Source organism: Klebsiella sp. K5-306 (assembly GCF_051835185.1).
Taxonomy (GTDB): Bacteria; Pseudomonadota; Gammaproteobacteria; order Enterobacterales; family Enterobacteriaceae; genus Klebsiella; species Klebsiella oxytoca.
The window spans coordinates 1-48,702 of the sequence record NZ_JAIFJY010000027.1 but is presented as its reverse complement, the minus strand read 5'-3'; the positions used below and the strand labels follow the sequence as shown (position 1 = coordinate 48,702).

The window sequence follows — 48,702 nt, the reverse complement described above, 5'->3', positions numbered from 1 at the left end:
TGGTGGAAAAAATAGCCTAAATAGGCTAATTCGATGTGTTTGCGGGAAAAAAATCGGCCCAGATCCGCGAAATTTTAATCAGCGAGTCAGCTTGGGAAGAAATGACCTGCTTATTCGCACCTTCCCTCGCCAACCGCAATAACCAGCGGAGTTGATATTTTCACGGTTGTCGCTATTAACGACCCCAGCACCATCACGCCGACCACGTTGGCGATGTTGGAGATACGCTGGATAATGTTCGAGTTTTTCGACTGCTCGATTAAGTCTACGCCCTTGTTATAGCCATAGTGGATAAAGAAATATTTTGAGCCGACGTTAACGATATTAAACAGGATGAACATCAGAAGAGGGCCAATAATATTGCCCTGAAGCGCAAAGGCCGCCCCGATACTGCCGCAGATTGGCAGCCAGGTAAATTTGAGTAAGCTATCCCCGAGACCGGCAAAGGGTCCCATCAGCCCGGCTTTTACCGACACCACGGCTTCTTTTTCTTCTTCCGAGGTTTTTTCCTCCAGCGCGGCGGTGACGCCAAGGATCAGCGCGCCGGTATTCACCTGTGAGTTGTAAAACTCAAGGTGGCGCTTCATGGCTTTAATGCGCGTTGCTTTATCGGCATCAGCGTAGAGTCGCTCAAGCACCGGAATCATGCAATGCGCAAAGCCGATGGTTTGTAACTTCTCATAGTTATAGGAAAAGGACATTGACTGGATATTCCAGAAAATACGGTTTAGATCCTGCTTAGTCAGTTTTTTGTCCTGGGTTGCGGTTTCGGCCACCCGATAAGAGGCGATATCGCTCATAAGTCATATCCTTCTTCAGTGTCGGTAGTGGACTGCTGCTCTTTTTCCGCAGGTGAACTCTCGGCCTTCTGACCATTGCTGTAGGCCATGTCATAGAGCACTGCAAAAGCCAGAGCGATAAAGGTAATGGGAATGATCGGCAGCTTCAGATAGGTGGTGAGCATGAAGCCAAGCAGAAAGAAGAACCACATCCGGCCTTTCAGCAGCATTAAGAGGAGGATACAGACGCCGATAGCCGGGATCATTTTGGCGGCAACGCCCATACCGGTCAGAATACTTTCCGGGATGGCGGCCAGAATCCGACCCACCAGCTCCCCGCCAAAATAGACGGCCAGGAAGCAGGGGACGGCGCGGATCAGAAACCACAGCGGCGTAGAGAAATAATGGACTTTCAGCAGCTTACCATAGTCACCCTCCTGAATGGACTTCTCCGCCCATACGTTCAGGAAACTGGCGAAAGAGCGCCAGATGATAAGAAGCTGCTGGCAGAGTATCGACACCGGGACGGCGAGGGCGATGCCCGCAGCGATACCGCCTTTGGAGGAAATGCCCAGAGCGACGCCGATGATTGATCCGGCAATAATGTCGGGCGCGGAATAGGCCCCGACGTTGCCGATCCCCATCCACATCAGCTCCAGCGTGGCGGCGATCGCCAGCCCCTGAACCGTATCGCCCATAATAATTCCAGCAACGGTTCCCGTCAGAAGCGGGCGACGCAGCATCTGCGGCCCGACGTCGTCCAGTGAGCAGATCCCTGCCCAGATGGCGACCAGAAAAGCTTCAATTAACATAGAGTATTCCCTGTTTTAAAAGGCGTCATACGCGCTGGCGTTAAATTAACGTTTGCAGATCAACTACCGGATCTTTGGGCACCATCTGTATTTCCACCGGTATATTCCTGGCTATGAGCGATTTAAAGGCCTGTTCTTCTTCCGGCGTTACCGCGACGGCGCGGGAAAGACTCTTTCTGCCTTCCTGCATTCGCATGCCGCCGACGTTGAGTTTGTCGATTTTCACCCCGTTTTCAACGAGCGTGTTTACATCAATACTGTTAGTGAACAGCAGCATGGTGCGTCTTTTAATTTCCGTTTTTTGCAGGATTTCGATAAATTTCTGCACGCCGAATACCTGTACCTTTAATTCGGGCGGCGCGGACATGGTTAAAACCGATTGCTGGATTTTGTCGCCAGCGACTTTATCGTTGATGATGAGCACTTGTTCGATATCGTGGTTTTTTACCCACGTGGTAATTACCTGGCCGTGAATCAGACGGTCATCTATTCTTGCGAGATTAATCGGCATATTTATTTCCCCTACAGATCGGTCGATTGTGTGTATTCAGCGTGTAACGTTTTTCCGACGTTAAAACAGCTACCCGGGAAAACGTCTTCAATAATTGTTGCAATCTCATCGCGCGGTAAATCACGATTGCTGAGCACTTCCAGCAGCGTCGGGATATTGAACCCGCAGAACAGCAGGATGTCCGGATAGGTCAAAAAGAGCTCGCTCGCCAGGTTGCATGGCGAACCGCCCATCATATCGACCAGTATCACCACGCCGTTTCCCTTATTGACCGAGAGATAGGTCTCGAGCAGCGTGGCGCGCACATCGCTGATATTGGCCTCAGGCTGCAGCGAAATCACCGACACGTTGCGCTGTTCACCGATAAGCATTTCCGCACAGGAAAGCGCCCCCTGGGCAAAAGGACCGTGGCTGACCAGAATGACAGGAATTTCAGTTTGCATACGTTCTCCCGGGCTGACGTTGAGTGACATTGTTACTATTTATTGTTTCGATGTTAGTAATAGTATTACTTTAAGGTGAGGGAATACACAGGACAGAAGTCCCATTTATTCATTCTGCGAGGGTGATCACTCTTCAGTTATTCAGCGCCGTGTTGGGTTTACGGCGCAGCAGGCACGGCAAGGGCAGGAGGCTGGAGCGCGTTATTCGTCAGGATTTGTGATTCTGATTGTAGAACCGCTGGGCGCGGTTTTGGGTTTGTTTCAGCAGGCGATCGTCGTATTGCTGAATAAAGAGATTCGTCACCAGCATATTGATAACCGAGAGCTGCGACATTTTTGAACGGATAGGGATCAGGCGAGATACGCTTTCGCTGGTGATGGTGTGTAACAGAACGGTAGCGAGAGCAGAGATGCGGCTTTGCCCCATTTTGGTGATAGCAATTGACGGAACGCCCAGCTGCTGAGCCATGGTCAGCAGCTTAACGCTTTCCAGGTTTTCGCCGGAATGGGAGAGAATAATCACCAGGTCATGCTCATCCAGCGTATTGACGATGCTGTACTGAATACTGTAATCCGCGTGACAGCTCACGTCTTTCTTTATTTTGATGAGCTGATACTCCAGCTCTTTACCGACGAGTCCGCTGCTGCCGGCACCGTAAATCACGATCTTATTACTCTTCCTGATCAGCGCTATCGCCAGCTCTAGCTGTTCGATATTCACGATGGCATGGGTCTCATCAATGGAGGATTTTTCAATCAGCTGGATTTTATGATTGACGCTCTCTACAGAGTCATCAAGATTGATATCCTCCTGTAAAACCTTGTCGTGCTGGGGATGACCAGAAGAGGTGATCAGATCAATTTTAAGATCGCTGAAACCCTGATAGCCGAGTTTGTGGCAGAGACGCAGGATGGTTGTGGTGCTGACATCATTCGCTTTGGCCAGGGTCTGAATGCTCATGCTTTTTAGCAGCGGCTTATTCGCCAGAATATAGTCGGCGACAAGACGCTCTTTGGCGGACAGATTGTTATTCACTTCTCTTAGCTTTAGATCAAGCACCTGGCCACCTTTAAAAGTGAGACGATAATTGTTCGCCATCATACAAGATAATCGGAAGGTTGATAACCACTCTGCCATCAGGCAGATTTGTCGCCAGGCAATCAGACGGCACCAGGCGAAGAATGAAATATCAGGACGAATTACAGAGATTATTATTCAGCGACCCGCTCAGAATGGAGGCGCTTTATGCCGTTCAGGCGCTCGAACTCAACGATGGCTGGATCGGTGCCGGCCTGGTCAGAGATGCGGTTTGGGATCATCTGCACGGATACGGTCAAAGGCCGGTTTCGGGTGATGTGGATGTTGTCTGGTTCGATCCGAAAAGCTGCAGTGCTGCCCACGATAACGCGCTGGAAGCGGGGCTTTGCCAACGGTCGCCCGCCTTTAACTGGTCGGTGAAGAATCAGGCCAGAATGCACCAGCGTAACGGTAATCAACCTTATCATTCAACGGAGAATGCGCTTAGCTACTGGCCTGAGACGGCGACGGCCATCGCGGTCAGAATAGGGCGCTCTGGCCTTATTGAGGTCATTGCGCCTTACGGACTCGACGATCTGTTTGAACGTCGCCTGCGGCCAACGCCGGAATTTGAGGGCGATAAGCTGAATATTTTCCGCCAGCGCGTGGCGGAAAAACGCTGGCTGGAACGCTATCCTGTTCTGCAGCTTATGCTCCCGACCGGAGGCGGTCAAACCCAGCGGTGAGTCAGCGGTGAAGGGGATGCGCTAATCGCCCCCCTCTATCGATTGTCAGAAGAAATCAATGCGCGTATTGATCCCCACGGTGCGGCCCATATTGACCTGCGCGACAGCGCTGCTGCCGTTCATATAGCCGTAGGTACGGTAACGGCGATCGAACAGATTATCGACATAGACGGAAATATTCATCCGTTCAGTCGCCTGCCAGCCCAGGCTGCTGTCGAGGGTGGCGTAAGTCCCTTGCCGCAGCTGGTTATCGCCATCGAAATAATGCGGTCCTACCAGATTCACCGCCAGTCGGGGCATCAGCGCCCCATAACGGGTATCAATCATGCCGTTCACGCTGCTCCCCGCGCCGTAACGCGGAACAAACGGCACCCGGTTGCCGTGATACAGCTCACTGTCATTGGTGAATTCGGAACGGATCATGTTGCCATTGATGTCCCATGACCAGCCGGGCGCAAACCGCCATTTTGCCTCAAGCTCAACGCCGGTGGCGTCGGCTCTCCCCGCGTTGCTTAAGGTCTGCATCCCGACCGGACCAGAGTAGAGCTGCATATCTTTGGTGTGGGTATAAAACGTCGCAGCTTGCAGCGTGACGTCGGCGGTCTCGTAGCGGGTGCCAATTTCGTAGTTGATGGATTTTTCCGCGCTGAACGGCCTGGCATCAAGGCCTGCGGTAGGCACGATATTATATCCGGAAGGTTTATATCCCTGCGCTACGCGGGTATACACCCGCCAGTCGTCGGTCAGCATATAGCCTGCGGAGAGCTGTCCGAGCACGTGGTCATCACTGCTTTTACCACGATCGCCAAAGGGGTTACCGAGCATACTGCCGTGATACTGCGTGCTGGCTTTATCATGTGAGAAACGCGCGCCGCCGCCGATGTCTAAACGATCGGTTAAATGCCAGGTCAGATCGCTGTAGGCGGCCAGCGTTTCGGCGGTGGTGTAGCCGGTGCTGCTTAAATAGGGCATGGTCGGCATATCGTAGGCTGAATTTAGCTTCTCCCGGGTATTCTGCCGGTACAATCCGAACACCATATCCACGGTCCGCGTCTCGCCGAGAGTCGCGGCGCGTAGCTCCTGCACATCCTGATTCCAGCGTTGGGGCATATTGACGATCAACGAGCCGGAAGGAAAAGTGCGTGAATAATTCTGCTGCTGCCAGGCGCCGATCAGATTGAAAACCCAGTCCTCGGTGCTGTATTTCCCGCTGAGCGTCTGGCTGTCAGTGCAGCGCCGCATATACGGGTCCGGCGACCCCGGGTCGATCGACAGTTTACGGCTCTTAATATCATTCCATGCCACATAGGCATCCTGTGTCGCGCGAGTACATTCGCGCGAGGCGGCAAATCCCATTTCCCAGGGCTGGTCGTCCGGCGCCAGACGCAGTTTCACATTCCCTATGCTGGCGCGGGTGCCGCCTAAATCATCGCTTCCCGTCGCAGGGTTAATCATCTCGCCGTCATCAACCTGGCGTAACAGCGTTACGCTGCCATAGAGCAGACCATCCTGGAGAGGGCCGCTCAGGTTGAACTTGCTACGATAGCTGTCGCGGCTGCTGACGCCGCCTTCGATATAGCCGCGCGGGGTACTGTCCGGCTGCTGCGTGACGATGTTGATAATCCCGCCCTGAGCGCTTTTGCCATACAAGGTTCCCTGGGGACCCCGCAGCAGCTCCACGCTTTGCACATCGGTTAGCGCCTGGATGGTGTTAGTAGATAGCTGGGGAACCCCGTCGACATACAGGGTGACGGCAGGGTTATAGAAGTCCTGGGCAGAAGAGATGCCGCGAAGCGAGATCGTTGAAAAAAGCATATTGCCGCTATTTTCAATATTGAGTCCGGGCAACACTCGGGGGAGTTTGTCGCTGGCGGTAACGCCTGCGTCGCTTAACTCCGTCGCGCTGATAACGGTAGAAGAGACGTTATTGGCTGATGCCGAGCGGGAAGACTGTTTACTGGCGGTGACCACCAGCGTGGTTTCGTCTTGCTGTGCAGTCTGGGCATGAGCCATGCCCGGGAGCAGAAACCCTCCCACAATCAGAGGGTAAAACCGTGTCATTTTCATTGTTATGAGTCCCTGTAAAACGGCGAAACGCCAAAAATAGCCACAACGGTGAATTGAAAATGATAACTATTTCTAATTGTGCTGCTACCCGAAACGGGTTTATTTCCACCTGTTTCGGGTAGGGTTGCGCTTATTGTGACGTCTGGCGACAACGCTCGGTGGCGAGCGCCGTCAGGCGTTTTTTATCTACCTTGCCGACGGCGGTGAGCGGCCAGTGGGTCAGAAACTCAATTTGGTCCGGAATTTTCCACGCGCTGAGCCCCAGCTGGGTTAGCTGGTGACGCAACTGTTGATAGTCAAATGGCGTCTGCTGCGCGATGATAAACGCGCAAATTCGCTCGCCAAGCAGCGTGTCCGGCGCGGCAACCACGGCGCAATCCTTTACCGCCTCCAGACGCATCAGCGCCGCTTCCACTTCCGCCGCGGCAATTTTCTCTCCGGCGCGGTTGATCTGCTCTTTTATGCGTCCCTCAACGTACAGGTTTCCCGCCTCATCGCGCCTGACATTATCGCCCGTACGGTAAAATCCTTGCGCGGTAAAGGCTCGGGCATTGTGCTCGGGAGCGCGATAATAGCCCGAAATCGTGTAAGGGCCGCGCGTTAATAACTGTCCGGTTTCGCCAGGCGCAACGTCGTTCTCTTCTTCGTCAACGACGCGAATTTCATCCAGGGGAGATAGCGGGCGCCCCTGGCTATGGAGAACGCTGACCAGCGGATCGTTGAGACGGGTAAAGCAAAGCAGCCCCTCCGCCATGCCGAATACCTGCTGCAGGGTGCAGTTAAAGGTGGCGATGATCTGCTCTGCCAGCGTCGGATCGAGGCGGGCGCCGCCCACCTGAATGACGCGCAGCGAAGAGAGATCGCTCTCTTCCCATTCTCTGGCCTGCGCCCAGAGCTGCGCCAGGGCCGGCACCAGCGCGACGTGCGTCGCGCGGCATTCGGCGATTAATGGCATCACCTCATCGCAGCTGGCGCTGTTGGTCAGCACCACCTTCCCGCCGCAGGCAAGCGTTCCCAGAATACCGGGACAGGCCAGCGGAAAATTATGCGCCACGGGAAGGACGGCGAGATATACGCTTTGGGCGTTGATGCCGCACAGTTCGGCAGAGGCGCTGAAGTTATAACTATAGTCGGCGTGCCGTCGCGGAATAAGCTTTGGCGTCCCGGTGGTGCCGCCTGAAAGCAGCAGCAGCGCGGTGGCGGAAACCTCGGGCTGCCGCCACGCCTGAAGCTCGCCGCGCAGCGAGAACAGCGGCGTAAACTCGTCATCTGCGCATTGTTCGATGGTCAGAACATGACGCAAGCAGGCGTGTTTATGCATCATCTGGCGGGCCAGCCCTGCATGGTTTTCCCCGTGAATAATATAAGCGACGGGTTGCGCCAGCGCGATCAGCGCGTCGATATCCAGCTCCCGCTGGGAGGGCATCGCCAGAACGGGGATCGCGCCGAGTCTTAACAAGGCGAACAACAGGATCACGAAGGCGTTGCCGTTTGGAAGCTGCACAATCACATGCTGCCCTGAACGCAACCCCAGCGAGTCTAACCCTGCGGCAAGCTGGTCGACCCGGACATCAAGCTCGCTGTAGGTTAGCGCACCCCCGTCATCAACGAGCGCTGTTTGCGTGGAATAACGCGCCGCCCAGCAGCGCAGCTGTGCGGCAATAGGTAAGGGATACTGTTCAATCAGAGTGTTAAAAGAAGCGTGCATGCGTCACCTTTCAGAAGTACTGGACTGTTTTTGCACAGCGGTCAGCGTCGAAAATGCGTCGGGAAAATGGCGGACAATCTGCGTAAAGAAGGCGTGGGATTGTTGAATGGGATAGAAGTGATCGCCGTCGATTGTAACCGGCCCGGTAACGTGGGTCAGCCACTGACGCCAGGCGTCGACCTGCTGCCGGGAGGCTTCGCGATCGCGGCTGCCGCATATGAGCAGCGCAGGCGTGCGCAGCGGCGAGGCGCGATCGGGCGAATCGTAGTGATAATGCTCGGTGGCGTAAAAATCGGCGCGCAGGAGGGGAAGAAACAGCGATATTAATTCCTCGTTTTCCCGCAGCTCAGGCGAACATCCGCCAATATCTATCAGCTCAGCGATAAAGTCGGCATCATCGCGATGGCTGAGTCGGCGTTCGGAATGGAGGTGAGGAGCATGGCACCCCGAAATAATCAGGCCATGCGGCGCATGTCCTCGTTGCTCCAGAAGGCGACAGGTTTCAAACGCCACCTGCGCGCCCATACTGTGCCCGGCGAGCAGCAGCGGCGCGTCAGGAGATACGCTCTGTTGCAGTTCGTTCGCCAGCCGTACCGCCAGCGGCATAATGCTGTTGAGCGGCGTCAGATGGCGCAGGCGATCGCGTCCCGGCCAGGTTACCAGGGAAAGCGCGATGTCCGCCATAGGCTGCTCTCGCCAGCAGCGAAACGCGCTACTGCTGCCGCCTGCGAAGGGGCACATCACCAGATGCGCCGTACTGGCGCTGCGGGCGGGCCATAACGGAGTACACATGGCAGATTGCATCATCGGGACTCCTCATCGTGGCGGTAGAAAGCCGTTAACCGTTCATGACGCGGCGGCTTCAGGTGGCGGATCTCGGCATTGCCGGTCGCGCGTAAAATCTGCTGCCATAGGTACGACACCGCCAGCTGATGAGCGCCGTGGCAGGCGGCAGGCGCATTTTCGCCCGCCAGATGGCTGCGCAGCTGATGGAGTAATCTTCCGACGCCCTCAGGCCCGGCGGTTTCACAGCAATCACGCCAGCTCAGGGGCGCCGGGCTGCGCGTCTGACCCGGCGGGTCGCGCAGGATCTCCGGTCTGCGGTAGAGGCTGCGAGCATTCTCCTGATGTTCGGCGACAAACAGGCTGGATGACCAGATGACGGGGCCGTAGCTCGCCTCCAGCGAAAGATGTCCTTCCGGCCATCCCAGCAGCAGACGGTGCATAATCAGGCTGTGCATATCCGGATCGTCAGGATCGAGATAGCGCTGAAGCAGCAGGCATGCCTCTCCCTCCGGCCAGTAGAGTCTCAGACAGTGAAAGTCGCTGAAGCTGCCGACCACTTCGCACGCCACGCTGGCGGCATCCACGCCCAGACCCAGCAGCAATAAATCGAGAGTGGAGTAGAGCAACTGCCGGCTGGTGGTGGCATGGACAATCGACGGCCCCTGATCCAGACAGCGACGTAACTGCTCCGCGTCCCTGAGCCACACGCGACCGGCAAGCGCGTGCGGATAAAACGTATTGACCCAATAGCAACGCCCCTGTTCCTGCGCCAGCGCTTGTAATGAACGGACATCATCCGGGTGGAGGGGATGCTCCTGAATAACGTGCGCGCCGTGAGTTAAAAAGTGCCGGGCAAGCTGCGTTCCGCTCCCGCCGGCGACGGTCGAGCGCACGACGATACAGGCGATATCCGGCATCTCCTTTATCTGTTCGAGCGAGGTATACAGCGGGATACCAAACGCCTGGGCCAGCTCTTTTGCGCGCGGGCTTCCCTGGGCCAGCAGGCCAACCAGTTCGAGCCCCTCCTGGGGCTGCATAAAGGCGTTAAGGTACATTTCGCCGAATTTGGCGCCCACAATCAGTACGCGTTGTTTGTCGAAGGTGGACGGCATCATAAGGTGTTCTCCGGTTGCGTTGAGGTTGCGACAAGCCAGCGCTGGATATGCTGCGCGCAAGCCTGAACGTGGGGGGGCTCCAGCATGATTTGCCAGTGACTGGCTTTAATCGCATAGCGGTCGGCGCAGTCCATCCAGGCCCGCCATTCGGTCTCCGCTGGCGTCCAGCGCTCGGGTCTCATTACGGCATGCAGGATGAGGCAGGGAAGCGCAACGGCTTCGCCCGGCGTATGCCCGGCCAGTAAACGCAGCAGATGCGCGATGTTGTCGATCCACGTTTCTGCCGCTTGCCGCGTCAGGTTTTGCGGCACCATTCCCGCCGTTCTGGCAAGGTCGATGAAGACGGCAAGCTGGCGGGCGGGCGTCAGCCGGTCAAAATGTTCCGGCAGCGCCAGCGGCGTATTCCCTTCGGCTAACAGCCGCAGCAGGGCCGTCCGGTTGGCGCAACGAAAATCCTGTCGACACACGGGATCGATTAACGCCAGCCGTACCTGCTCGCCTTTGGCGTACAGACGCTGCGCGGCGCCAGCTGCAAGAAAAGCGCCGTACGACCATCCCGCCAGCACATAGGGGCCGTGTGGCTGCTGGCGACGGATGGATGCGACATACTCATCGATCATCCGATCAAGCGTGGCAAAACGCTGCGGCGATTTTGCCTGCAGGCCGAATACGCGCCTGTCCAGCGCCCGGGCAAGCGGCAGCCAGGCGCTGATATCGCCGTCGGAAGCGTGGAAAACAAACAACGTTTCATCACCCGCGCCGTGGCAAATGAGCACAGGATTGTCCTCTGCCGACGAACAGGCCTGCAGATGGGCGCAGAAGTCGCTGAGCGTTGAATGGGTGAACAGATCCTGAAGGCTGGCGCTGGCAATTCCTCTGCGGTTCAGCTGCGCGACCATCCTTGTCGCCATCAGACTGTCGCCGCCCAGCGCAAAAAAGTCGTGATGTCTGGCCACGGGGCGAGAAAGCAGCGATTGCCAGAGTTCAGCGACCTGTTTTTCCAGCGTCGGATCGCCCCCGGCGACCGGGGTCGATTCGGCTGGGGCAATCTGCGCAACGGACGGGGTACGCAGCGGCGCAAGTAACGCTTCTTGTTGGCGAATCCGTAATGCGGGCAGGCCGGAGCCAAAACGCTGCTGCAGATAGCGTCTTACGGCTGCTTTATCCGGTCGATTCACGCCAGGCGAACGCGCGACCAGCAGATGCTGGCGCAGAGGCGAGGATTCCTGCGTCGGCCACGCCAGCTCGTTGACAAACCCGGCCTGCGCAAGCACTTCCTGCCACGCCGAACGGGCTAGCATGGGTTTCTCATCCCGGCGGCGGAAATCACGGTATCCGCTCAATCCCTCGATAAAGCCGACGCTCGCCAGCTGGAATACGCTGTTTCGCTCCGTCGCCTCGACGATCAGCAAACGTCCGCCGGTTTTCAGCAGCAGCTTTAATCGGCGCAACGTCTGAACGATATGACTGGCGTCGTGAAGCACATTGACGGCAATAATCAGGTCGTATCCTTCTGCCGGATGGGCGGCGAAATCCAGCGGCTGGTTAATGTCGAATAAGGCGTAAGAAACCCGCGATTGATCGTGGAAACGGCTCCGGGCATCGTTGAGGAACTGCGTGGAGACATCGGTGAAATGGTATGAACGTCGCGTGCTTTGCGTGGCCTTCAGCACCGGCTCCGCGGTGGCTGCGGTTCCGGCGCCCACCTCGAGGATGCGTTCTGCGCCGCACAGGGCGGCAATCTGTGCGGTATAGCGATTCAGACAGGCGCTGGCGGGGTTTTCGCGATACAGCGCGTCGGTTACGCGCAACGGCTCATTGAACAGCAGTTCCAGCGGCGAACACTGCCCGGAGAAAAGGTCGTCGTGGCGGGAAATAGAGGCGTCCAGATACTGCGCCAGCGCCTGACTCCATTGGGTTGGCGGGCAGGCATCCTGCGGCCCGGGGATCTCGCTGAACGCCATGCGGCAGCGCCAGCTATCCCCCTCGCGGGCCAACCATTCTCTTTCCGTCAAACACTGTAGCCACTGGCGCAGCAGCCGTCGCCGGGCCCCCTGCGCGGCCAGCGCCTGTACAATTTCGCTAAAGCGATGGGCGCTCTCCGGCGAGGTGAATAAACCATGGCGAGTCAGCGTGTCGGCGATCCCTCGTAGCGCACGCGCCTCCAGCCAGCGCCAGGTCGCGTCCAGTTCATCAAGTTGCGCCTGCTCAGGCAACGGCAGCGCCAGCGAGGCGAGATCGCGCTCAGCCGGGGCGAGCGCGGAGGGCGACGGCCCCTCGGCCATGACGATATCCAGCGTTAATGCGCCATTTTCGCTTAGTTCCACTCTGGCCCGCTGGATACCGGGATAGTCCAGCGTCGCCTGCTCAATATCCCGCAAATCGTAGTCCGTCTGCGCGTTGAGCGGCCAGCGGCGGCGCGGGTTCTGTTCGGCAATACCGCAGGCCATCGTCTGCAGGCTTTCAGGGCTGGCAATAGCGGCCTGCAGGATGGCGCAATAGTCTGTAAACATGGCTTGCGCTGTGCCCGGCTCCAGCACGTTATCCATGCAGTACCAGCTAAACGTCAACTCGCCATCGCTCTCCATGACCTGATGATCCAGCCAGACCTGTGGCGTTTGCGTGAACACATAGCAGGGTTCACCGAACAGGCGACTCATCGCCCGATCGATAGCCATGCCTTCCAGCGTCATTCCCAGCATGCTGGTAAACACCACCGGCATCAGCGGTTGATGCTGCGATCCGCGCAGGCGCCCCAGCTCGCGGATCACCTCGACGCCGTTCATTTCGCTGTGCGCCATGTTCTGCCACAGGCGCTGCTGGGTTCGTTGCATCTGCTCTTGCAGCGTCGCCGGCGCGGTGAAGTTAAAATCGACCAGCGTGACGGAGGTAAAATCACCAATCAACTGGTTAATTTGCGGATGAACCGGCTGGCGATTAAAGAAAGTCAGGTTCAGGGTAAATTCAGCGGTGCGGCTCCAGCGCTCGAGGGTGGCGGCAAACAGCGTGAGCAGCGCGGCAGAAGGGGTGAGCCCTTGCTGCTGCCAGCGCTGCTTAACGGCCTGCCACGCAGGCTTGCCGATCGTTGAGGTGAACGTGGTGAAGTGTGGAGTTTCCGGCGGCGTCTCCACCACCGGCAGTTCCGGCGCCAGGGGTAATTGCGGCAGTTTTTCCTGCCAGAACTCCCAGGCATCGTGCCATGCCGCCGTCTGCCGGCGCGCCTGTTCAGCCATCACATAATCGCGGAAGGTGATATCGAGCGGCGCCAGCGTCTCTCCGCGCCAGGCCTGCGCCAGATCGTCCATCATGACTTTAAAACTCTGCACATCGAACTGCAGAAGATCGAGGTTCATGTGCAGGCGATAGCGACAATCGTCGATTTCGCTGACCACCAGTTCAAAAAGAGGCCACTGGTCGGCGGGTAAAACGCGATAGCTCAGTTCCTGCCGCCGTTTTTCCAGCGCCAGGCGCTGCTCCTGCGGGGAGAGCGCGCGCAGATCGTCGCGCGGGATGCGATACGTCGGGGTTGTCGCCAGAACGCGCTGTTGGCCGTCGGCATCCACCACCATTCGCAGCATATCGTGACGGGCAATAAGCTGGTTCCATGCTTTCTCCAGTAGGGAGAGGTCGAGTTCATCGTGGCGTTTATCCCACTCAAACAGCACGTGACAGGCAACGCCGCCATAACCAATAAGATGGGTTCTTCCCAGCCAGTAGGCGTGCTGAATCGGCGTCAGAGGGAAGGGGGCATAACGCTCATCGGCGTCGTGCCGTAACGCTTCCGGCTGCGAAGCGGCAGGCGTCTTCTCTGGTATAGAACAGATAAGCTGCGTGAGCCCACGCGGCGACAGATCCTGCCACGCCCGTTCCGCATTGATGCGCACGCCCAGGTAGTGCTGAATATCGCTACTGAGCTCAAGGAAGAGCAGCGAATCCATGCCCAGCGGCAATAGATCCTGATTTGCCTGCAGCGATGCCGGATCGCTTAGCCGTAACTGAACCGCGATGCGTTTTTTCAGCCATGTCATTACCGCCGTTTCATCGCTCAGGTTGCCGATAAAGACGTTGTCATCCGCAGGAGGGCTGACCGGCACTGCGGCTTTTTCTGCGGACCCGCTATGGAACAGGGCCTGTTGTAGCGGAGGCATGTTGTCGCTGAAAACACGCATCGCCAGCCGCCATGGAGCACCGCGCATCACCGCCTGTTCCAGATGCCAGCAGCCTTCGGCATTGCTTAACGCGCCCATGCCGCGGCTGGCCAGCGTCGCCAGCATTTCCGGCGTGGCCGCCCGACCGCTTTCCCCCCAGGCGCCCCAGGCAATGGTTATCGTTTTCGGAGTATCATCAGAAGTATGTTGCCGCGCCAGCCCGTCCAGATAGCCGCAGGCCAGCGCATGGGCGCTTTGACCCGGCGCGCCGAGGGCGGCGGCTGCGGAGGAGTAAAGAATAAGATAGCGTGCGTTGTGGTCGCTCAGGCTTTGCCGCAGCTGGTCTGCCGCCTGCGCTTTCACCGCGAAAACCGCGGCCAGCTGGCGATCGTCCAGATCCTGCAGCGGCCCATCAGCCAATACGCCTGCGGCGTGGATCGCCCCGGCAATGCCGCCATCGCCCGCCAGCTTATCGAGAACCCTGGTCAGCTGTCGGGCGTTGCCAACATCACAACGGCAGACGCGGATTTGCACGCCCTTGATGCCGCCCGGCCAGGAGGCATCCACGCGCGGCGCCAGCAGGGCAATACGTTGCGCCCCTTTTTCCTTGAGCCAGTTAACGGCAAGGCGGCCCAATCCGCCAAACGCGCCGGTCACCAGATGCCAGCGGGTATCGCCAGCGAAGACATTTGCCGGAAGATCGGCGGCGCGCCCTGGATTCGGCGCCAGGGAGGGGAGCCAGAGGGCGTTGCCCCTTGCGGCGAGCCAGCGCTGAGAAAGGGAGACGGCGCTCAATCCCTGACGCAGCGTTTCCCATGGCGTGTTTTCGGCCAGATCGATGGCGGCAATCAAGCGTTCCGGCTGTTCATTGGCCGCGACGCGAAGCAAAGCCCACAGAGCGTGATGAGACGCGGCGAGCGCCTCATTCTCCTCAACCTGCCACGCGCGGCGAGTGATCGCAATCAATCCTCCGGCGCCGGTGGTCAGGGCCTCCTTCACTTGTTTCGCTAACGCCAGCGTCTGTTCGCTCTCCTCGACAATCATGAGCACCGAAGCGGCCTGCGGATCGTGAAGGATACCGCATTGCGCCAGCTCATTTTCGTGCGCAAGCGTACCGGCGCTGAAGCGAAATGCCAGTGGGCGGCCATCGCTGGCGGCGCTGAAGGGCGTCCAGCGCCATTGATAATGCGTCTGCGGCGCAGGAACAGGCGCGGCGGGAGCCATCGGCAGCCACTCGCCATCAGGATGACGGGCTTCCACGCGCATCTCGCCGCGGGAAAAGGCGGCGTTTCGCCAGCTTAAGCGCACCACCCCCAGCCATTGCGGGGGGCTGACCTGGGGCGCTTCCACGGGGGAATTGTCGCCGTGCCGCGCTGAGAGCCGCCGCCAGGCCTCCTGCCAGCGGGCGTTAAACCGTTCCGGGTGACCCGCGCAATCGGACCAGTCGGCGAGATCATCAGCATTATCCGGCAACGTCTGCCCCAGCGCGGATGCTGATGACGAGGATATCCCCTGACCGGGCAGCGTGGCGAGAATGATATGTTCGCTCATACCGGCGGTCGGGCTACCCTCCTGCGGTAGCCACGCCACTTTGCTGAATCCGGCGCGGCGACACTGCTGCCGCCACTGTTGGGGGGTGAGGAAGAGCTCGCCTTCGCGGGCATCGATATCCTGGAGCGGAAGCACCAGCGGGCCAAAAACGAAATCAAACAGACGCATTGGCTGGGTGATTTCGCGCATCAGCAGGCGTCCGCCCGGTTTGAGCAGAGGGCGCAGATTATCGAGCGTGCGGCCAATATGGCGGGTGGCGTGGATCACGTTCGCCGCCACGATAAGATCGTATGAGTTTGCCTGGAACCCCTGGGACTGCGCCTCTTTTTCGAGATCCAGTTCGTGGTAGCGCACAAAGCCATAGTCGGCGAATTTCTGCTGGGCGCGGCGGGTAAACAGGGCGGAGATATCGGTGAAGTGGTACTCCAGCGCCGGAACGCCGTTGAGTTCCGGCAGCAGCCACGCGGTGGTGCCGCCGGTACCGCCGCCGACTTCCAGGATTCGTAAAGGGCGCTGGGGCTGACGCGTCTGGACGAGACCGCGTAAGATACCGGCGGCGATTTGGTTGAAATAGCGGCCAAAGCTGAACTCCTGATAGAGGACCTCCACGCCGTCGGAGGCGCCCTGTGGGAAGATGATCGCCACCGGCTCTTCCTCGCCGCTCATCATTTCATACAGCCGCTCGCCGGCGCGGGCGATGGTCTCGGGAATAGCCTGAAAACCTTCACAATAGCCAGCAAGCTCCGCCAGCAGAGCTTGCCTCTGCTCATGTTCAATCGGGCGGGCGCGGAAATAACGCCCGTCAGCGTAGCGGTAGTCGCCGTCGGCCACGCAGTTATTCAGCAGGCGTTGAAGCAGCTGCTGGTAGCGCGGCAGCAGACGGCCTCGGCGCATAATGGTCATGGCGTCGACGCCGCTGGCAATGGCATCGTCCGCACAGCGTTGTACCAGCCGATCGACATAGATGGCGTGTAGCCGCGTGGCGCAGCGTTTAAGCGCTTCCAGCCGGGGAAGATCGAGCGCTGCCGCGGCGCGACTCGCCACCTCAGCGCCGGCGGACAGCACGACGTCGTCAGGCTCGCAGACGTTGGAAACGTGCTCTTTCCAGTAACGCTCGGTCGCGAACGGATAGCGTGGCGCAGAGATACGTTGCCCATTGCCCGCCAGTAAGTCTGCCCACGGCAGGGTGACGCCAGCGGCGTACAGCTGGAGCAGCGCCTGATTCAGGACAGCGCTCGCCTCCTGGTTACGGCGGGCGCTGGCTATCCAGTAAGCGTTATCCCGGTATTCGCGCTGTCCGGAGGTAATCAGCTGGGCATCGGGTCCCATCTCTATAAAAACGCGGGCGCCGAGCTTGTGCGCCGCCTGAATACTCTGGATAAAGCGCACCGGCTGGCGCATATGGCGGCGCCAGTAATCCGCCTGATTGAGCGTCGACGCATCTATGGCCCCGGCGGTGAGGGTGGAAATAAGCTGTAGCTGCCCGGGCTCTGCGTGCAGCCCGGCGCAGGCGTCCTGAAAACGATCGAGTATCGGCTCCAGTAAGGCGGAGTGCGCCGCGCCGGAAACGCTCAGGCGACGATAGCTGATATCACGCTGCGAAAGCGCGGCGCAAAATTCCGCAATACGGGCTTCCGGCCCGGAAAAGACCGTATGCCGGGTGCCGTTGTTGGCCGCCAGATCCAGCTCAAACTGGCGGGCCAGCGGCATCAGCGCCTCTTCTTGCGCGAACACCGCCACCATCGCGCCGTTTGCGCACAGCTGCATCAGCGCCCCGCGGCGGCAAACCAGCGGCATAACCTGTTCAATCGTATAGTGTCCGCAGACCACGGCGGCGGCAAATTCGCCCACCGAGTGACCGATGGCGTAATCCGGCTGCAATCCCTCGGCGCGCCAATGCGCCGCCATGGCGATTTCAAAGGCAACGATGGCCGGCTGCGCCCAGGTCATCTCCTCCAGCTGCGCCGAGTCGGGATTAAACATCGCGTCGCGCAGGGAGGGCGTGAGCATTTCACGACAGGCGGAAAAACAGCGTTCCAGCGTGTCGGCAAACACCTTCGAATGCTGGCACATGGCGTGGCCCATGGTCCGCCAGTGTGAGCCCTGCCCGGTAAACAGCCACACCTGCTTACCGCTCACGCCGTGGCCGCTATAAACCGGCGCCCCGGCCTGTTCTCCAGCCCAGGCGTTAAGGGCAGCGGCGGTATCATCGTTTAATGCCGTCGCCAGACGAAAGGGGAGATCGAGACGGCGGGCGCGCAAAGCCGTGAAGGCCAGATTACTGGTATCCGCGTTTTCCCTCAGCGCCCGAGCATAGTCCGTAGCCAGCTGCCGCAACGCGGTGTCGCTGGCAGCGCTGAGCAGCAGCGCGGTGCTCCTGCTACCGTCATCCGCACCAGGCAACGGTAATTTGAGCTCATCGGGCAGCGAGGCGACGATCATGTGGCAGTTTGTGCCACCAATGCCAAAGGAGGAGACGCCCGCGTAGCGTATTTCCTCCTGCCACGTCTGGGCCGTCACCGGCACGGTGAACGGGCTTTCGTCGAGCTTGAGCGCCGGGTTTGGCGTGGCAAAATTTAGCATCGGTGGAATTTGTCGGCGGTTGACCGCGAGGACGGTTTTCAGCAGCCCGGCAATCCCGGCCGCCGTATCCAGATGGCCAACATTGCTTTTTACCGAACCGAGCGCGCAGCGCTGATGCGGCGGGCGGGGCGCATAAACGTTGCGCAGCGCTTCAATTTCAATCGCGTCTCCCAGCGGCGTGCCGGTACCGTGGGTTTCAATGTAGCCAATCTGTCTGTCATCGATCGCCGCCAGCATTAACGCCTCTTCGATGACCGCTTGCTGTCCTGCCACCGACGGCGCGGTATAACCCACTTTTCGGCTACCGTCGTTGTTGACCGCGCTGGAGAGGATCACGGCAATAATCGGATCCTCTGACAGCAGCGCATCTCTCAGGCGGCGCAGTACCACGCAGCCGAGACCGTTGCCGGCCCAGGTGCCTTCTGCCGAGGCGTCAAAAGGGCGACAGTGGCCATCGGGAGAGAAAATCATCCCGGGCTGGTAGCGGTAGCCCGCCTGCTGGGGGAAAGAGAGCGCCACGCCGCCGGCCACCGCCATATCGGACTCCCCCGCGCGCAAGCTTTCGCAGGCCAGATGCACCGCAACCAGCGAACTGGAGCAGGCGGTCTGTACCGATAGCGCCGGGCCGTGCAGATTGAGCTTATACGCGGCGCGGGTGGCAATATAGTCCTTATCATTACCCATCAGCGACTGCAGACCCTTGACCTGCGCGACTTCCGTGACGTTCAGGGCTTCGCGGCCGGGATAGGTGCTCATCCGGGAAGAGGCGAAAACGCCGGTCTTGTGGGGGACGGCACCGGGGGCATAGCCGGCATGCTCCAGCGCATGCCAGACCGCCTGCAAAAACAGCCGCTGCTGCGGATCGATAGATTCGGCTTCTTGCCGCGAGTAGCCAAACAGGGCGGCGTCGAAGCAGTCGGCGTTGTCTAAAACCGTCCCGATATTGACGTAATGAGGATCGTCAATCACCGCGGCATCCAGACCGGCGGCCAGCAGCGCCTCGCGGGTAAAGCGCCTGCTGCATTCACGGCCTTCCAGCACGTTTTGCCAGAACGTTTCGCCATCGGGCGCTTCAGGAAAATGGCAGGCGTAGCCGATCACCGCGACAGGTTCGCAGTCCGGGTAGCGTTCAGCGATCGATGCATCAATGGAATCTGCTGTCGGCGCAGAAGAGAAGCGCAAGTTATCCATAATCGGTCTCGTTTCCTAAGAGTCACAAAGTCAATGGCACGCCGCGCTTGCGCGACGGCGTCCCGGAAAAATCAGTTTGGTTCGCGCTAAATCCGCCGCTGGCGTCGGCGAACCGGGCGAGAGCGTGGGGCTTTCTCCTCCATCGCGACGCCGGTAAGGTATTCGGCCAGAGCGGCTGGAGAGGAGTGGGTAAAGAGATCAAGCAGCGTCAGCGTGGAAAATTCGTGACGTTGTAACAAAATGTGCAGCTGCACCAGATTTAGCGACGTGGCGCCCGCCTCAAAAAAGTTATCCGCGGGCATAATCGATTCGCCCACCACCTCGCGAAAGGCGTCGCAAATCAGACGGACAGTGCTCTCGTCCGCCGCCACGCCGGACACCGGGCGCTCAGGGCAGCCGCGCGGAGCGGGCGCGGGGCTTTGTTCCGCGAGTTTAACGTGGGGAACCAGCGCGGCGAGCGGCAGCTGCCAGCAGCTCTCTTCCTCGGCCATCCGATTGAGCAATTCGCCATACTGGGCAAACTGCCGCTCCACCTGTTCGGCAGGAAACAGGGCGGCGACAAAATCCCAGTTAAAGCGCAATTCACCTTCGGACTCATAAACCTGGTGATCGAGCCAGACCTGCGGCGTCTGCGAGATACCCCAGACCGGTTTGAGTAAATTGCGCCGGGCGAGGAAATTATCCTGCGCGAAGCCGAGCGCGCTGGTGAAGACGACCGGCATGGTCACGGCGGGCAGATTTTGCCGTTGCGCCAGCTGACGCATCACGCGGATGGCGGATACATCGCGATAATTGAGGCTCTGGCTCAGGCGCTGCTGCAGTCGCTGCGCGCTGTGCAGCCAGTTGTCGCCAGGCCGCCAGCTCAGCAGCATCAGCGAGGTGAAGTCGCCCAGAATCTGGTTGATTTGGGGATGCACCGGACGGCGGTCGAAAAGCGTCAGGTTAAGCGTGAAGTCAGGCCGCGCGCTCCATGCCGAGAGCACCGTCGACCATACCGATAAGAGTAAGGCCGACGGGGTAAGGTGGGCTTCAGCCGCCCGCTGTTTCAATCGGCGCCAGCGCGCGCTGTCCATGGCCCCGTTCAGGCGGGCAAAGCGCGGCGTCGCAACGTCCTGAGGCAAGCAGCGCAGCTGCAGCGCCGGCGCCGGAGGGATATCGTCCAGCTGAGTCTGCCACCAGGCCAGGGAGTCTGGGTCTGGCGCCCGCAGCGCGGGTTGCTGCAGATAATCCCTGAAAGTGACGGGGAGCGGCGGCGGCAGCTGTTGCGGATAGCGATAGCCGTGTTCCAGCTCCGCCAGCAGGATCTGCATGCTTAGCCCGTCAAGCAACAGGTTATCCAGGCACAGCCAGAGTCGGGCGGGCATCCCGTCGACGTATCCGACCTGGAGATCGAATACCGGCCAGATTTCGGGGTTGAGTACCTGATGCGCCAGTTTTTCACGTAGCCGCAGCGCCTCGTCTGGCGTTGGGCAAACGTGCGCGGGTATGATCCAGGGGGGAGTCTGTTCGAGAACCTGCAGCTGTCCATCGTGAACAACGGCGCGCAGCATATCGTGGCGGACGATTAAACGATTCCAGACCCTCTCCAGCCGGCGGATATCCAGATCGGCAACCTCAAATTCAACGAAGAAGTGGGAGCCTACGCCGCCCAGGGCAAACCCCGGCTGCCGTCCGACCAGGTAGGCCTGCTGCACGTCGGTAAGCGCGAAAGGCTGGTAGCGATCTTCAGGATAGTGGGTGAATGGCTGTTCGACCGGGAGGTCGGTTTTAAGCAGGGTAGCGGCAAAATCCGCCAGTCGGGGATGATTAAACAGATCGCTTAATTGCGCGGTATAACCCGCCTGATGGAGCTGTCCGGTCAGACGGGTGGCCAGCAGGCTGTCGCCGCCTTGCTGGAAAAAGTCGGTCTCCCGGGTGACGGTGCCGATCGACAACAGTTGCTGCCAGATGGCGGCCACGCATGTTTCCGTATCGCCCTGAGGTAAATCCGCTTCGGCCGATGTTTCCGCCTCAGAGGTATGGCGACGGGTCAGCGCCTGATAGTCAATTTTTCCGTTCGCGGTCAGCGGGAAAGCGTCAAGGAAATGGATCCGTTGCGGCACCATCCACCCGGGCAAGCGTTCGGCAAGGGCGGCCTGTAGTTTACGCGGGTCCCGGCGCATCTGGCTGGCCGGGCACTGGACGAGGAAGCGTTGTAATCCGCCGATTTCATCGCCATGCTGACAGCTGAAGTCGGCGGCGCTGAATATTGTTGCCCACGCTGCGCTGTTATGCAGTAAAGCCTCCGGTTGTCCAGCGGTTAACAGAAGCGTGCTGAGCAGGGCAGACGGCGTCAACTGGCGAAACTCCATGACGTAGAGCAGCGCTCCGGGGACGGCGAGCCGTTGTAAGGTCTTAAGGAGTCCGGGATCTTCTGGCAGCAGACGATGCAGGGCATTATTCAGCCAGACAATGTCCGCCGAATGCGCGTGCGCCGCCAGCGTCTCTGCATTCCAGAGGGCCAGACGGGCATCAGGCCATGGGGCAAGCCGCTGTCTGGCGCTCAGCAGCAGCTCCTGGCTATGTTCAAGCCCGACATACTCAACCTCGCCAGCGTTGAGGCGGGACAACAGGCACTCTGCGGCGCGGGCGGTGCGGACCCCCACCTCCAGCAGGCGTACCGGGCGCTGTAAACGTCGGGAAAGCTGTTGGCACATTGTCGCCAGCTCCTCGATATACAAGGCGCTGGCCGGATGGTCGAAAGCCAGACTTTCCGGCGACCACCGCGCATCGTTCAGTAATGACAGTTCGTGGCGCGCGCCGCGAAGAATCTGCATTAAGGTGAGGTCATGCCCGCTGAACGAAGGATGGCGCTTTTCCGGCGCTTCTGCCGCGCAGACCTGATAACCCTCGGCGGCGGGCTGCAGCCGCTGTTGAGCCGCAAGAAAGGCTAACCAGCGTTCCATCACGGCCTGCCAGCGCGGCTGGATAGCGAGCGAATCGATCAGGGAGAGCGGATCGACGTCAGAGGCGTGGCCCGGATGCAGTTTTAACAGACGATACTGCAGAAAATCAGCGACCTGAGCGGCGGAGATTTCTGGCGGGCAGGCGCAGCAGGGCAGCGTTCCTGCCAGGGTACGCCATTCCTGCGGCAGCAACGGATCGCGATGATGGGGAACGCAAAAAGCCTCCCCCTGAGGAACAACCCAAGCCGCCAGGGTCTTCTCTTTCTCCCCGATCGCCTGAACGGTGGCTTGTTTCACGCCCGCCACCTGGCCGAGCGCGCTCTCAATTTCGCCCAGCTCGATGCGATATCCCCCGACCTTGACCTGCTTATCGCGGCGGCCGAGGAACTCTAAGGTACCGTCTGGCCAGTAGCAGCCGAGATCGCCGGTGCGATACCAGCGCTCGCCCGATTGCGTCAAAAACTGCTGCTCGCTGCGTAGGGGATCGTTGAAATAGCCTTCAGCGACCCCGAGGCCGCCAATCCACAATTCGCCAGGCACCCAGTCGGGGCAGTCCCGGCCCCGCTCATCGACTACCCGGTAGCGCTGGTTAGCCAGCGGAAAACCGTAGGGGATGGCGCGCCAGTGCTCAGGAACCTCTCTGACCTCGCAGACGTTAGACCAGATAGACGCCTCGGTGGCGCCGCCCATAGCGATAAACTGCCCTTGCGGCCGATAGGCCCGAAAGCGGGCGGGAAGATCGAGACCGATCCAGTCGCCGGAAAGCATTACCGCGCGCAGATTTGCCGGCGCAGCATCGGCAAAACCCTCGCACCAGGTCAGCAGCATATCGAATAGCGCCGGGACGCTGTTCCAGAGCGTGACCTGATGGCGTCGGATCAGTTCACACCACGCGCGGGGATCGCGCCGTTGCTCTTCCATCACCATAACCAGCGCGCCGCCGGCGCTCAGGACGCCAAAAATGTCATATACCGATAAATCAAAATGCAGGCCGGACAGCGCCAGCACCCTGTCGCCTGGACCTACCTGATAGCGGTTATTGATATCGCAACAGGTGTTGAGCGCTCCCCGGTGAGAAATGACCACGCCTTTCGGTGTGCCGGTAGAACCGGAGGTGTAGAGAATATAGGCCGGTTGTGTCGGTGCGCGAACCACCGGGTTGCCGATCGGTTCATCCTCAATGGCCTGCTGCCAGGCAAGCAGGGGAACATCGTCTGACCACGCGCTGGCGTCGTGCTGGCAAATGAGCACCAGCCGAACGCTGGCGTCAGCATAGATTTTCTTGCGCCGCGCGGCGGGCTGGTCCAGCGAAACCGGAACGTAGACCGCCCCGGCCAGCAGCACGGCCAGCACCGCAACCAGCTGTCCCGCGCCTTTTGACATGCCGATCGCCACATTGTCGCCCGGCTGCACCCCGCACGCGATTAACCTGCCGGCGCAACGGCGGGCAAAGTCCGTCAGTTCACGGTAGTTCCACTGATAATGAGCATCTGTGACCGCCAGCGCCTCCGGCTGCTGGAGGGCGATGCGGAAAATGCCTTCATGCAGCAGTCCTGCGGGAATGGGCGCGTCGGTCGCGTTGACCCGCTGGCGAATCGCGCGCTGCCTGGCGGGCAGGGTATCCGGGAACGGTTTTTGCCATGCGCTGTCATCTTCGCAGAGCTGGTTAATCAGCTGGCAGTAGGCCGCGAACAACGTCGCTACTAATGCCGGAGGGAACAGGGCGTCATTGCTGTCCCATTGCAGCCAGACCTCGCCTTGATGTTCGAAGGCCAGATGATCTATCCACACCTGCGGCGTCTGCGAGATGCCCCAGTCCGGCTCGCCCAAAGGCGGTTCCGCGCGGCTGCTGTAGAGAGAGCGTCCCAGATTGCTGGTAAATACCACCGGGGCCCCGTGGGGATAGCGCTGCTGGCGTTTGAGCTCCCGGAGGAGTTCGACGCCGGACCAGTGACGATGCTCCCAGTCTTCGGTAAAGGTCAGTTGATTCTTCTGCGCGAGGCCGCTGACGGTATCGCCGTCGCAGGCGGTATCCAGCAGCAGAATATTGGTGAAGTCGGCAAGCATAGCGCTAACCGCCGGGTGCAGCGGTTGGCGGTCGAATAACGTTACGTTGAGCAGCAGCCGCGTCAGGCCGCTCCAGCGAGCCAGGACGGCGGAAAAACAGGTTGCCAGCGCCATTGTCGGGGTGACGCCGTACTCACCGGCCCGTTGGCTGAACGCATGCCACTGTTTGGCCGGGACAATCATGCGGCGTCGGGTATTACGGACTTCACGTAGCGCGGCGGGGTCGCAGGCCAGCGGCAAGAGCGGCGCAGGAGGAAGCGCAGGCGCTTTCGCCAGCCAGTACGCGCGGGCTTCGTCTCGCAGCGGTTGATGCACCTGCTGCTGGTGCAGCAAATAGGAGCGGAAATCATAGCGGGGGTCGATAGCCGGCAGCGATTCGCCCGCCAGCAGAGCATTAAGCTCATCGAAGAAGAGCGTAAAGCTGGAGGCATCCATAATCAGTAGGTCAATATTGACATGGAGGCAGTGGCGATTATCGGGCAACAGCGTCAGCTGAAAATCAAACGTTTCGCCGATCTCCACGCGTAAAAGGCGGTGGCTCAGGCGCTGGCGCAGGGCGTCCAGATAGACCTGGCGGCTGGCGGCGTCGTTCTGGCGCAGATCATGAACCGTGACGCCGTTCCAGTAAGGTTGCTTTAACCAGACCTGCTGTCCGTCGGTGCGAAAGGCGATATGCAGCATCGGGTGGCGCTGCATCAGGATCGCGATGGCCTGTTCCAGCTTTTCCGCCGTCAGAGAATAGCCGGCAAACTCCTGATACAGATGGCAGCCCACGCCGCCGAGAGGCTGTCCAGGCATTCGCCCCGTCAGGTAGGCATGCTGGACCGGCGTCAGAGGGAAGGGGGTACCCTCGGTCATGGTCGGCCAGACGCTTTCGCCGGATGCCGTTTCCTCCGCCGGTTTCTCCGGGGAACGGCTGCGCATCAGCTGGCGCCACCCGCCCAGCGTGGGGGCGGCATACAGTTCGCGCAGGGTCACGCGGTAGCCCCTTTTACGAAACCAGTCTAACCATCTCATCAATCTGATTGAATCCAGGCCCGCCTGGATCAAATTGCACGCTTCATGTAGCTGCTGCGGCGTTAAATTTAGCTCCTGCGTGAGCCGCTCGCGTAATTGTTGATAATCAGCCGCGTTGCCGTTGTCCGGTAACCGCGGTTCCTGAGATGGTGCGCCAGAAATCATTCTTCCTCCTGATGGCACGTCTTAGCGGAAAACACTCCTTACATGAGAATAATAATTATTAACAATTGAGTGCTACCCGAAACGGGTCTATTTATGCCCGTTTCGGGTTAATCACTGGAGGAAAGCACTGAGGCCCGGAGGGGGTTTCCGGGCCGCTGGCGGGGAGGGGGCGATCGGCGATTAGATGACGCGTTTAAAGCTGGAAGGGGTGACGCCAAACTGTTTCTGGAAAGCGGCAGAGAAGTGGCTGGCGTTGGCGTAGCCCAGATCGGCGGCTACCGTCATAACGGAGGTATTGCCATTGGCCAGCCTTCTTCGTGCCTCCTGCATGCGTTCAGCCTGAAACAGGCCATAGACGCTGTTGTTAAACAGAACGCGGAAGCCACGCTTAATTTTCAGCACGCTCAAACCGGACTCTCTCGCCAGCTCAGCAACGCCCGGCGCCTGCGTCAAATCGGCCAGCAGCAGATCCTTTGCCCGCAGCAGTTTCTGGCGCTCCACCGGGTTGAAGTGGCAGGAGAAGCAGCTGGCGTCTTCGCGGTGCTCATCCAGGACCAGGCTTAGCATCACCAGACTCTGTCCCTGTAGCCAGAGGGTCGAAGGCTTTTGTTCATGGCTGAATCCGCCGTGCATCCGCATTAGCGCATGACGCAAAGCCTGGGCCGTTAAATGGGTTTCCGCATTGCAGCGCTGCTGCTGGCAACAGCAGTGGGAGTCGATCTTATTTTTAATGACTGTACTGATATCCGGTACCCACAGCGCGAGGGTTTCAGGGCTGAAGGAGAGGGTGATGCTCTCGAATCGGCCGCCGTAGGCGGCGCTGCCGCGGCAATCTGGCGTGTGGGTAATGTAATGGCGATTGCGGGCCAGCTCCCACTCGGTGTGGCGTCTGAGCCCCTGGATGGCAAAACGCGAGGTGCCCTCGAGGATGCACGAGAAGTTAATCCTGCCCAGATCATCGTGAAGCTGTAACGTCTCAGGCTGCGCAAAATGGCCTCTCCAGAGCAAAATATCCATCCCTTCCTGCAACGAACAGCGCAGCAGTTCACACTGGGCCGGGATAGTACCGTCGTTAGCGGGTTTCCCGACCACCAACTGATGAATTGAGATTGCAGATTGCGTTTGTGGTGACTCCGTCATGACCGGGTTATCTCCCTGTGGCTTAAACCAATGCGGGTAAAAATAGAACCGAATGGGGTAGATGAGTAATTGATAATGGTTATTATTCACATTAATTCTCAGAACGCCACCCTGAAATAGCGTTTTTGGCGTCCGTAAAAATTCATCAGGAAATTCAGCCACTCCCATGTCATCTCAATCATCCAATACTGAATCTTCGTCCCGGTTCCCGCTCTGGCAGGTGATAACCCCGGTTCGCCGGAAGGTCATTCTGGCGATGGCGCTGGCGGGTCTGGCGGCCATCACCAGCCTTGCGGCGCTGCTTTTTCTGGCATGGAGCCTGCGCGATCTTCGCGTCTCGCCCGACGTTATTCCACTCAGGTCGTTGGGAGGGCTATTTGGCTGCGTGGCGCTGACTTTTGTCCTGCGCCTGCAGGCATTTAACACCTCGCATTATGCGGCGTTTCATCTGGAGAATATTCTGCGCAGCAGATTAGCGCAGAAAGCCGTGCAGCTTGCCCCGGGCGCGTTACAGCAAATGGGCAGCGGTGCGATGGCGAAGGTGATGCTGGATGATGTGAAGTCGTTACACATTTTCGTTGCTGACAGCACGCCGCTGTACGCTCGCGCGATAGTCATGCCCCTGGCGACCGCCGTTATCCTGTTCTGGCTGGACTGGCGGCTGGCCATTGCCACGCTGGGGGTGCTGGCATTGGGTTCACTGATACTTACTCTCGCCCGCCAGCGCTCGGGAGAGATGGCTCAGCGTTATCATCAGGCGCGCGAGCAGGTCAGCGCCGCGGTGATTGAGTTCGTGCAGGCCATGCCGGTGGTCAGAACGTTTGATAGCGGCAGCACCAGCTTTTTGCGCTATCAGCATGCCCTTGAGGAGTGGGTCGATGTGCTCAAAATCTGGTATCGCAAAGCCGGCTTTTCCGCGCGTTTTTCATTCTCGATCCTCAATCCGCTGCCGACCTTATTCGTTCTGATCTGGTGCGGATACGGCCTGATGCAGGCGGGCAGCCTCGATTTTATCGCCTGGGTGGCCGTTTTACTGTTGGGCAGCGGGATGGCGGAAGCGGTGATGCCCATGATGATGCTCAATAACCTGGTCGCGCAAACGCGTTTAAGCATTCAGCGTATTTATCAGGTTCTCGCGATGCCGGAACTCTCCCGTCCGCTTGTCGATCGGCAGCCGAACGATGCGAGTATTACCTTTGAGCAGGTGAGTTTTCACTATCCACAAGCGCGCGCAGGCGCGGCGCTGCAGGAGGTGAGCTTTCATGTACCTGCCGGAAAAATAGTGGCGCTGGTCGGGCCGAGCGGCGCCGGGAAAAGCACCGTGGCGCGACTCCTGCTGCGTTATGCCGATCCCGATAAAGGCCATATTCGCATCGGCGGCGTGGATCTGCGCGATATGCAGACGGACACCTTGATGCAGCAAATCTCGTTTGTATTCCAGGACAACTTCCTTTTTGCCGACACCATCGCCAATAACATTCGTCTGGGCGCGCCGGATACGCCGCTGGAAGCGGTGATATCGGCGGCCAGAGTGGCGCAGGCCCATGAATTTATCAGCGCGTTGCCGGAGGGATACAGCACCCGCGTCGGGGAGCGCGGCGTCTTTCTCTCCGGCGGTCAGCGGCAGCGCATCACCATCGCCCGGGCGCTGTTGCAGGATCGCCCCATTCTTGTGCTCGATGAGGCGACGGCGTTTGCCGATCCGGAAAACGAAGCGGCGCTGATTAAAGCCCTTGCGGCGGCCATGCGCGGCCGGACGGTCATCATGGTCGCGCATCGACTCTCCATGGTGACTCACGCCGATATGATACTGCTGTTTTCCGACGGGCGGCTCCGTGAACGCGGGAGCCACAGGCAACTGTTAGCCCAGGGCGGCCTTTATCAGCAGCTGTGGCAGCGCTATCAGCAGGCGCAGCAATGGATGCCGGGGGGAACACAACCAGAGGAGGCGGAAAATGAAAGCCAATAATCCCGCGGATAACCTGGCCTGGCGCGTCATCTGGCGCCAGCTTATCTCCAGCGTTGGCAGTCAGGCAGGGATGCTGCGGCGCAGTATGATTGCGCTGCTGCTGGCGGCATTGATGCAGGGGATTGCCTTTGCCTGCCTCTATCCGATCGTTGATGCGCTATTACGTGGTGAAGCATCGCCGCTTCTCACCTGGGCTTTGGCTTTCAGCGCTGCGGCGTTCGCGGCGCTGGCGCTACGCTGGTATGGGCTGGGCTTTGAATACCGTGGTCATCTGGCGCAGGCCACCCATGAACTGCGCCTGCGCCTGGGCGAACAGCTACGCCGCGTGCCGCTGGAAAGACTCCAGCGCGGCAGAGCGGGCGAAACGAACGCCTTGTTGCTGGGCAGCGTGGATGAAAATCTCAACTATGTGATTGCGATAGCCAATATTTTGCTTTTAACCATCGTCACTCCGCTGACCGCATCGCTGGCAACGTTGTGGATCGACTGGCGGCTGGGGCTGGTGATGTTGCTGATCTTTCCCATGCTGGTGCCGTTTTATTACTGGCGCCGGCCGGCGATGCGCCGACAAATGCAGACCCTGGGCGAAGCGCACCAGCGGCTGAGCGGGGATATCGTTGAATTTGCGCAAGGGATGATGGTTTTGCGTACCTGCGGCAGCGATGGCGAAAAAAGCCGGGCGTTGCTGGCGCATTTTAATGCGCTGGAAAGCTTGCAGAGCCGCACGCATCGCCAGAGCGCCGGCGCGACGATGCTGATCGCCGGCGTCGTGGAGCTGGGCCTGCAGGTGGTCGTGTTAGCCGGGGTGGTCTGGGTAGTAACGGGGACTCTGAACCTCGCCTTTCTGATAGCCGCCGCCGCGATGATTATGCGTTTTTCGGAACCAATGGCGATGTTTATCAGCTACACCTCGGTGGTGGAACTGATCGCCAGCGCCCTGCAGCGTATTGAGCAGTTTATGGCGATCCCGCCGCTTCCCGTCGCAGAACGCGGCGAGATGCCGGAGCGTTACGATATCCGCTTTGACACCATTTGCTACCGCTATGATGACAGCGGCGATCCCGCGCTCAACAACCTCTCTTTGACCTTTCCGGCCGCCAGCATGAGCGCGCTGGTGGGTGCCTCAGGCGCCGGTAAAACCACGGTCAGCAAACTGTTAATGCGCTATGCCGATCCGCAGCAGGGAGAGATTTCTATCGGTGGCGTCGATATTCGTCATCTGACGGCGGAACAGCTCAATAGCTTGATTTCCGTCGTGTTTCAGGATGTCTGGCTGTTTGATGACACGCTGCTGGCGAATCTCCTTATTGCCCGCCCGCAGGCCACGCAGCAGGAGGTGGAAGAGGCCGCCCGCGCGGCGCAGTGTCTTGAATTCATTTCCCGTCTTCCGCAAGGCTGGCTGACGCCAATGGGCGAGATGGGCGGGCAGCTCTCGGGCGGCGAGCGCCAGCGAATTTCCATTGCCAGGGCCTTATTGAAAGATGCGCCGATCGTCATTCTCGATGAGCCGACCGCCGCGCTGGATATTGATAGCGAACTGGCGGTACAGAAAGCTATTGATAGTCTGGTTCACAACCGGACGGTGATTATTATCGCCCATCGCCTGTCAACCATCGCCGGGGCCGGAAACATCCTGGTGATGGAAGAGGGAGAAGTGGTTGAACAGGGCACGCATGCGCAGCTGCTCTCCCGTCAGGGACGTTACCAGGCGCTGTGGCAGGCGCAAATGGCCGCGCGCGTCTGGCGTGATGCAGAGGTTGACGCATCTGAGGAGCGACTGCATGAGTGATGTTCAGTCGCAGGTGAAACCGTTAACGACCGGACGGGTGATTTTTGCCATTGCCGGGATCTATGTGACGCAGAGCCTGGTATCGGCGCTCTCTATGCAGTCCCTGCCTGCGCTGGTGCGCGCCGCCGGCGGCTCGCTGGCCCTTGCCGGCGCGACAACGCTGTTTATGTTGCCCTGGGCGCTGAAGTTTATCTGGGCGCCGTGGATTGAGCGCTGGCGCCTGCCGCCCGATCGCACGGAGCGTCGTTCTCGCCTGTTAATCCTCCGGGGTCAGGTCGGGTTGGCGGCGCTCCTGACGGTTGCCGCTGCGACCGGCGCGGTCGGGCGAACTGGGGGATTTCCCGACACGCAGATCGCCGCATTGTTTGCGCTGTTTTTACTCGCGGGTACGGTTGCCGCCACCATCGATATTGCCAGCGACGGCTTTTGTGTCGATCAGCTCAGTCGCGCAGGTTACGGCTGGGGAAACAGCGTTCAGGTCGGCGGCAGCTATCTGGGAATGATGTGCGGCGGCGGCGTCTTCCTGATGCTAGCGGCGGCATTCGACTGGCCGGTGGCCATGCTGATCATGGCGGCGCTGATCCTGGTCTTATCCGTTCCCCTGTGGCGCATTGCCGAACCCATGCGCATCACGTCTGTACCGCATGTTCCGGCGTTGGGTTATGCGCTTAAAAGGCGACAGGCGCGGCTGGGTTTACTGTTGGTGCTGATGCTGAATACCGGGATGCGGTTCGTGTTGCCTCTTCTGGCGCCGCTGCTGCTGGATCAGGGGTTGAGCATGTCGGCGCTCGGCGCGCTATTCAGCGCTGGCAATATCGCGGCTGGTATCGCAGGAACGCTGGCGGGCGGGGTGCTGATGAAATACACCTCCCCCGGCAGAGCGCTGCTTGCGGCTTATGGCCTCCAGGGCGTCGTGCTGCTGGCAATAGTAACGACGTTGCTGCTGGCGCCGGGACATTTGCGGCTGCCGTTACTCCAGGGGCTGATCATCCTGCAATCCATTTCGCTGGCCTGCGCCCTGGTCTGTCTTTACGCCACGCTGATGACGCTTTCATCGCCTCTGCAGGCTGGCGTCGATTTTACGCTCTTTCAATGTACTGATGCCGCCATCGCCATTCTGGCCGGCGTGGTTGGCGGCGTAATTGCGCAGCATTTTGGCTATGCGGCCTGCTTTATGTTTGGCGGCGCATTCACGCTGCTGGCAGCGTGGATTGCTTCTGCCCGGCTGCATTCGACAAACGCAATTGAAGGATCCGGGAATAACACAGAGAGGTAAGGGATGAAAATCAGTGAATTTTTACATCTGGCGCTCCCAGAGGAACGGCGGCTGCCGACGATATGTGGCGTCTTACGCCAGTTCGCCGATGACGAGTGCTATGTCTATGAGCGGCAACCGTGTTGGTATATCGGCAAAGGATGCCAGGCACGGTTGATCATTAATGCTGACGGCACGCGGGCGACCTTTATCAATGCGGACGGAGAGCAGCAATGGGCGGTGGGTTCTATTACCGACTGCGCGCGTCGTTTTATGGCCCATCCTCAGGTCAAAGGGCGTCGGGTATATGGCCAGGTCGGGTTTAACTTTGCGGCGCATACCCGGGGGATAGCCTATCACGCTGGCGAGTGGCCATTGCTGACGTTAACCGTTCCGCGTGAAGAACTGATTTTTGAACAGGGAAATGTCACCGTTTCTGCCGACACCGCCAGCGAATGCCGACGTCTGTGCGAGTGGGTAAAAGCAGCCGGTACGGCGACGCCGTGTAACACCGTGACTGTGGATACCGCTGACAACGGTGAGGCCTATCAGGAGCAGGTGGCGCGCGTGGTTTCGGCGATCCGCCGCGGTGAATATGTCAAAGCGATTGTCTCGCGGGCTATTGCCTTGCCATCGCGTATTGATATGCCCTCCACGCTATTATGCGGGCGGCAGGCCAATACGCCCACCCGTTCGTTTATGTTTCGCCAGCAGGGGCGAGAAGCGCTGGGGTTTAGCCCGGAGCTGGTGATGTCGGTCAGCGGAAGCAAAGTCGTCACTGAACCCCTTGCGGGTACCCGCGATCGCATGGGGGATCCGCAGCAGAATAAGGAGAAAGAGACCGAGCTGCTGCATGACGGTAAAGAGGTGCTGGAGCACATCCTGTCGGTGAAGGAGGCGATCGCTGAACTGGCGGTGGTCTGCCAGCCGGGCAGCGTGGTGGTTGAAGATTTGATGTCGGTTCGCCAGCGCGGTAGCGTTCAGCATCTGGGATCTTGCGTCAGCGGCCAGCTTGCGGAAAGTAAGGATGCCTGGGATGCATTTACCGTGCTGTTTCCGTCGATTACCGCCTCGGGTATCCCCAAGAATGCGGCCCTGAGCGCGATTATGCAAATTGAGAAGACGCCGCGGGAGCTCTATTCCGGGGCGGTGCTGCTGCTGGAGGACACGCGCTTTGATGCGGCGTTAGTCCTGCGATCCGTATTTCAGGACAGCCAGCGCTGCTGGATACAAGCGGGGGCGGGGATCATTGCGCAATCGACGCCGGAACGCGAACTGACGGAAACCCGGGAAAAATTAGCGAGCATTGCGCCCTATTTAAGGGTGTCTGCGTAACGACGGCCAACTCTGCGTAAGGCCAAAAGTGCCAGCAGGCTGGCACTTTCTTTCTACGTTATCAGGCGCTTACTGTGCGTCAGCCAGCGCCAGCCGGGCCTCTTCCTGCTCGGTGATTTTACGCTGTTGCTCAAGCTCCAGCGCGCCGCGATGAGAGAGGTAGCAGAACAGGATGCAGCAGACGATCCCGCCCATCAGCAGATAGAACCCGCCGTGCCAGCCCATTTTATCGACCATCACGCCAAACAGGCTGGTGCCTAACGAGGCGCCAAAGATATAGCTCATAAATCCGCGCAGACCCACGGCTGAACCAACGGCAAAGCTGGGGACGATCTCCATGGTCTGGACCGAGGCCAGAAACTGCGGGACGTAAATCAGGCAGCCCACAATCGCCGCGAATACCGTGACCATCAGCAGAGATTCGCTTTTCCAGTAGCCGATCAGACAGATGAAGATTAGCGCCATGCAGATCATGGCTAACGGCATCCGGCGCCCTTTGAACAGCTTGTCGGAAAGCCACCCGGCCAGTAGGGTAGAAGGAATCGCTGCCCACTCAAAAAACAGGAAGGCGACGCTCATCTGCTCTTTAGAAAAATGTTTCACCGTCAGCAGATAGATAGGCAGCCAGCTGATCATGCCGAAACGCACCATGTAGACAAAGACATCGACGAAGGAGACATACCAGGCGTTTTTGTTGCGCAGGACGTAGGTGCAGAAGATCTGGAACGCGCTCATGTTCTCCGGCGCTTGCTGATTATGTTTGGTCTTCAGCACCACTTTTTCTTCCGGCATCATCTCTTCCAGCGAAGGCAGGCCTTCCTCGCGCGGCGAACCTTTACCCAGCACCAGTACGCTGATGGCGAATACCACCGCCACGCAGGCCGGCACAATGTAGCTGGCGCTCTGCCAGTGCTCGGTACCGAGAATCGCAAATGCGGCGCCGACGATCGGGGCGACAATCCCGCCGCCGACGTTATGGGAAATATTCCAGAAAGCCCCTACGCGGCCACGCTCCCGACGCGGGAACCAGTTAGCGATGGTAATAAAAGAGGGGCCGACCCCCATCCCCTGAAACAGGCCGTTCAGGACAACCAGCGCAGCGAAGATCCAGAATGCGGTACTGAATCCTAACCCGACGTTGACGATTGCGCACAGTACGAGACCGCAGGCCATAAACACTTTCGGGCTGGCTTTATCCGCAAGGCTGCTCATCACGCCTTTACTGATACCGTACGCTATCAGCATACAGCTGCTGAGCAAACCGATCTGCGTGGCGCTAAGGTCTAACTGCTCTTTCAGATAGGGCGTGGATAATGTGAAGTTATTGCGCACAATATAGTACGCCAGATATCCCAGAAATACGCTTAGCAGCGCCTGCATGCGGTATCGACCATAAGTTGCCTGAATTTTCTCAGCAGGAACTTTATTCGCCGACGGCCCTTTTTTTAATAATGATAACATGTCGTCACCTGTATTTTATATTGATGTGAACATCAGGAGTATTTGACCTGAAGGGTGAAATAAGCGGCTATAAAATACAAATCGTCGAAATGAGTCAAAACTGACTCAAAATAATGAATTGATAGGTTACTTTTGACTCATATTGAATGAGCGAGAGCCTGCGGAAATAATTTTGCGCTGATTTTATGTCAGGCTTGTGCGGATACCAGCAAATTCCCCAATCATTATCTGGTAATCTTTCCTGATATTCCCGGACGCCCGTTTGACTATTTTGCCGGTCGCGGTGATTAATTCGCCAGATTTCATAAACGGGTAAGTTTTGTCTCAACGCTATTTTTACGGTATTTCAATATTTATGAACGGGATCACAAACATGTCTCTTCGTCGGGGCGGGATAGTGAGCAAAATGCTCGCGCTGATGCTGCTGACCGCCTGGCTGAGACCCTGTGCGGCGCAAAGCAATGAGCTGGTGATGGCGACGACATTTTCTCCCAGCGCCACCGTGTGGATTATCGATCGCTGGCAGACGGAGCCGGGGTCAGTGATGATCAGGACGCTCAACCGCACCAGCGCCTCGCTGGAACAGCTGCTTGATACGGCAAATGCCGAAAATGTCGATCTGATCCTGACCTCGTCGCCGATGCTGCTGCAGCATCTTCAGGAGCATCAAAAACTGGCGCCGTTCAGCGGTGCTCCGGCAGTCAGCCAACATCTGGTGCCGGAATCTATCCGCTCCACCTCCGTGGCCGTGGCGATTTCCGGGTTCGGTTTGCTGATTAATCGCTCGGCGCTGATGACACGGCATCTGCCTGCGCCAGCGGACTGGGATGACCTGACCGATCCCCGCTATCAGGGGGCGCTGCTGATGAGCAGTCCGTCGCGTTCGGATACCAACCATCTGATGGTGGAGTCGCTGCTGCAACAAAAGGGCTGGATTAAGGGATGGGAAACGCTGTTGACGAGTGCCGGAAACCTCGTGACCATTTCATCCCGCAGCTTTGGGGTGGCGGATAAGATTAAAAGCGGCCTGGGCGTGGCCGGTCCGGTGATTGATAACTACGCCAATCTGCTGCTGAACGATCCGCACCTGGCTTTTACCTATTTCCCGCAGTCGGCGGTTTCGCCGACCTATGTCGCGGTGCTTAAAAACAGTCAGCACGCCAGCGAGGCGCGGCGGTTTATTCGCTATCTGTTAAGCCCGGAGGGCCAGGCGATCCTCGCCGATGCTAATACCGGGAAATACCCGGTAACGCCGCTGGCGGCAGGCAATCCGCGGGCGGCGCAGCAGGCGGTGCTGATGAATCAACCGCCATTGAACTATCGGCTGATCCTCAAACGCCAGCGTCTGGTTCAACGGATGTTCGATACGGCGATCAGCTTTCGTCTTGCCCAGCTAAAAGATGCCTGGCGAGCGCTGCATAGCGCGGAGGCCCGTCTCAAGCGTCCGCTGCCCGAGATACGCGCGTTGCTGACCCGTGTGCCGGTCGATCCGGCGAGCAGCGAGGATGAAGCCTGGCTGGCTCAGTTCGACAATAAGAGCTTCGCGGAACAGCAGATGATGGAGTGGCAGCTCTGGTTTCTCAACAATCAGCGGCAGGCGATTAATAAACTGGAAGAACTGAAATGATGGGCAGGTCCATGCTGCAACGTCTGCGGCAAATCAGTATCAGTAGCAGCCTACGCGGGGCTTTTCTGATGGGGGCGCTGCTGACGCTGATTGTCAGCAGCGTCAGCCTCTATTCATGGCATGAGCAAAGTTCGCAGATCCGCTATTCGCTGGATGAGTATTTTCCGCGCATCCATTCGGCTTTTCTGATTGAAGGGAATCTCAACCTGGTGGTCGATCAGCTCAATGAATTTCTGCTGGCGCCGAATACCACGGTACGGCTGCAGCTGCGCAACCAGATTATCCAGCATCTGGATAAAATAGAGCGGCTGAGCCAGGGGTTGTCGCCGGCAGAACGCCAGCAGCTGGCGGTGATATTGCAGGACAGCCGCGCGCTGCTGGCGGAACTGGATCGCGTGCTCTACAACATGTTTCTGGTTCGCGAAAAGGTGGGAGAGCTTTCGGCGCGGATCGACTGGCTGCACGATGATTTCACCACCGAGCTGAATTCGCTGGTGCAGGATTTTACCTGGCAACAGGGAACGCTGCTCGATCAGATTGAAGCCCGACAGGGGGATGCGGCGCAGTACCTGAAACGCTCCCGGGAAGTGCAGAATGAACAACAGCAGGTCTATACCCTGGCTCGTATTGAAAATCAGATCGTTGACGACCTGCGCGACAGGCTCAATGAACTGAAATCCGGTAATGATGACGGCATGCTGGTGGAGACGCATATCCGCTATCTTGAAAACCTGAAGAAAACGTCGGATGAAAATATTCGTGCGCTGGATGACTGGCCGAGCACCATTACCCTGCGACAAACGATCGATGAGCTGCTGGAAATTGGCATGGTGAAAAATAAGATGCCGGACACCATGCGCGACTACGTTACCGCGCAAAAAGCGCTCGTGGAAGCCAGCCGGGCCAGAGAAGCAACGCTGGGACGCTTCAGAACGCTGCTGGAAGCCCAGCTTGGCAGCAGTCACCAGCAGATGCAGATGTTTAATCAGCGTATGGGGCAGATTGTCCGGGTCAGCGGCGGATTAATCCTGGTGGCGACGCTGCTGGCGCTGCTGCTGGCGTGGGGGCTGAATCATTATTTTATTCGCTCGCGGCTGGTGAAGCGCTTTACCGCGCTGAATCAGGCGGTGGTGCAGATTGGTCTGGGCCAGACCGAGGCGACCATTCCGGTTTACGGGCGCGACGAGCTGGGACGTATTGCCGGTTTGCTTCGCCATACCCTGGGTCAGCTTAATGCGCAAAAACAGCAGCTTGAACAGGAGATAGGCGAGCGGAAAGCGATTGAGGCCGATCTGCGTGCCACTCAGGACGAGCTGATCCAGACTGCTAAACTGGCGGTGGTGGGGCAGACGATGACCACCCTGGCGCATGAGATCAATCAGCCGTTGAATGCGCTGTCGATGTATCTTTTTACCGCAGGAAGGGCAATCGAGCAGGGACAGACGGAGCAGGCGCGGACGACGTTAAGCAAAGCGGAAGGGCTGATCAACCGCATTGACGCGATTATCCGCTCCCTGCGCCAGTTTACCCGCCGCGCAGAACTGGAAACAGCGCTGCACCCGGTCGATTTGCGCCAGACATTTACCGTGGCGTGGGAATTGCTGGCGATGCGACATAAACCTCAGCAGGGGACGCTGCTGATACCGGATGACACCGTCTGGATCCTGGGAGACGAAGTGCGTGTCCATCAGGTGCTGGTGAACGTGCTGTCAAATGCCCTTGATGCTTGCCCGCACGCAGCGCAAATCACCGTGAGCTGGCAAATCCAGGGCGAAAGGCTGTGCGTGTTGATTGCCGATAACGGCCCCGGCTGGCCTGCGGCCTTACTCCCTTCGCTGTTAAAGCCGTTCACTACCAGCAAAGCCGTGGGACTGGGAATAGGGCTTTCGATATGTGTTTCGCTGATGACGCAAATGGAAGGGGCGTTGCGCCTGGCGTCGACGTTTACGCGCAGTGCCTGCGTGGTGCTGGAATTCAATTTGACGGATGTAAAAGATGTTGAGTAATAACTGTTCGATTCTGCTAATTGATGATGATGCCGATGTGCTGGATGCCTATACGCAGCTGCTTGAGCAAGCGGGGTATCACGTCAGTGCCTGTAATAATCCTTTTGATGCGCGGGAGCAGGTGCCGAAGGACTGGCCCGGCATTGTTTTAAGCGATGTCTGCATGCCCGGCTGCTCCGGAATCGATTTAATGACGTTGTTTCATCAGGATGACGATCTGCTGCCGATTCTGCTTATCACCGGTCACGGCGATGTGCCGATGGCGGTGGAGGCGGTGAAAAAAGGGGCCTGGGATTTCCTGCAAAAACCGATCGATCCGGGCAAGCTGCTCACGCTGGTGGATGCCGCGCTGCGTCAGAGGCAATCGGTGATCGCCCGTCGCCAGTATTGTCAGCAAAAATTACAGGTTGAGCTTATTGGCCGTAGCCAATGGACGGATCGGTATCGCCAGCGCCTTCAGCAGCTGGCAGAGACGGATATTGCGGTATGGCTTTACGGAGAGCCGGGAACCGGCCGCATGACCGGCGCGCGGTACCTGCACCAGTTAGGGCGTCACGCCGACGGTCCGTTTATCTCCTGCGAACTAAATACGGCTAACGCCCACACGCTGAATGAACTGATCGCGCAAGCCCAGGGCGGGACACTGGTCTTAAGTCACCTGGAGCATCTGACTCACGGGCAACAGCATCATCTGGTACAGCTGCAGAGTCATGAGAAACGGCCTTTTCGCCTGATTGGTATCGGTAATGCTTCGCTGGTGGAGCTGGCCGCCAGCAGCCAGATAGTGGCGGAACTCTATTACTGCTTCGCGATGACGCAAATTGGCTGCCAGCCTCTGTCAAAGCGACCTGATGATATCGAGCCGCTGTTTCATCACTATTTGCAAAAAACCTGTCAACGGCTGAATCATCCCGTCCCGGAGGTGGATGCCGGTCTGTTGAAGGGGATGATGCGGCGAGTGTGGCCAAATAACGTTCGCGAACTGGCGAACGCCGCCGAGCTGTTTGCGGTGGGGGTATTACCGCTCGCGGAAACGGTGAATCCGCAGATGCTTGTCGGCGAACCGACGCCGCTGGATCGGCGGGTTGAGGACGTCGAGCGGCAGATTATCACTGAAGCGCTGAATATCCACCAGGGACGTATCAATGAGGTGGCGGAGTATCTGCTTATACCGCGTAAAAAACTCTATCTCAGAATGAAGAAGTATGGCCTGAGTAAAGAGCATTACAAAGGGGTGTAGGGCAGTTTAAGGGGAGGAGGTGACGATGCGGTCATTTCCTCTGCGCAAAAACAGGACCACTACCCGCGGTGAATTTTCATGTCGGGAAATAATGCCTTTAATTTTTTATTAATCGTATGACAAATATTGTTTGTTACCTCAAGGTTCTGGGTATATAAAGAAACGGCAGTTAAGATCATACGAAAAATAATAACGTATTAAAAATGATACCTTAAAAAAATAACGAATTCCCGGGGTTAATTTTGATACGTTAAAAGTCACTGCAATAAATCAGGTTATGTGATCGCGGTTAGTGAATTAGCATAGTTGCATTTCATAAAATAGCCAAATAAACACCACGTTTTTATTACCTGAATCAGCGTCAAATAAACCTGACGCTACTTTATATTACTGAGGCCATATTATGGAAACCGTTCAAAATACCCTCGTCGCTCGCGAGAGCAGCGGCTGGAGAAAGAGTGATACCGTCTGGATGCTGGGTCTGTACGGTACTGCGATTGGCGCAGGGGTGCTTTTTTTGCCAATTAACGCCGGGGTCGGCGGTTTAATTCCGTTAATCATCATGGCTATTCTTGCATTTCCGATGACGTTTTTTGCCCACCGTGGTTTAACTCGTTTTGTTCTGTCGGGCAAAAACCCGGGGGAAGATATTACCGAAGTTGTGGAAGAGCATTTCGGTACGGGCGCCGGTAAGCTCATCACGCTGCTGTACTTCTTCGCTATTTATCCGATTCTGCTGGTCTACAGCGTGGCTATTACTAACACGGTCGATAGCTTTATTACTCACCAGCTTGGTCTGGTGTCTCCGCCGCGCGCCATTTTGTCGCTGATTCTCATTGTCGGCATGATGGGAATCGTCCGCTTTGGCGAAAAAATGATTGTTAAAGCCATGAGTGTGCTGGTGTTTCCATTCGTCTTTGCGCTGATGGTGCTGGCGCTGTATTTGATACCGCAATGGAACGGCGCAGTACTGGATACGCTGTCGCTGAGCAGCGCCTCCGCAACGGGGAACGGTCTGTGGATGACCCTGTGGCTGGCAATCCCGGTCATGGTGTTCTCCTTTAACCATTCGCCAATTATCTCCTCCTTTGCGGTGGCAAAGCGGGAAGAATATGGTCAGGACGCTGAGCGCAAGTGCTCGCGTATCCTGGGCTTCGCCCACATCATGATGGTGCTGACCGTGATGTTCTTCGTGTTCAGCTGCGTGCTAAGCCTCTCACCGGAAAACCTGGCGGAAGCGAAGGCTCAGAATATCTCCATTCTTTCCTACCTGGCGAACCACTTCAACGCGCCGGTGATTGCCTGGATGGCGCCGATTATCGCCATGATCGCGATTACCAAATCCTTCCTTGGCCACTACCTCGGGGCGCGTGAAGGTTTCAACGGCATGGTGATTAAATCTCTGCGCGGAAAAGGTAAATCCATCGAAATCAACAAGCTGAACAAGATTACCGCGCTGTTTATGCTGGTGACGACCTGGCTTGTCGCTACCCTGAACCCAAGCATCCTGGGCATGATTGAGACCCTGGGCGGTCCGGTTATCGCGATGATTTTGTTCCTGATGCCAATGTATGCCATTAACAAAGTCCCGGCCATGCGCAAGTACAGCGGTCATATCAGCAATGCGTTTGTGGTTGTCATGGGGTTAATTGCCATCTCCGCCATTTTCTTCTCTCTGTTTAGCTAAGTATTCAGCGCCGCCTGCCACAGGCGGCGCATCCGTTTTGCTATGTAACCGCATGGGTGCCACATGATTAGCGTTTTCGATATTTTCAAAATCAGCATCGGGCCGTCCAGCTCACATACCGTCGGGCCGATGAAAGCGGGAAAACATTTTGTTGATACCCTGCAGGAAAAGGGCCTGCTGCAAAAAGTGAATCGTCTGGTAGTGGATGTGTATGGTTCACTGTCATTAACGGGTAAAGGTCACCACACCGATATCGCCATCATTCTCGGACTATCGGGATATTTACCGGATACCGTGGATATCGACGCCATCCCCGGTATTATTCGTGATGTGAATACCATGCATCGTCTGTTTATAGAAGAAGGCCAGCGAGAAATTCAGTTCCCCGTGGCGGAATGCATGCGTTTTCATAATGAATTTCTGCCGCTGCATGAAAACGGCATGAGCATTACGGCGTTTTGCGACGGCAAAATTGCCCATTTCCAGACCTATTATTCCATCGGCGGCGGTTTTATCGTGACGGAGGAAAACTTTGGTAAGAATCAGGATGCCGAAGTCGATATTCCGTTCCCGTTCTATTCCGCACGTAATCTGCTGGCGCACTGTCATGACAACTGCCTGTCGATTTCTGCCGTGATGATGAAAAATGAGATCGCTCGCCACGGCAGAGAGAGCGTGGAGCAAAATATGGCGAAAATCTGGGAGACCATGAGAAACGCCATTAACCGGGGTATGAATACGGAAGGCATCTTGCCGGGGCCGCTGAAAGTACCGCGCCGTGCTTCTGCGCTGCACCGCGTGCTGGCGCCCCAGAGCCAGTCGATTACGCCACTGAGCGCCATGGATTGGGTCAATATGTTCGCGATGGCGGTGGGAGAGGAGAACGCGGCGGGCGGGCGAGTGGTTACCGCGCCGACTAACGGCGCCTGCGGCATTGTTCCGGCGGTACTGGCCTATTACGATCGTTTTATCAAAGAGGTGACGCCGGAAATCTATATGCGCTATTACCTGACGGCGGGCGCCATCGGCATTCTGTACAAGATGAATGCCTCGATTTCCGGAGCAGAAGTTGGTTGCCAGGGAGAAGTGGGCGTGGCCTGCTCAATGGCCTCTGCCGGTCTGGCCGAACTGCTGGGCGGCAGCCCGGAGAAGGTGTGCATTGCCGCGGAGATCGGCATGGAGCATAACCTCGGCCTGACTTGCGATCCGGTGGCCGGGCAGGTCCAGGTCCCCTGTATCGAGCGTAACGCGATTGCGGCAGTGAAGGCGATTAACTCTGCCAGCATGGCGATGTACCGGACCAGCGATCCAAAAGTCTCACTGGATAAAGTCATCGAAACGATGTTTGAGACAGGCAAAGACATGAATGCCAAATACCGTGAAACCGCCCGGGGCGGTCTGGCAATAAAAGTCGCGGTATGTGAATCCTGATTTTGGATAAAACCGCCTGTGCGCGCTGCAGGCGGTTTACTCTTTCTCTGGCCGCGAAACTTGCCGGCCGTCTTCTGAAGTCCCTTAGCTTTTTTTCTCCGCGTCCGGCGGTGTGAAAGACCATACCACGCTGTTCGAAGCCGATGAGGTGTACCACTCGTTAATGGTGGCATTAGCCTCGCCAGGCGGCGTAGCAGTGGGCAATTTCTCTTTTGCCTGAGGCGTTTTTTTACGGATACGGATACGGGAAGGGGTCTCGGCATTGAGCTGCGCCTTAAAGGTGCGCATGTGCGAATCGAATAAAATCGACTCCAGCTGATGCAGACGATCCAGACCGCGCAAAATGCCAATAAGCGTACTGAGGGTCACCGACTCACCCAATTCAACGCGCTTAATGGTTGCCGCACCTACCTGGGCGCGTTCGGCCAGCTCAATCTGTGACAATCCCAGCTGTATACGCGTTTCTTTAATTCTTCGGCACAGTTCAGAAATAATTTCACTGTCGGGCATGGTACTGAAACGCATCTTAATTCCTCTACTGCGTATTAATTCTTAACTGATTATTTAACATGTTACTTTGTAAATAAAGTGGATAATGTCTCTTTTGCGAGAGTGGCGACATTGTTTTTCGCGTATGTCATCAGGTCGTTAGCAGTTATGAGGTTTTCAGTTACTTAAGAAGTGCCGTGGCTATCTTTTTTCATTATCCGAATAGAAATGGGAGCAGAGATCGCCGGAGGTGATATGATTTACACCGACTTTATGAACACGAAGAACGTGGAGCAGGGAAGTGCCGCGACTCCTTCAGGGCATCCTGGCGCTGATTATTATCAAAAATGTCATTTTTTTTGTTTTGTTAGATTCAAATGTTCTTGTCGATTGTATCGAATTCCTTATTGCTCAAAGTATTGAGTTTTTTAACCCGAGGCAAAATAAGGTCTTAATGGTTTAAATATTCTTACTCGCTGTTGCAGTATTTTAATTAACTGCTAGTTTTAAAACGTTGACGCAGCGATGGAGTCAACAACATAGCGAATCAACATCCCATATTTTGAGAGGTTAAAATGTTTAAACTGTCAATTTTTGCGTTTTTACTATCTATGTTTACCACTTCCGCTATTGCAGATGATGATATTGCAGCACTGATTGTTGATCCCGGTCCGGGTGTGTGTAATTTAATTAATGCTGGCATTGACGTTCCAGGCATAATCGACATTAGTGTTTGTAAAAAATAATACAAAATCAGCCCACTTTAAAAAGTTCACGTATGAAAATCACGCGTAATCAAGATATTGATCGTATGAGAGGACTCACAGTCTTTCTGATGCTGGTTGTTAATAGCCCAGTAGACTTGAGGATAACGAACTCTGCGTTAATCCACTCAGAATGGGCGGGGTTATCGTTGGCGGATACCGTGTTTCCTACGTTTCTTTTTATTGTGGGTATTTCTCTGACGCTGTCAAATCGTCTTAAAAAACTCACGCTGCGAGGCCTGTTTATAAGGTCAACGCTTCTATTCCTGACAGGAATATTTCTGAAAGCAATTGTCTTTGTTTTGTACGATCAGGAGCATTTCAAAATCATGGGGGTGCTGCAACGCATCGGTATTTGCTATGGAGTGACAGGCTTAATTTATCACTTTATCAGCAATAAAAAGTTACCTGCTCTATGCCTGGCGCTCATACTTGCGTGGTCAGCCATTTTAATGATATGGGGAGATTATAATCAATACGCAAATATTTCTGATGTCGTAGATGATTTACTGCTTGGCGCGCATGCTAATTATTATAATACTGACACTGGCAGATCTGGGGACTCAGAAGGCGTATTGAGCACGCTCGGCGCCCTTGTCACCACTTTGTCAGGCGTTATCTTCGGAGAGCAAATAAATAAAATCAGTGACGCCCGGGGGTTCTGTTATGGAATGGTTTGTATAATAACGGGTTTTGTTCTGGCTTACTATTTTTCGATACCGATTGTTAAGAAGCTCTGGACACCATCATTTCTCTTAATTTGTGTCGGCATTGCAATTTGGCTTTATCTATTAGTGAAAATAATGGCCGTAATAGATCTCACCTGGCTCGAGTACCCGGGAAAACATTCCCTGGCTATTTATGTGATTTCAGTCATCGCTTTTGATGTTCTGCTTTACTGTCATGTCTGGCACTCTTTATTTGTTGCAGTCTACACCTGGCTAATTCCGCGCAGTATTCCTCTCCAGGGAGCAACGTTGTTTTTTTCTGTGCTGTTTTCATCTGTTATATGTTTTACACCGTATCTGATACAAAAAACGATGTTTTTCGTTAAAAGAGCGATCTAAGCCGACTGACAACCCGGCCACACAACCTGATGTCTGCCTCTGTAATGGCGGAAACCCGGGAGCAGGGTGGTTACCCGATAAACTGATGAAAATGGGATTTACCGTAGCTGATAGAAAAATAAGCAAACAGCCTGTGCGAGGAGAAACAGGCTGTTAAATATAACAGATGCTATATTAAGCTCTGATGAAATTTATCAGGATCGTTATTTATAAACTTCAGCAGTTGCTTCAAAGTTTGGACCATGCTCACGAGCCGCGGTAATCACATAGAACTTGCCACCTTTTTCATCAGCTAATTTTGAAAGCTGATCGTGCAAGTCAGAGGGAGAAGAGAATTGACCGCCGGAAGGTCCTACAGAGATACTGCCTACATGGGTCAGTTTAAAATGGTCAACTTCTTGTTTCGTAATCAACTGAGAGGCTGAGGCGCCAAATGCAAACGCGGATAACGCTAATGCAGCTAATACCTTTTTCATTATCTAATCTCCTTTAAATAAAGCTCATCGAAAGCTTTTTCATTTTAAGTATAGTAGCCATTTTCAGTACCGCCAAAAAATGACGGTGAACACCGTGGCAATCCCAGGATTAATCCAGCGTTATCCTGATGGCAGGAATCAAGATAGCAAGACTTGCGGTGAAGCCAGGTGGTCATGTCTAAGAAATTCAGAAAGGATGTTGGCATGAGAGCACGGCAATATGCAGACGATACGTTTTCGTCTTTGTTGTCAGACGTTGGCTGAGAATATCCTGAGTGGTTCTGGTTCTTGAGCCGGTAAAAGAACAACACCGCTGCATATACCATCCGGGAGGCAGTAAGCGATAACATGTCGCAAGATCCCGGCAGCGGGAATGGAAACGCCGGGAGCATTAGCAGAATCCCTGGCGGGTTAACCTGAGTTCTGGTCACAACCGCATAATCTGGCTGACACCATATTTGTCAAAGCTAAGTTCAGAAGTCCAGGGCCGCGGTCGATGACATCATGAAGGATTTTTAGGCGGTTGATTTCTTTCACTGTGAACATCCCGGCGTCATGTATAGCCACAGAAAACTCCTCATCAGGAAAAGTGAAGTGAGTTGTTGACCAGCCATACAGGTCTGAGAACTATAGCCTGGACATTCCTGATTGATGATGGGCCACAAATAGGCATTAGCATTGAGCCGTTACATCATTTGTTATTACAAGATTAAAAAGTCACTCGGTTTAGCCAGTTTCAAATGTCACCTGAAGTGACATGGACATGGGCGGAAGTTATGTTCTGAAGGGAGAGGTGATAAAAGGTAAAATATCTGGCCTGCGGTAGTAGACCAGATATTTTAGTTTGAGTGGGAGTCGTTACTCTACACAGTAATCAATTCTGCAATTTTTGTTGCGACAACTGCCAGCGTATCTTCTCCCGTGTCCAGACCGCTTCGGGATGCGAGCAAGGGACTGACATTGCGGAGAGCTTCATACGTTGTGTTATGAACGATCGGTACGAGTTGGTTCCCGGCCAGTAAAGCTGAAAGCTCTTTATCAGCAACGCCTTCTTTGGGCAGTCGGTTTAATAGCGCTGGAGTCACTAATACCAGACCGATTCGAGAATTTGCTAATCCTTTATCGATGGCACGCATCATAGGAACGCCAAGAGCAAGATCCTTTTCGCTAAACCATACTTTGACGCCTGCAGCCTCGAGCAAATCGTGTAGCTCTTTGGCTACGCCTTGTCGATCATCCCAAGCGTGGCAAAGGAATACATCACGCAAATCCGGCTTCTCTGCGACAAGCTTCTCTACCGTTTGGCGAATCGGTGTGAGAGATTGTACTTGGGCGGTTGTGTAGGAAACGGAAGATCCCGATTTTGACCAGCGAGGCTTTGTACCGCTGCTGGAACCACCGCTACTGCTTCCACGACTTCCGCCAGCGCTGCCTGACGAGGAGTAGGACGGATAACTATCATAACTGTAGCTGCTGCGGCGATAACCACTGCGATTGCGACAGGCTGGACAGGCAGCAGCGGCGGCTGCTGAGCTATGTCCACGTACAGGAGCCGTACATCTGGCCATGTTCTGTTTTCCCCTTAATATTCTGGAATATATCTGCTGTGATAGTAAAACCAGATAAGTAATGGGGATTATTGGTTGCAAACTCAACTGCCATGTTTTCAAAAGCTTGTACTTCATCACACTGCCACAGCTGAACTATCCAAAAAAAAGAGCAGGGGGCTAGCGTTTCAGGCTGGCCCTGAATTCATCCGGGTTTACCAGGACCGGATTAATTGCCCTGAGTTGCTCCTGAACTCTGGCCTGAGCCCGTCGTTTTGGCATCTTTTTGCTCCTGTCACGCTTGCCATCGCGTTCGAGTTCATCCATTTTGCTTTGCGCCAGCTTCAGTACAGCCCCAAGACGTTTGTTATCAACAATTTGCCCCTGGTCGAGACATTCCAGTTTGTCGAACACCTGATATTTGAGTGAACGGTAACCGTATTTGAATGCCAGCGTGCCGTCAGGATAGTCGTAGACAGTTATTTTCTCGCCAGCGATGCGAGTATTTTCTTCAGTAGGTTCAACCAGATATATCATTTTGTCATAGCGGAATGTCAGCGTTTTAGACAGCTTACGCAGTTCCTGCCAAGCAAAGATATCATCCAGCTCTTCGTTGCTTTCAGACACCGGGCGGTGCAGATCTTTGGGGTATTTTGCTGGTCTTGCGAAGCGACGATTGAAGTCAGCGATGAAGGTATCCAGCCAGGCGTTGGCGGCTTCAATACTGCAGATTCCCTCGAGACGCATCTCTTTGATAAGCCGATCCTGAAGTGTCTGATTTGCTCGCTCCACACGGCCTTTAGCCTGTGGACTGTTGGCACAAATCAACTCGATCCCAAGTTCAGAAAGTACACGGCCAAACTGGGTGACTCCGGTCGTAGTGGATCCTCCATTATTGACCCTGAAAATGCCGTGCTTATCGCTGTAGAACGCAAGGGGCTTGCCGTGTTGCTCGAGATACTCGCGAGTGGCCATCATGTAATCAAAAGCTGATTCAGTCTCACCAAAACGGAGGTGCATCAGGCGGCCAGTCGCGTCATCAATAAAGACGAGCAGGCAGCATTTCGGTGCACGGCCTTCAAACCAGTCGTGCGGGGAACCATCAATCTGAACAAGTTCTCCGAGGCAGTCACGCCGATATCTGGGTTGATGAACGCGGGGCCTGCGACGTGAATAAGGAACCCAGAGTCCATCCGCTGTCATCCATTTTCTGAGCGTTTCAACAGATACTGTGATGTTGTGGCGTTCGCGTAATTTTTCTGCGGCCAGTGTTGGTCCAAAGTCGCTGTAATGATCGTGAAGTAACGAAAGAACTCGCAGCTTCAGTGACTCAGGAAGCCTGTGATTACCAGGGCGTCCACGCCGAAGGTTTACCAATCCTGCGGCACCAGACTCACGAAAGCGGTTCATTAACCGCTGTGTCTGACGTTCGGTCAAAGCAAGCTGATGAGCAGCATCACGACGGCGCATACGTTTTTCAACAACTGATTGAATGACGTTGATCCGACTGATTTCTTTATCTGACATGGTCACAAGCATCCTGATGTCTCCATGGCCTGAGGATTGGATCCTTTATGCCAGAAAAAGTGACATCACTAAATGGGTTAAAAGTGACATTAGAATATGGGAGCTACATCATTTGTCTAGCCAATGTTGAAATGTCGTGCTGAAAACAAAGCTGACCTGACGTCAGTGGAGAGTCTGGACAATGCCTTTTTAAGGTTGAGTCAGGCTTTGGAGGAAGAACGTGGTTGCCAGGTTTTCTCG

29 protein-coding genes are annotated in these 48,702 nt (G+C 56.6%); 12 read left to right on the top strand and 17 right to left on the bottom strand.

What is annotated here, in order from left to right:
* Positions 1-110: 110 nt before the first annotated feature.
* From K2184_RS26945 to K2184_RS26925, 5 genes are all read right to left on the bottom strand, one after another.
* Entirely contained in the window at positions 111-800 is a 690-nt protein-coding gene (locus tag K2184_RS26945) for a PTS system mannose/fructose/sorbose family transporter subunit IID (protein ID WP_439237804.1), read from the bottom strand.
* Entirely contained in the window at positions 797-1,591 is a 795-nt protein-coding gene (locus K2184_RS26940; RefSeq protein WP_004102115.1) for a PTS mannose/fructose/sorbose/N-acetylgalactosamine transporter subunit IIC, read from the bottom strand. The genes K2184_RS26945 and K2184_RS26940 overlap by 4 nt, the downstream gene beginning before the upstream one ends.
* A 40-nt stretch (positions 1,592-1,631) precedes the next feature.
* Positions 1,632-2,102: a PTS system mannose/fructose/N-acetylgalactosamine-transporter subunit IIB gene (locus K2184_RS26935; protein WP_004102114.1), complete on the bottom strand. Its 471-nt coding sequence runs from the start codon at positions 2,100-2,102 to the stop codon at positions 1,632-1,634.
* An 11-nt stretch (positions 2,103-2,113) separates the two neighbouring features.
* Entirely contained in the window at positions 2,114-2,545 is a 432-nt protein-coding gene (locus K2184_RS26930; protein ID WP_004102113.1) for a PTS sugar transporter subunit IIA, read from the bottom strand.
* A 208-nt stretch (positions 2,546-2,753) separates the two neighbouring features.
* A complete protein-coding gene (locus tag K2184_RS26925; RefSeq protein WP_032704848.1) occupies positions 2,754-3,605 on the bottom strand; it encodes a MurR/RpiR family transcriptional regulator in 852 nt (283 codons plus the stop codon).
* A gap of 122 nt (positions 3,606-3,727) precedes the next feature.
* Here K2184_RS26925 and K2184_RS26920 point away from each other — a divergent pair, with 122 nt between their 5' ends.
* The gene (locus K2184_RS26920; RefSeq protein ID WP_032746056.1) at positions 3,728-4,309 is read left to right on the top strand and encodes a nucleotidyltransferase family protein; all 582 of its coding nucleotides are present in this window, start codon (positions 3,728-3,730) and stop codon (positions 4,307-4,309) included.
* A gap of 45 nt (positions 4,310-4,354) precedes the next feature.
* On the opposite strand, the gene K2184_RS26915 is transcribed toward K2184_RS26920, so the two are convergent.
* From K2184_RS26915 to ybtA, 7 genes are all read right to left on the bottom strand, one after another.
* Positions 4,355-6,376, bottom strand: coding sequence for a TonB-dependent receptor (locus K2184_RS26915; RefSeq protein ID WP_064371140.1), 2,022 nt, complete (start codon positions 6,374-6,376; stop codon positions 4,355-4,357).
* Positions 6,377-6,506: 130 nt separating this feature from the next.
* Positions 6,507-8,084 (bottom strand): (2,3-dihydroxybenzoyl)adenylate synthase, encoded by a 1,578-nt coding sequence (locus tag K2184_RS26910; RefSeq protein ID WP_023320963.1) that lies wholly within the window; start codon positions 8,082-8,084, stop codon positions 6,507-6,509.
* A 3-nt stretch (positions 8,085-8,087) separates the two neighbouring features.
* Positions 8,088-8,891: a thioesterase II family protein gene (locus K2184_RS26905; protein ID WP_024274184.1), complete on the bottom strand. Its 804-nt coding sequence runs from the start codon at positions 8,889-8,891 to the stop codon at positions 8,088-8,090.
* Complete coding sequence (locus tag K2184_RS26900) at positions 8,888-9,985, bottom strand: thiazolinyl imide reductase (protein ID WP_004102107.1); 1,098 nt, start codon at positions 9,983-9,985, stop codon at positions 8,888-8,890. The genes K2184_RS26905 and K2184_RS26900 overlap by 4 nt, the downstream gene beginning before the upstream one ends.
* Positions 9,982-19,458: a yersiniabactin polyketide synthase HMWP1 gene (irp1, locus tag K2184_RS26895; protein ID WP_163524917.1), complete on the bottom strand. Its 9,477-nt coding sequence runs from the start codon at positions 19,456-19,458 to the stop codon at positions 9,982-9,984. Before irp1 ends, K2184_RS26900 begins: the two co-directional genes overlap by 4 nt.
* A gap of 86 nt (positions 19,459-19,544) precedes the next feature.
* Complete coding sequence (locus K2184_RS26890) at positions 19,545-25,652, bottom strand: non-ribosomal peptide synthetase (protein WP_163524919.1); 6,108 nt, start codon at positions 25,650-25,652, stop codon at positions 19,545-19,547.
* A 180-nt stretch (positions 25,653-25,832) separates the two neighbouring features.
* Positions 25,833-26,792 (bottom strand): yersiniabactin transcriptional regulator YbtA, encoded by a 960-nt coding sequence (ybtA, locus tag K2184_RS26885; RefSeq protein WP_004102097.1) that lies wholly within the window; start codon positions 26,790-26,792, stop codon positions 25,833-25,835.
* A 256-nt stretch (positions 26,793-27,048) separates the two neighbouring features.
* Between ybtA and ybtP the strand changes: the two genes are divergently transcribed.
* From ybtP to K2184_RS26865, 4 genes are read left to right on the top strand one after another with little or no spacing between them, the layout of a single operon-like run.
* Positions 27,049-28,761 (top strand): yersiniabactin ABC transporter ATP-binding/permease protein YbtP, encoded by a 1,713-nt coding sequence (ybtP, locus tag K2184_RS26880; protein ID WP_163524987.1) that lies wholly within the window; start codon positions 27,049-27,051, stop codon positions 28,759-28,761.
* Entirely contained in the window at positions 28,748-30,550 is a 1,803-nt protein-coding gene (gene ybtQ, locus K2184_RS26875) for a yersiniabactin ABC transporter ATP-binding/permease protein YbtQ (RefSeq protein ID WP_163524922.1), read from the top strand. Before ybtP ends, ybtQ begins: the two co-directional genes overlap by 14 nt.
* A complete protein-coding gene (locus K2184_RS26870) occupies positions 30,543-31,826 on the top strand; it encodes an MFS transporter (protein ID WP_163524923.1) in 1,284 nt (427 codons plus the stop codon). Before ybtQ ends, K2184_RS26870 begins: the two co-directional genes overlap by 8 nt.
* 3 nt (positions 31,827-31,829) lie before the next feature.
* A complete protein-coding gene (locus K2184_RS26865; RefSeq protein WP_032746064.1) occupies positions 31,830-33,140 on the top strand; it encodes a salicylate synthase in 1,311 nt (436 codons plus the stop codon).
* Positions 33,141-33,209: 69 nt separating this feature from the next.
* Here K2184_RS26865 and pgtP read toward each other — a convergent pair whose 3' ends face one another.
* Positions 33,210-34,601 carry a phosphoglycerate transporter PgtP gene (gene pgtP / locus K2184_RS26860; protein ID WP_004102086.1) on the bottom strand — a complete coding sequence of 464 codons (1,392 nt, stop codon included), beginning with the start codon at positions 34,599-34,601 and terminating at the stop codon, positions 33,210-33,212.
* Between the two features lie 406 nt (positions 34,602-35,007).
* Here pgtP and pgtC point away from each other — a divergent pair, with 406 nt between their 5' ends.
* The 5 genes from pgtC to K2184_RS26835 all read left to right on the top strand — a co-directional run bounded on the left by pgtC (position 35,008) and on the right by K2184_RS26835 (position 42,592).
* Positions 35,008-36,228, top strand: a complete 1,221-nt coding sequence (gene pgtC / locus K2184_RS26855; protein WP_016808960.1) for a phosphoglycerate transport regulator PgtC — start codon at positions 35,008-35,010, stop codon at positions 36,226-36,228.
* The gene (gene pgtB / locus K2184_RS26850; RefSeq protein WP_004102084.1) at positions 36,225-38,234 is read left to right on the top strand and encodes a two-component system sensor histidine kinase PgtB; all 2,010 of its coding nucleotides are present in this window, start codon (positions 36,225-36,227) and stop codon (positions 38,232-38,234) included. Before pgtC ends, pgtB begins: the two co-directional genes overlap by 4 nt.
* Positions 38,224-39,474: a two-component system response regulator PgtA gene (pgtA, locus tag K2184_RS26845; protein ID WP_023320954.1), complete on the top strand. Its 1,251-nt coding sequence runs from the start codon at positions 38,224-38,226 to the stop codon at positions 39,472-39,474. Before pgtB ends, pgtA begins: the two co-directional genes overlap by 11 nt.
* 403 nt (positions 39,475-39,877) lie before the next feature.
* Positions 39,878-41,161 carry an HAAAP family serine/threonine permease gene (locus K2184_RS26840; protein ID WP_004102080.1) on the top strand — a complete coding sequence of 428 codons (1,284 nt, stop codon included), beginning with the start codon at positions 39,878-39,880 and terminating at the stop codon, positions 41,159-41,161.
* Positions 41,162-41,224: 63 nt separating this feature from the next.
* Positions 41,225-42,592: an L-serine ammonia-lyase gene (locus K2184_RS26835; RefSeq protein ID WP_004102078.1), complete on the top strand. Its 1,368-nt coding sequence runs from the start codon at positions 41,225-41,227 to the stop codon at positions 42,590-42,592.
* Positions 42,593-42,676: 84 nt separating this feature from the next.
* Here K2184_RS26835 and K2184_RS26830 read toward each other — a convergent pair whose 3' ends face one another.
* Positions 42,677-43,117: a helix-turn-helix domain-containing protein gene (locus tag K2184_RS26830; protein WP_004102076.1), complete on the bottom strand. Its 441-nt coding sequence runs from the start codon at positions 43,115-43,117 to the stop codon at positions 42,677-42,679.
* Between the two features lie 539 nt (positions 43,118-43,656).
* Here K2184_RS26830 and K2184_RS26825 point away from each other — a divergent pair.
* Both K2184_RS26825 and K2184_RS26820 read left to right on the top strand, forming a co-directional pair.
* Positions 43,657-43,827, top strand: a complete 171-nt coding sequence (locus tag K2184_RS26825; protein WP_163524925.1) for a hypothetical protein — start codon at positions 43,657-43,659, stop codon at positions 43,825-43,827.
* A gap of 32 nt (positions 43,828-43,859) precedes the next feature.
* Positions 43,860-44,912, top strand: a complete 1,053-nt coding sequence (locus K2184_RS26820) for a heparan-alpha-glucosaminide N-acetyltransferase domain-containing protein (RefSeq protein ID WP_049091740.1) — start codon at positions 43,860-43,862, stop codon at positions 44,910-44,912.
* Positions 44,913-45,115: 203 nt separating this feature from the next.
* Here K2184_RS26820 and K2184_RS26815 read toward each other — a convergent pair whose 3' ends face one another.
* The 3 genes from K2184_RS26815 to K2184_RS26805 all read right to left on the bottom strand — a co-directional run bounded on the left by K2184_RS26815 (position 45,116) and on the right by K2184_RS26805 (position 48,462).
* Positions 45,116-45,388 (bottom strand): DUF1471 domain-containing protein, encoded by a 273-nt coding sequence (locus K2184_RS26815; protein WP_004113093.1) that lies wholly within the window; start codon positions 45,386-45,388, stop codon positions 45,116-45,118.
* An 863-nt stretch (positions 45,389-46,251) separates the two neighbouring features.
* Complete coding sequence (locus tag K2184_RS26810; RefSeq protein WP_031591821.1) at positions 46,252-46,956, bottom strand: toll/interleukin-1 receptor domain-containing protein; 705 nt, start codon at positions 46,954-46,956, stop codon at positions 46,252-46,254.
* A gap of 159 nt (positions 46,957-47,115) precedes the next feature.
* Positions 47,116-48,462: an ISNCY family transposase gene (locus tag K2184_RS26805; protein WP_077251107.1), complete on the bottom strand. Its 1,347-nt coding sequence runs from the start codon at positions 48,460-48,462 to the stop codon at positions 47,116-47,118.
* Between the last annotated feature and the right edge of the window lie 240 nt (positions 48,463-48,702).

Bases quoted from the DNA above. Each gene is read 5' to 3' on its own strand.
- K2184_RS26910 (WP_023320963.1), bottom strand. From the start codon at position 8,084: ATGCACGCTTCTTTTAACACTCTGATTGAACAGTATCCCTTACCTATT.
- K2184_RS26825 (WP_163524925.1), top strand. From the start codon at position 43,657: ATGTTTAAACTGTCAATTTTTGCGTTTTTACTATCTATGTTTACCACT.
- K2184_RS26865 (WP_032746064.1), top strand. From the start codon at position 31,830: ATGAAAATCAGTGAATTTTTACATCTGGCGCTCCCAGAGGAACGGCGG.
- K2184_RS26900 (WP_004102107.1), bottom strand. From the start codon at position 9,985: ATGATGCCGTCCACCTTCGACAAACAACGCGTACTGATTGTGGGCGCC.
- ybtP (WP_163524987.1), top strand. From the start codon at position 27,049: ATGGCGCTGGCGGGTCTGGCGGCCATCACCAGCCTTGCGGCGCTGCTT.
- K2184_RS26905 (WP_024274184.1), bottom strand. From the start codon at position 8,891: ATGATGCAATCTGCCATGTGTACTCCGTTATGGCCCGCCCGCAGCGCC.
- K2184_RS26870 (WP_163524923.1), top strand. From the start codon at position 30,543: ATGAGTGATGTTCAGTCGCAGGTGAAACCGTTAACGACCGGACGGGTG.
- K2184_RS26815 (WP_004113093.1), bottom strand. From the start codon at position 45,388: ATGAAAAAGGTATTAGCTGCATTAGCGTTATCCGCGTTTGCATTTGGC.
- K2184_RS26890 (WP_163524919.1), bottom strand. From the start codon at position 25,652: ATGATTTCTGGCGCACCATCTCAGGAACCGCGGTTACCGGACAACGGC.
- pgtP (WP_004102086.1), bottom strand. From the start codon at position 34,601: ATGTTATCATTATTAAAAAAAGGGCCGTCGGCGAATAAAGTTCCTGCT.
- K2184_RS26840 (WP_004102080.1), top strand. From the start codon at position 39,878: ATGGAAACCGTTCAAAATACCCTCGTCGCTCGCGAGAGCAGCGGCTGG.
- ybtQ (WP_163524922.1), top strand. From the start codon at position 28,748: ATGAAAGCCAATAATCCCGCGGATAACCTGGCCTGGCGCGTCATCTGG.
- pgtC (WP_016808960.1), top strand. From the start codon at position 35,008: ATGCTCGCGCTGATGCTGCTGACCGCCTGGCTGAGACCCTGTGCGGCG.
- K2184_RS26805 (WP_077251107.1), bottom strand. From the start codon at position 48,462: ATGTCAGATAAAGAAATCAGTCGGATCAACGTCATTCAATCAGTTGTT.
- K2184_RS26935 (WP_004102114.1), bottom strand. From the start codon at position 2,102: ATGCCGATTAATCTCGCAAGAATAGATGACCGTCTGATTCACGGCCAG.
- K2184_RS26940 (WP_004102115.1), bottom strand. From the start codon at position 1,591: ATGTTAATTGAAGCTTTTCTGGTCGCCATCTGGGCAGGGATCTGCTCA.
- pgtA (WP_023320954.1), top strand. From the start codon at position 38,224: ATGTTGAGTAATAACTGTTCGATTCTGCTAATTGATGATGATGCCGAT.
- K2184_RS26945 (WP_439237804.1), bottom strand. From the start codon at position 800: ATGAGCGATATCGCCTCTTATCGGGTGGCCGAAACCGCAACCCAGGAC.
- K2184_RS26915 (WP_064371140.1), bottom strand. From the start codon at position 6,376: ATGAAAATGACACGGTTTTACCCTCTGATTGTGGGAGGGTTTCTGCTC.
- ybtA (WP_004102097.1), bottom strand. From the start codon at position 26,792: ATGACGGAGTCACCACAAACGCAATCTGCAATCTCAATTCATCAGTTG.
- K2184_RS26920 (WP_032746056.1), top strand. From the start codon at position 3,728: ATGAAATATCAGGACGAATTACAGAGATTATTATTCAGCGACCCGCTC.
- K2184_RS26810 (WP_031591821.1), bottom strand. From the start codon at position 46,956: ATGGCCAGATGTACGGCTCCTGTACGTGGACATAGCTCAGCAGCCGCC.
- K2184_RS26930 (WP_004102113.1), bottom strand. From the start codon at position 2,545: ATGCAAACTGAAATTCCTGTCATTCTGGTCAGCCACGGTCCTTTTGCC.
- K2184_RS26820 (WP_049091740.1), top strand. From the start codon at position 43,860: ATGAAAATCACGCGTAATCAAGATATTGATCGTATGAGAGGACTCACA.
- irp1 (WP_163524917.1), bottom strand. From the start codon at position 19,458: ATGGATAACTTGCGCTTCTCTTCTGCGCCGACAGCAGATTCCATTGAT.
- pgtB (WP_004102084.1), top strand. From the start codon at position 36,225: ATGATGGGCAGGTCCATGCTGCAACGTCTGCGGCAAATCAGTATCAGT.
- K2184_RS26835 (WP_004102078.1), top strand. From the start codon at position 41,225: ATGATTAGCGTTTTCGATATTTTCAAAATCAGCATCGGGCCGTCCAGC.
- K2184_RS26830 (WP_004102076.1), bottom strand. From the start codon at position 43,117: ATGCGTTTCAGTACCATGCCCGACAGTGAAATTATTTCTGAACTGTGC.